Origin of the sequence: Actinomadura miaoliensis, from assembly GCF_039536785.1 — a bacterium.
GTDB lineage: Bacteria > Actinomycetota > Actinomycetes > Streptosporangiales > Streptosporangiaceae > Spirillospora > Spirillospora miaoliensis.
In genome coordinates this window covers 255,467-311,126 of record NZ_BAAAZG010000006.1, presented here as the reverse complement: position 1 = coordinate 311,126, position 55,660 = coordinate 255,467, and the positions used below count along the sequence as shown (strand labels likewise).

Here is a 55,660-nt window from a genome sequence, read left to right as displayed (position 1 = left end):
CTCCATGGCCTCGAAGTCCAGCTCCAGGTCGCCGACGACGGGGTGGTGCAGCCTCTTGCTTCCGGTGCGGTGGAAGCGGACGTTGTGCGTCGCCCAGCGCTGCCGGAACACCTCGCTGCGGGTGGACAGCTCGCCGATCAGCACCATGAGGGCCTTGTCGTGCGGGTTCCTGCCCGCCTCCAGGCGCAGGACGGCGGCGATGTCGTCGGCCGAGCGGTCCCAGTCGACGAAGAAGTCCCTGGACGCCGGGTCGAGGTAGACGAACCGCGCGCTGTTCGCCAGCCGCCGGGGGTCGGCGAACATGGGGGCGTACAGGGCGCGGGCCATCCGGTTCGCGGCCAGGAGATCGTAACGGCCGTTGCGCACCCAGGCGGGAGCGTCGGTGATCGCGTCGAGGATGCGCCGCATGGGGGGACGTACGCGCGGCGCGGCCGGACGCCGGCGGCGGGAGACGGGGCTCGCGTTCGCCTTGCGGGCGAGCGCGTACAGGTGGTCCCGCTCGGCCTCGTCGAGCTGGAGGGCGCGGGCGACGCCTTCGAGCACGCTGTCGGACACCCCGGTGAGGTTTCCGCGCTCCATGCGCACGTAATAGTCGACGCTTACTCCGGCGAGCATCGCGGTCTCCTCCCGGCGCAGCCCCTTGACGCGGCGGACGCCGCCATAGACGGCCAGGCCCGCCTGCTCCGGGGTGATGCGCGCCCGGCGGGAGCTGAGGAACTCGCGGATCTCGGCTCGGACATCCATACCGACCACGTTATGCGCGGCGATCGTGACCTGGGAGGTACTGCCGTTCCCCCCGAACGACGGGGACACCGTCAACGAGCACCAGGAGCGTCACCAGACGAGCGACTTCCCGGTACGACGCCGACGGCACGATCGGCGACGGCGCGGTGGGCCTGCCCCCTGGCCGCGGGTGCGACACTTCCGCGCACGTCCCCCGATGAGAGGAACAACGGTGGGCACGTGGGGCACGGGGCCGTTCGACAGCGACTACGCGGCCGACTTCGTGGATCGGCTGGACGCCGCCGACGCCGATGCCCGGCTGGAGCTGGTGAGCAGCACGCTCCACGGCATGGCGCAGGCCACAGGGCCCATCCACGACGGTGCCGAGGGGGTCGCGGCAGCGGCCGTGGTCGCCGGACGATGTCCCGGCGGCGAGCGATACGCCGCTATGGAGGGCTTCCCGACGCGGCCGCTGCCGAAGATCCCCGCCACGCTGCGCGAGGTGGCGGCCGCGGCTTTGGAGCGTGCGCTCGCTCCCGAGTCCGCGATGAGCTTCGGGTGGGTCACCCCTGAGGACGCCGCCGCGTGGCAGGCGGAGGTCGAGCGGATCCGCGCCGTCCTGCTTCCGGCGGAGGGCGACGCCGGACACGGCTAGGACGCATGGCCGTCAGGGAGCCGCCCGTGTCTTCTCTGACCGGGTCGGGCGGGAGGCGGCCGTCCGACGTCGCGGTGGCGACCACCAGGACGGGGCCGCGGGCGGTGAGGTGGGTGGGTGGTGTCAGGCTTGCGTCCGGCCGGGGGTCTCGGCGCGTTGTTTGATCTCGGCCAGGGTGGCGGTGATGCTCTCCTTGAGCTGGCGCATCCGGACGAGGACGATCTGCTGTTCCTGCTCGGGCATCCGGTCGATCAGCACGGACAGGTTGGAGCGGGCGGGGCCCAACTGCATCCACTGGCTCAACCGCGTACCGCCGTCCTGCGGCCGGAGGGTGAACCGCCAGGTCGCGACCGGATGCTCCGGGTTCTCCACCGCCCAGGCGAACACCCGAGGCGGCTCGAACTCCACGATGTGCGAGGTGGTCTCCCATTCGCCGACGGCCTCGTGCCTGTTGCGGCCGACGAAGCGGGCGCCGAGGGCGGGGCCCGAGGCGTCGTCCAGCCAGCGCACCGACTGCAGTTCGGTGCTCATGCTCGGCATCAGCTCGACGTCCGACACGAAGGTCCAGACCCGCTCGGGCGGGGCGTCGACCCATGTGTCCCCCTCGACGGTCGGTCTGTCCGCGTACCGCGCCCCGGTCCACTCCACCGTCGCTCACTCTCCTCCACATGGCCCGTGGCGGCGAGAGTCGCGTAGATAGAGCGACATGTCAAGAATGTCCGAAGGGCCGCCGCGAACGCCGCGGACGTCGGGGCGCGCGAGGAGTCCGGACGGTCGGCGGTGTCCCGAACCGAGGTTCGGTTGCACGTCGCCGGGTGGCCGGGCTGAGCGTCCGGCCGATACTTGCCCGCGGGCATGCCCCGCGCCCCCGCTGTACGCCCAGGTGACGCTGCCCGGCTGCGGCCACAGGACGCAGCAGGGAAGCCCCGCCGAAGTCAACACCGCGCTGCTCGACTTCCTCGCCCAACCCCCCGCGCGGAGGTCACGCAGGCCCGGAAGCGGGGCGTAGCAGGGCCTCCTGGGCGACGGAGGCGACGACCGTGCCGTCGACGGTCCGTATCGAGCCCTGGGCAGGCCTCGGCTGCCGACGTGGGCGACGGGGCGCATCGAGTACAGGAGCCACTGGTCGACGCGTGGCGGGCGGTGGAACCAGATCGAGTGGTCGAGGCTGACCCGCAGGCCGTGGCGCGTCTCCGGGCCGGGGGCGCGGGCCGCGCGTACGACGGCGATGTCCGACAGGTAGGCGAGCAGGCACGCGTGCGACGCGGTGTCCGGGCCGACCGGCATGGTCACCCGCATCCAGAAGGGATGCGACACCGGGAACGCGCCGGGGCGCGACGGAATGACCGGGCGGATGTCGACCGGCTGGTCGTCGCCGAACAGCAGGGGCAACCGCACCGGGCGCAGGTCGTGCGGGGGCGGCACGGACGGCGGGGCGGGCGCCTGCCAGTCCTCGCCGGGTTCGGGGTCCTGGAAGGAGGTGATCATTTCGAAGATCGGCTTGCCTTCCTGGCGGGCGGTCACGCTCCGGGTGGAGAACGCGCGTCCGTCCCGTGTCCTGGTCACCTCGAACCGCACGGGGTCCGCCGGGAGGCCGGGCCGGATGAAGTAGGCGTGCAGGGAGTGCACGGGTCTGGGGCCGTCGATGGTGAGGCCCGCCGCGCGGAGGGCCTGCGCCACGACCTGGCCGCCGAAGAGCCGCCCTCGCCCGGGGCCCCGCGGGGCGGCGACGAACAGGTCGCCGTCCAGTCGTTCCAGGTGGAGGGGGTTCCACAGCGGTGACGCGTCGCTCACGGGCACCTCTCATCCGGGCGGTGGCGCCGCCGGGGACGGCGCCGACCAGTCGAGTGTCGCCGATCTCCACCCGGGCGGCCATCGTGCCCCCTACGCCCCGGGGCGTAGGGGGCGGTGGGAGAAGCGGATCGTGCCGTCGTCGACGTGCTCGGTCTTCACCGCGCTCCGCCGGTGGCGGTGGCCGTGGTGGACGGCACCGTCCGGGGCCCGCGCCGGCGTACGACCGCCTGGCCGCCCTTGGCCGGGGCGTTGGCGATTCCCCGCGAGTGCCGTCGCTCGTCCGGGGCGACCGTCGGTATCAGGGTGAAGTCGCGCAGCATGGTGCGCAGGACGACGTTCATCTCCATGGTCGCGAACGCCGCGCCGATGCAGCGCCGCCTGCCGCCGCCGAACGGGATCCACTCGTACAGGTCCGGCCGGGCGTCCAGGAAGCGGGACGGGTCGAAGGCGCGGGCGTCGGGGAACAGCGACTCGTCCTCGTGGATCAGGGAGATGCCGACCAGCACCGTGTAGCCCTTCGGCAGCGTCCATCGTCCGAGCCGGAAGCCGTCGGCCAGCACCTTGCGTCCCACGACGTCGATGACGGGACGGGTGCGCTGCACCTCGGTGATCGTCGCCTCGCGCAACGCGCCGCCGCCCGCGTCCACCTCCGCGACGAGGTCGCGCAGCACCTCGGGGTGGCGGCGGAGCCGTTCGACCGCCCAGGCGAGGGTCGTCGCGGTCGTCTCGTGCCCGGCGGTGAGCAGGGTGAGCAGCTGGTCGGCGATCTGGCCGCGGCTCATCGGCGAGCCGTCGTCGTAGCGGCTGCGCAGCAGCAGCGCCAGGACGTCGTCGCGTCCGTCGAGGTCCTCCCCCGCCGCCTTGTCGATCAGCCGGTCGACGATCGCGTCGTACCGGCGGCGGGCGATCAGGAACCGGCCCCACGGGCTCCACCGCCCGAGGTCGGTCCGCGGGACCGGCAGCACGGCCAGCCGGGAGCCGTAGGCGACCCACGGCGGCAGCAGCGCGCGCAGTTCGGCCAGCTCGGCGCCGTCGGCGCCGAACACCGCGCGCAGGATGGCGTTCAGCGTGATCCGCATCATCGACGGCAGCGTGGCGAACGGCCGGGCCTGCGGCCAGGACGCCAGCTCGCGCACCGTCTCCTCTTCGATGATCTTCTCGTAGGCCGCGAGCCGGCGGCCGTGGAAGGGCGGGACGAGCAGCTTGCGCTGCCGGTGGTGCTCCTCCCCCGTCAGGGCGAACAGCGAGCCGGGGCCGAGCACCCGGCCGAGATTGGGCTCCAGGTTCTCGACGAGGTCGGGACCGGCCGTGAACAGCTGCTTGATCTCGGCGGCGTCGCTGATGACCATGGCCCGGCCGAAGATGGGCACGTTGACGGTGAAGGCGTCCCCGTAGCGGGCGTGCAGCCTGCGCATCGCCCGCGCCCGGCTGGTCAGCGCGAACGCGCCCTGCAGGAAGCGGGGGGTCGGAGGGCCCGGGGGAAGCGTCACGGTCGTCATGGAGGAGCACCCCTCTCGGCGTGGTACGTGACCGTACCAGGCACGGTACGCCGACGTACCATCTCCTTCAAGGCGAGCCGCGACGGGAGGTATAGCGTGACGACTGTGCGGTCCCTGCATGATCGAGAGGCGGTGCCGGCCGCCGCCGACGACACCGGCGGGTTCCGGCAGCGGCTGCTCGACGGGCTCGCCGCGTCCATCGCGGAGAAGGGCTACCGCGGCACCACGGTCGCCGACATCGTGCGCCGGGCGCGCACCTCGCGGCGCACCTTCTACGAGCACTTCGCGAGCAAGGAGGAGTGCTTCATCGTGCTCCTCACCGCCGCCAACGCCGAGATGATCCGCCGCGTCTCCGCCGCCGTCGACCAGACCGCCCCCTGGACGACCCAGGTCCGGCAGGCGATCGAGGCCTGGATCGCCTGCGTCGAGTCGGAACCGGCGATCATGCTGAGCTGGATCCGGGACGTGCCGTCCCTCGGCGACGCGGCGCGCCGCCTGCAACGCGAGGTGATGGAGGCGTTCGTCTCGGTGATCCAGACGTTCTGCGACACCGAGGAGTGGCGCGCCGCGGGCGTCGGCCCGGTGTCGCGGCAGGTCGTCATCATGCTGCTCGGCGGCCTGCGCGAGCTGACCGCGACCACCGTCGAGGACGGCGGCCGCGTCGGCGACTTCACCGAGGTCGCGGTCCAGTCCTCGATCGCCCTGCTCGGGCCGCGCGCCGAGGCGTGACCCGCGGCGGCGGCCCGCCCGAGGCGCGAGGAACGCGCGCGAGGCCCGCCCGAATATCCCGGTGAACCCGACCTGGTTTTTTGACACCCAGTGCCATTAGAGTGTTGATCATCATCGGTCCGACGTTCCAGGGGAGTCTTCTGTCCCCCACGGACGTCCGCCCTGGATCGCCGGTCCGGACAGCTCCGGCCAACGTGGAGGCATCCATGGGACGTTTGACGGGCAAGGTCGCTTTCATCACCGGCGCCGCACGGGGCCAGGGCCGCGCGGAGGCCGTCCGGCTCGCCGCCGAGGGCGCGGACATCATCGCGATCGACCTCCTCGAGACCCCCAGCCCGCACGTCTCGTACGCCCCGGCGACGCAGGCCGACCTGGACGAGACCGTCAAGCTCGTGCGGGAGCAGGGGCGGCGGATCGTGGCCCGCAAGGCGGACGTGCGCAGGCTGGACGAACTGCAGGCGGCGGTCTCCGAGGGCGTCGCCCGGCTCGGCCGGCTCGACATCGTGGTGGCCAACGCCGGCATCGTGAACTACGGCCGCACCTGGGAGCTGACCGAAGAGCAGTGGGACGACGTCGTCGACATCAACCTCACGGGGGTGTGGAAGACGGTCAAGGCCACGGTGCCGACGCTCATCGAACAGGGCCAGGGCGGCTCGATCATCATCACCAGCTCGGTGGCCGGCCTGAAGGGGCTGCCGTTCCTCGCCCACTACGCCAGCTCCAAGCACGGCGTCGTCGGCCTGGCCAAGGTCCTCGCCAACGAGCTGGGCGAGCACGACATCAGGGTCAACACGATCCACCCGCACGGCGTGCGGACCGGCATGAACGACGGGTCCATGCAGGGGCTCCTGGACGCGTCCCCCAACCTCGGCCCCATCTACATGTCGACGCTGCCCTACGAGGCGGTCGAACCGGAGGACATCGCCAACATGGTCGCCTTCCTGGCCTCCGACGAGGGCAAGTACATCACCGGCAGCCAGTTGCGCGTCGACCTGGGCGCCATCAACCGGTAGGCCCGCCCCGCCCGGCGGCGGCGCCGGGCAGGACGCCCCTACGAGAGGTGGTCGATGACCGCCGCGGTGACCTCGGCGGTCTTGGCGCCGCCGCCCAGGTCGGGGGTGAGGACGCCCGCCGCGGTGGTGGCCTCGATCGCCCTGTTGAGCCGGGCCGCCTCGTCCGGGAGGCCCAGGTGGTCGAGCATGAGGGCGGCGCTGCCGATGGCCCCGATGGGGTTGGCCACGCCCTGACCGGCGATGTCGGGGGCGGATCCGTGCACCGGCTCGAACATGCTGGGGAAGCGGCGCTCGGGGTTGAGGTTGGCGCTGGTGGCGAGGCCGAGGCTGCCGGCCATGGCGCTGCCCAGGTCGGACAGGATGTCGGCGTGCAGGTTGGACGCCACGACCACCGACAGGTCCTCGGGGCGCAGGACGAACTTGGCGGACATCGCGTCGACCAGCACGCTCTCGGTCTCGACGTCCGGGTAGTCGGCCGCGACCCGGGCGAACACCTCGTCCCACAGCACCATCCCGTACTGCTGGGCGTTGCTCTTGGTGACGCTGGAGACCTTGCGGCGGGCGCGGGTGCGGGCGAGGTCGAAGGCGAACCGGATGATGCGCTCGCACCCGGCCTCGGTGAACAACGCCGACTGGACCGCCACCTCGCTGCCCGGGCCGCGGGCGGACAGGTTCCGGCCACCGAGGCCGGAGTACTCGCCCTCGCTGTTCTCGCGGACGACCACCCAGTCGAGTTCGGTGTGGTCGGCCTTGCGCAGCGGGCTGACCACGCCGGGGAGGAAGTGCACCGGACGCACGTTGGCCCACTGGTCGAAGCCCTGGCAGATTTTCAGCCGCAGGCCCCACAGGCTGATGTGGTCGGGCACGCTCGGCCAGCCGACGGCGCCGAAGTAGATCGCGTCGAAGCCCTTGAGGGTCTCCAGGCCGTCCTCGTCCATCATCCGGCCGGTGCGTGCGTAGTGGTCGCATCCCCAGGGGAACTCGGTCCACTCGAAGGCGAACGCGCCGTGCGAGGCGGCGGCGAGCGCGTCCAGGACGGCGCGGCCCGCGGCGACGACCTCGGCGCCCACACCGTCGGCGGGGATGGCGGCGATCCGGAACGTGTGCTGGGACGTCACTGGCACTCCTCGAAGGGGGATCGTCGGGCTCGCGCCGACGCGGAAAGGACGCGTCGAGTGAAACGCGGCGCGGCCGTACCCGTCCAAGACCGGCTGCCGATGCAGCCGATAGGCGCTGCCTATGTCTCAACCTCGGGCAATAGGCCGGCGTCCGGCGGCGTGTACGCGCGGGCGGTGCCGAGGAACGCCGCAGCCGCCGGGCTCAGCGGCGCGGAGCGGCTGAGCAGGGAGATCCGCAGGAACGCCGGCGGGTCCAGCGTGGCCACGCGCGCTCCGGCGCTGCGCGCGAGCGGTGCCCAGGCGGCGGGCAGCACCGCCAGGCCCACCTCGCGCAGCACCAGCGGCAGGATCGAGGTGCGGTGGGCGACCTCGGCGACGATGTGCAGGTCGGTGCCGGAGGCCATGATCTCGTCGACGATCTGACGCATGCGGCTGCCGCGCGGCGACACGATCATCCGCGCGCCCGCCAGCGCCGTCCGCGGCACGGGATCACCGGCGGGGAAGGGCCCGCCGGCCGCGCCCACCAGGATGAACGCCTGGTCCCCGAGCGGCAGCACGTCCAGCCCGGGCGGCGGCGTCCACTCGGCCGACCCGACGAGCCCGAGCTCGCAGGAGCCGTCGCGCACCTTCTGCGCGACCTCGTCGGGGGTGAAGGCGGCCTCGGCGCTCAGGGTGATGCCCGGATGGCGTTCGCTGAACGCGCGGGTCAGCGCGCCCAGCGGCTCGATGCCGGGCGACGGCATGGTCACCAGCTCGACCCGGCCCCGCCGCAGCCCCTTCATCGACTCCATCGCGGCGCGGGCGGTGCTGAGGTCCCGCATCACCTGGCGGGCGTGGCCGGCCAGCTCGCGCCCGGCGTCGCTGACCACGACCCCGCGGCCGGTCCGGTGGAACAGCAGGACGCCGAGCTCGCGCTCCAGCTGCGCGATGGCCTGCGACAGCGAGGGCTGCGCGATCAGCAGGTGCTCGGCGGCGCGGCCGAACCCGCCGTGGTCGACGATGGCCAGGAAGTATTCGAGCTGTCGGGCGTCCATCGTGCCTCCTCGGAGCGGAGCGACTCATAGGCGGAACCTATAGGGGGCGTAGGAAGCCGGTCTTTGACGAATGGCTGTGACAGCGGTCACCGTGGGCGCACCGTCCACCCCCCTGCTCGGACCGAACGGTATTCGTCCCGGTCGCCACCCCCCTCCAGGAGGTCTGATGAGCCAGCCCGAGAACGCCGCCCACGTGCCGCGCCGCACGTCCGGGCCCTGGTACCGGCAGCTGTACGTGCACGTCCTGATCGCGATCGTCATCGGCATCGTGCTCGGCTGGCGGTGGCCGGACCTCGGCCAGGCCATGGAGCCGATCGGGACGACCTTCATCACCGCGATGAAGATGCTCATCGGCCCCATCGTCTTCCTGACGATCATCGGTGGCATCGGCGGCGTGGCGGACCTGAAGAAGGTCGGCGTGACCGGGCTCAAGGCGCTCGGCTACTTCCAGGTGGGCACCATCATCGCCCTGCTCACCGGGCTCGTGGCGATCAACGTCTTCCGGCTCGGGGAGGGCGTGCACGCCGACCCCGCGAAGATCACCACCACCGAGACGGCTCAGCAGTACATCAGGACGGGCGAGTCCCAGCACTGGTGGGAGTTCCTCACCGGCCTCGTTCCCGACAGCTTCTTCGGCGCGTTCGTCGAGGGCGACATCCTCCAGGTCATCTTCCTCGCCGTGCTGTTCGGCATCGCCCTGAAGTCCGTCGGCCCGGTGGGCGAGCCCATCATCGACGGGGTCAGGCGGCTGACCGAGGTCGTGTTCAAGGTCCTGGGCCTGGTCATGAAGGCCGCCCCGCTGGGCGCCTTCGGCGCCATGGCCTACGCCATCGGCAAGTTCGGCCTGTCCACCCTCACCAGCCTCGGCTCACTGATCGCGCTGTTCTACGCGACCTCGATCCTGTTCGTCGTCGTCGTGCTGGGCGGCGTGCTCGCGGCGTACGTCCGGCTGAACATCTTCCAGCTCTTCCGCTACCTCAAGGAGGAGTTCTTCCTCATCCTGGGCACCTCCACCGCCGAGCCCGCCCTGCCCGGCCTCATGCGCAAGCTGACGTTCATGGGCGCCGACCGCACGACCGTGGGCCTGGTGGTGCCGACCGGCTACAGCTTCAACCTCGACGGCGCCGCCATCTACCTGTCCCTGGCCACCCTGTACATCGCCCAGGCCACCGACACGCCCCTGACCGTCGGCCAGCAGCTCGGGCTGCTCGCGGTGATGCTGCTGACCTCCAAGGGGGCGGCCGGCGTCGCGGGCGGCGGGTTCATCGCCCTCACCGCGACCCTCTCCACCGTCGGCACCGTCCCGGCCGCCGGGATCATGCTCATCTTCGGCATCGACAAGTTCATGTCCGAGTGCCGCGCCCTGGTCAACTTCTACGGCAACGCGGTCGCCACCCTCTTCGTCGCCAAGTGGAGCAACGCCCTGGACCTGGACCGCGCCCGGAAGGTCCTCTCCGGACAGCTCACCCCGGCCGCGGAACCCGAGAGCCCGGAAGAGGTCCCCGCCGGCACGCCCGACCCCGTACGGCACGCCGAGATGGAGAAGGTGGACGGCCTCAAATAATCATCCGCTCGATTATTTTGCCCGGGCGACGTTTCCGTGGCTGCCGCACCGGAAATTCATCAGGAGATGAATAACGTGGGCGGCCGCCCACGGGAAGGGAGTGGCGGGATGCGCAGGCAGACGGCGGCGCTGGGCAGCGCCGTGTTCCTGGTCGTCGCGCCGGGCACGGTGGCGGGCCTGGTGCCATGGCTGCTGACCAGGTGGGACAGCGGCGATCCGGCAGGACACTGGGTGTGGGCGCGCGGGGTGGGCGGGGTGCTGATCGCCGCGGGCACCCTCGCCTTGCTGGACGCCTTCACCCGCTTCGCCCGGGAGGGCCGCGGTACGCCCATACCGGCGGCGCCGCCCGAGGACCTCGTGGTGACCGGGCTCTACAGGTACGTCCGGAACCCCATGTACGTGGCGATCCTGGCCATCATCCTGGGGCAGTCCCTGCTCCTGTGGCGGCCCGTGCTGCTCGCCTACGCCGTACTGGTCTGGGCCGTGCCCGCGGCGTTCGTTCGCTGGTACGAAGAACCGAGTCTGGCCCGCCGGTTCGGTGCTCAGTACGACGCCTACAAGCGCGCCGTCCCGGCGTGGTGGCCGCGGCTGCGTCCCTGGCGGCCGACGCACGGAACCGGCAGGTGAGATCCTCGCGGTAAGGCCGGGGACGCGTTCGGCGCCCCGGCCTTACCGGGCCGTCGGCCTGGTCAGTGCGGGTCGGTGCGGCCGAAGACGGCGCGGACGAACAGTTCGGTGTGCCGGGCGGCGCGTTCCCTGGCCGTCGCGCGCTGCTCGGGCGTGGCGTCGGCGTGCAGCCACAGGACCCGGGCCTGCCCGACCGGGGCGAGCAGCGCGTACGCCAGGTCGAACGGGGCGCCGAGGTCGGCGGAGACGGCCCCGGCGCGGATCCACCGGGTGAAGAAGGCGGCCACCCGCTCCATCGCGTCGTCGAGGTTCGCGGCCATCGCCGGATCGTGCACCAGCCCGTCGCGGACCATCAGGCTGGTCAGCAGGCGGCCGTCAGGGGTGTCCCACCTGTCCACGACCCGCCGGACCAGTTCGCGGACGAACCCGGGCGGGTCGCGGTCGGCCAGCGCGGGGTCGATGTCGGCCAGCACGCCGGCCACCCCCTGCGGCCCCAGCCGGCCGAGGGCGGCCTCGAAGATGGCCTGCTTGCTGGGGAAGTGCGCGTAGAGCACGCTCTCGCTCAGCCCCACCTCGCGGGCGATCGCCCGGATCGAGGTGCCCGCGAACCCCTTCTGCGCGAACAGCCGCAGCGCCGCCTCCACCAGCGCCGCCTTGGTGTCCCCGGCCTCGGACTTGGGGGGACGTCCCGGCCCGCGGCGGGCCGGTCCGCTCATCGTCGCCACAGTTCCGTAACCTCCCCCCGTATCCAAGCACGCGCCCGGCGCCGGCCGTGCGGTGACGGGCCCGGCGGCCGCGGCCAGTGACGCGACGCCGGGCGGCCGTCCCTCCAGGCAGCGTCAGTGGCTCAACGCCGGGGACGCCGCCGCGCCCAAACCTCGCCGCCGTGCGGCCGGGACCGCGAGGAGCACGATGCCCAGCAGCCCCCACACCGCCAGCACCAGGTACGGACCGCCGACCGCGTTGCCGTCGAAGTAGACGGTGTTGCGGGTGATGTCGATGCCCGCCGCGGCCGGGAGCAACTGCCCGATCGCCCCGTACCACTCGGGGACGAAGTGCGGGCCGATCGGCCCGCCGCCGGCCGGGACCCCGATCGGCACGAACAGCAGTGCCGTCAGCGCCGCTCCGGGCGGGCCGATCAGGCGCAGCGCGCCCGCCGTGACACTGCTGATCACGAACGCCAGCACCGCGCCGATCCCCCACAGCTCCCAGGGCGCGCCGGTGAGCGAGCCGGTCAGCCCGGCCGCCACCCAGGCGTTGGCGCCGCCCAGCACCACGGCCCCGGCGGTGACCGCCGCCAGCCGCGGCCACGCGGGCAGCCAGGGCGCGGCCACCGCCAGCAGGATCGCCAGCGCGATGGCGGGGATGGTGAGCGTGATGACGAAGAACATCGAGGAGATGCCGTTGCCGTCGTCACGCGGCAGCGGCCGCAGGTCCTCCACCGTGAGCCGCCGCCCGCCCGCCTGGCTGACGGCCTGGAAGCCCTGGGTGAGGATGGAGCTGGACATCCGCCCGGACGCGGACGCGATGAGCAGCCTGTTGCCGCCGGGCCCGGGGACGAACACCGCGTCCACCTCGCGCTCCAGCAGCGCCTGCCGCGCCGCCCCCTCGTCGCGGTAGGTCTTCGGCTCGAACGCGCCCTCCGTGCGCTGCCGCATCGCCTTCGCGACCGCGGCGGCGTCGCCCTGAACGACGACCGCGACCGGCACGTCGCGCGGTTCCGGACGGTGCAGCGCGCCCAGGAACGACCAGGCGAACAACATCCCGATCAGCGTCGTCACCACGATGACGGCGATCGGCCTCCTCCGGTCGTGCGCCCCGTGCGATCCCCCGGCGCCACCTCCTGTCTCCGCTCTCGTCCCGGTTCCCGTGTCCCGCTCTGCCATGACGTCCTCCACGCCTGTGTGGTCCGAGGCTCATAAAATAATCAGTCGCTCGATTATTTTCTAGCCCCAGTCCCCGAAGTCGCGTGAGCAGGGGAAACGTCTTGACGGCTCTGCTATTCACTCGGTGTATACCTCGGGTGTATAGTCGCGGGCATGTCGACACCGCAGATCCTGCTGGCGCTGCTCGCCGAGCGACCCAAGCACGGATACGAACTCAAGCGGGAACACGACGAGCGACTGCCGGGAGCCAAGCCACTGCCGTACGGCCAGGTCTATTCGACGCTGCAGCGGCTGGAACGGGACGGGTTCGTGGCCGTCGCCGAGGTCGTCCAGGAGGGCGGGCCCGAGCGCACGGTCTACGAGCTGACGGCGAAGGGCACCGAGCGGATGCGGGCCTGGCTCGCCGAGACCGAACCGCCCCTCCCCTACGTCGGCGGCGCCCTGTTCAGCCGGGTCGTCATGGCACTGGTGGCGGGCGGCGACGCGCGCGCCGGGCTGGACCGGCAGCGCGCCGCCCACCTGGAGCGGATGCGCGAGCTGACCCGCGCCAAGACGGCCCCCGGCGCGTCCGCCGCCGAGGTGCTCGCCGCCGACTACGCCCTGCTGCACCTGGACGCCGACCTGCGGTGGATGGAACTGGCCGTGCACCGCCTGGCCGACCTGACCAAGGAGATCAGCCGATGAGTCCGCTTCTGCACGCCCGCGACGTCACCAAGACGTTCGGCCGCACCCAGGCGCTGCGCGGCGCGTCCCTGACGATCGAGGCCGGGGAGGTCGTGGCGATCTCCGGTCCGAGCGGCTCGGGCAAGAGCACCCTGCTGCACTGCCTGGCCGGAATCGTCACCCCCGACGAGGGCGAGATCCACTACGGCGAGACCCGCCTGGACGAGCTGGACGAGGACGCCCGCACCCGCCTGCGGCGCGAGGCGTTCGGCATCGTGTTCCAGTTCGGCGGGCTGGTGCCGGAGCTGACCGCCGAGGAGAACGTGGCGGTGTCGCTGATGTTCGGCGGGGCCGGCCGCGCGGAGGCGTCCGAGACCGCGCGGGAATGGCTGGACCGCGTCGGCGTGGGCGACTGCGCGTCGCTGCGGCCCGGTGAGCTGTCGGGCGGCCAGGCGCAGCGGGTCGCCCTGGCCCGGGCGCTGGCCACCGAGCCCACGGTCGTCTTCGCCGACGAGCCCACCGGCGCGCTCGACAGCGTCGCGGGCGAGGAGGTGCTCGGCCTGCTGCTCGGGGTGGCCCGCGAGCGCGGCGCCACCGTCGTCCTGGTCACCCACGACAACCGGATCGCCGCGTTCGCCGACCGCGAGGTCGTGGTGCGCGACGGCGTGGTGACCGAGGTCCCGGCGGTGACCCGATGACCCGGGGCGAAAGGCGCATGCTGCTCGACGTCACCGCGATGCTGGCGCGCGGCACCTCCCGCGCCGAACGGCGGCGGCGCCGGCTGCTGACCTGCTGCGCCGCCCTGGCCACGTTCTTCCTGCTCGGCGCGGTGAACCTGCTGCTGATCCGGGGCACCACCTACACCGCGTGGGCGGGGCTGGTCAGCGAGGCGGGGCTGCGGCCGGGCACCGCGCTGGCGCTGGCGCTGCTCGTCGTCCCGGTGCTGGCGCTGCTGCACCAGAGCGGACGGGTCGCCCAGGCCACCCAGGAGCGGCGGCTGGCGGCGCTGCGGCTGGCCGGCGCCACACCGAGGGACGTCAGGCGGCTGGCGGCGGTCGAGGCGGCCCGCATCGGCACGGCGGGGGCGGTCATCGGGGGCATCGCCTACGTGTGCGCGCAGCGGGCGGCGATGGCCGCCCTGGGGGTGCGCGACACGGGGCGGTACGCGATCGCGCCCTGGGTGGTTCCGCTCGTTCTCGTCCTGGTGGTGGCGGCCGCGGCTGCCGTCAGCCTGCTGGTGTCCCGCCACGTCGTCACCTCGCCGCTGCGCGTCGCCCGGCGCGGCGCCCGTCCCCATCCGGCCCGCGCCACGATGATCCCGCTGCCCATCGGCATGCTGCTCATGGTCGTGGGCGCGCTCACCAATTCGATCGACAAGGTCGGGACGCCGCTGTTCGTCCTCGGCGCCGTCGCCACCCTCCTCGGCGTCGTGGTGGGCGCCAGCCGTCTGGTCCTGGAGGGAGCCCGCCTGGCCGGGCGCCGGGCCCGGCGCCCGGAGACGCTCCTGGCGGCGCGCGCCCTGGAGGCCGACCCCCGCGCCGCGGGCCGCACCATGGCGGTCGTCGGCCTGGTGGTCGTCTTCGGCACGGGCGCCGGCGCCATCGAGTGGGACGTGATCTACAACGCCTCCTCGACGGGCGAGCCGATCGAGCGGTTCTGGCTGGTCAGCTTTGGACTGACCTATCTGGCGCTGCTGTTCGCCCTGCTCGTGGCGGTCACCGCGCTGGTGGTCCACCGGGCCGAATCGCTGCTGGAGAGCGGTCGCTCCATGGCGGCGCTGGCCGCGGTCGGGGCGCCGGTGGCGTCCCTGCGGCGGGCGGCCGTGCGCCAGACGCTCATCGCCGCGAGTCCGGTGTGCGCGGCCGCGGCCCTGGCCACGCTCGTCGGCATGACGCCGACCATCTCGGCAACGAGCCTGCCGATGATCGCCTGGACGGTCGGCCGGGCCCTGCTCATGGTCGTGCTCGCCGTGGCGGCCGCCGCCGCCGTCACCGCCGCGTCCGGTCGTCTCCTCTCCCGCGCCGCCGCCCCGGAGCGTCTCCGCACCGAGTAGGCCCTCGCCCGGACGCGTGCGGCGTCGGGGGCATCCGACCAGGCAGCCCGTGAAGCCGGCGGCCCGGCACCTGCCGCCGCCGGCTCCACGGGCTGCCTTGTGCCGTGCGGGCCTGATTCACGTGCGGGCCCGGTTCACAGGTGTTCGACCACGCTCCGGCACCGCCACAGCCGACTGACAAGAGCCTCGAGAAACGTTGTCGGCGGCTGCGAAGTCAATGTCGCGGAAGTGACTCAGACTCATCGGCACCGCACCGAGCCGGCCGCCCAGGAACGCGCATGCCGACCGTTTTGACGGACGGTCGTTCACGGCCCTTTCCCAGCGGCGTACGGCCTGGAGAAAGGTGGCCAATGAGGAAATCGCTGAGAGCGATCGCAGTGATCGCGGCGCTTGTCACGGGAGCCATGTACGCACCCGCCGCACAGTCGGCGGTGAGCAGCGCGGCGAATCCGTACCAGCGCGGCCCCGCGCCGACCGAGGCGAGCCTGAAGGCCGAACGCGGCCCCTTCCAGGTCGCCCAGAAGAAGGTGTCGGCGTTCAGCCATCCGGGCATCCGCGAAGGCACGATCTACTATCCCACCGACACCGCCCAGGGGCCCTTCGGCGGAATCGCCGTCATTCCCGGATTCGTCTCTCCGGAGCTGACCGTCAGCTGGTACGGGCCGCGGCTGGCGTCGGAGGGCTTCGTCGTCATGACCCTGGAGACGACCACCGGGCTGGACCTGCCCGAGGCGCGCGCGGCGCAACTGCTGGCCGCGCTGGACTATCTGAAGAAGGACACCACGGTCAAGGACCGTCTCGACCCGTCAAGGCTCGCCGTCATGGGCTGGTCGATGGGCGGCGGCGGCACCCTGCGCGCGGCCCGGCAGATGCCCGCCCTCAAGGCCGCCGTCCCGCTGGCGCCCTGGGACGTGGGCGTGGACTTCGGCGACATCAGCGTCCCGACGTTCCTCATCGGAGCCGACAACGACTTCATCGCCGGCACCGGCGCGCACGCCGAGCCGTTCTACGAGTCGATCAGAAACGCCGAGAAGGCCTATCTGGAACTGGAGAACTGCGGGCACTTCTGCTTCACCGTCGAGAACGAGACCATCGCCGAATACACGATCGCCTGGATGAAGCGGTGGGTCGACAACGACACCCGCTACAACGAGATCCTGTGCCCGGGCCCGCCCGGAAACAGCTCGGCCGTCCAGGAATACAGGTCCACCTGCCCGTTCTGACGGGCCGCCGCGCACGTGCCGGGCGGATCGCTTGACAAGCGATCCGCCCGGCGTCGTGTCTTCTCTAGGTCACCGGGTGCCGAGCAGGACGGACTGCGGCACCGGCGTGGCCACCGGCGGCAGCTGCTTGGCGGCGCCGCCGGCCTTGACCTGCGCGGCCATGGCGGAGGCGTCCGCCGCGCCCCGGTCCTTGCGGGCCGTGGCGGGGTCGGCCGCGAACGGCTGGATGTCGCCGACGCAGACCGTGCCCTTGGCGGGAAGCGTGCCGTGGACGAGGTAGCGGTCGACGGCGTTCGTCACGCAGGCCGAGGTGCCGTAGGCCGTGTGCCCCCAGCTGTCGCTGGACAGCAGGCGGCTGCCCGGCAGCAGCTTGTTGGAGGAGACGGACTCGATGTAGTTGGTCGCCGGGTCGTAGTAGTTGCCGACGAACAGGACGGGTGCGCTGGTGCGGCGGTTGAACGGGCCGGTGTAGGCGTCCTCGTCACGGACCGTCCACGTCCTGCCGGCGCACTGGGCGCTGCTCCAGCCCCACGCGCGGCCGAAGTAGGGCGCGCGCTTGTCGGACTTGGCGGTCAGCGCGGGCCAGCTCCCGGCGTCCTTGGGGTGGCGTCCGTCGGTGCAGGTGACACCGCTGAACGCCTCCAGGCTGTTGTCGTAGGGGAAGTCCTGGACGGAGACCCTGCCGGCGGCGTTCTTCTCGCGCTCGACCTGGGCGCGGCGCGCCGCGATGCGGTCGGCCAGGGCCTTCTTCGCGGCCTTGGCCCGCGCCGTGCCCGTGCCGGACGAGGTGGCCGCCCACAGTTCGGTGAGCGAGGAGTCGATGCCCTGGTATCCCTGCGGGTCGTACAGCATGCCGAGCATGCCGCCGACGAGGTCGGCATAGGTGACGGTGTAGCCGTCGAGGTCGGCGGGCTTGGCCTTCAGCCGCTTGGCCAGCGTGTCGAAGTTCTTGACCGGGTCGCCGTACTGGGCGAACTCGCATTTGGTCGCGCCGGCCTTGCCGCAGCGGGCCAGGATCTCCCGCAGCGCCTTGTACGCGCCGTCGGCCGAACGCAGCCGGTCGTCGAGGATCTGCCCGGCGGTCTTCGACGTGCCGACCCAGGAGATCGGGTTGATGACGCCGTCCGCCACCACGGCCCGCGTCCGGTCGGGGAACATGTTGGCGTAGTACTGGCCGAGCGCCGTGCCGTAGCTGAAGCCCAGGTAGGTCAGCTTCTTGTCGCCCACCGCGCGGCGCAGCACGTCCATGTCCCGGGCGGCCTCCGCGGTGGACATCGCGCCCGCCAGCGACTTGCCGGTGGTGGAGCAGCCCTTGCCGACCGCCTTCGCCGACGCGACGAACGCCCGCTCCTCCTTGCCGCCCATGGGGAACGCGACGTTCAGCCCGGCGAACGCCTTGGTCTGGTCCTTGACGTTCCGGAAGCACTTGACGTTGTCGCTGAAGCCGATGCCGCGCGGGTCGAAGCCCACGATGTCGAAGCGGTCCAGCACGTCGTCACCGAGGAACTGTGCCGCCTGGAACGCCATCGCGGTGCCCTGCCCGCCCGGACCGCCCGGGTTGACGAACAGGCTGCCCATCCGCTTCTTGGGGTTGCGGGCCTTGACCCGCAGCACCGCGATCTCGGTGGTGGCGCCCTTGGGCTTGTCGTAGTCCAGCGGCAGACGGAGCGTCGCGCACTCGGCGATGTCGAAGCACTTGTACCAGCCGAGCTTGGGGGTCGGCACGCTGTCGACGCGCTTCTTCTCGATGCCGCTCGTCGTGTCCCCGGCCGGGGCGAGCCGGCCGTCCGGTGCGGCGAGGGCGACCGCGGGCACGGCCGGTACGAGCACGGCGCCCGCCGTCACGACCGTGAGGATCCTGGGTCTCAAACGCATGCAGGTCCTTCCTGTGGGGGGTTGTGGCCCCTTCCGGACGCCACGCGGACGCCGGAAGAGCCGTTCGCCGCCTCCCCCGGGCACCCGGAAGCACCTGTGCGTCACGCCGCGCGTGCGGCGCTGTGTTGTGTTCCGCCCCGGGGGGTGGGCGCGCTCGCGGCCCGGTCGCCGCGTGGTCCGGCGACGGCGACCCGGCTTGAGCATTTTGGCCCGTTGAGTGTGTCATTTCGGGGCTAATCCAGTGATCCACCAATTGGGCTGTTATGCGACTGTGAAAGATCAGCCCGAGGGATGATGACTCGCACCCCGCGTCCCTCGCCGCCGGGAGGGGAAGCCGCTCACCGCGCCCCCGCCGCCGCCCGTCCCGCCCGACGGCCTCCACGGCCGTCATCACCCCCGCGCAGGCCCCCGCGTCCGCCGCGCCCGCACCGCTCTGAGAAGGGTTTGCGCAGCTCATCCGGGAAATGAAGGGCTAGCGGCGGGCGATCTCGGCTGGCTTTGGGGGGCGCAGCATCATGCCTGTCCGCTGTCCCTTCACGCCGATGCTCGCGACCGCCGTCGACGACTTCCCCGCCACCGGACGTGAACTGTTCTACGAACCGAAGTTCGACGGCTTCCGGGTGATCGTCTGCGTGCACGAGGACGGCGGCGTGCACCTGTACTCCCGCAACCGGACCCGGTTGACCGCCGCGTTCCCCGAGACCGCCGCGGCGATCCGGCAGTACGTCCCGCCCGGCACCGTCCTGGACGGGGAACTCGTCCACTGGAACGCGACCACCGGGCAACTGGACTTCACCGCCCTGCAGCGCCGCCTGCGCGCCGGCACCCGCCGGGCCGCCGACCTCGCCCGCCGCGAACCGGTCACCCTGGTGGCCTTCGACTGCCTGCACGCCCCCGGGCACGGGGGCCTGCGGAACCGGCCGCTGCGCGAACGCAGGCGGGCACTGGAGGACCTGCTGCGGGACGTCCCGCCGGACGGGCTGGTGCTGCTGTGTCCGCAGGTCAACGATCGCGGCCGGGCACGACTATGGCTGGAGCTGCTGCCCGCCCAGCGCATCGAAGGGCTGGTCGTCAAGCCCGCCGACGGCGTCTACCGGCCGGGGGTGCGCGGCTGGTACAAGCTCAAGCACCGCGACGTCACGACCGCCATCTGCGGCGGCTACGTCGGTCCCCCGGAACGGCCGCAGAGCTTGATCATCGGCCGTCATCCCTCGACGGGTGGCCGCCTGCGCGTCGTGGGCCACACCACCGCCCCGCCCCCCGACCTGCGCGCCGAGCTGGACGCCGAACTCGCCCGCCGCACGCCCGCCGCCGAAGACCATCCCTGGCCCGCCGAACTGCCCGCGAGCTGGTTCGGCGGCCTGCCCGCCGCCAGGCCGCCGACCCCCTACACCCGCGTCACTCCCACCCTGGTCGTGGAGGTCGCCGTCGACATCGCCACCAGCCACGGCCGCTGGCGCCACCTGGCCCGCCTGCAGGACGTCCGCGGCGACCTGCGCCCCACAGACGTGCCCAAGGATCTCGACCTGGAATGACACCCGACGTCCGACGCCGGGCGACCGCGGCGGGAACCGCCGCAAGGCCGATGTACGAGGTTTCCCGGATACCTGTTCAGCAGCGACGATTACAGAATGTCATCATCAGATCACAGGGGAAGGGGAAGATCGGCCATGGAGGCGATCACACCGTCAGGGGCCTTTCTCCACAGGGTGACGGCGAGTCACGTCGCGCTCGGCGTGCTGGCCGCGGTGGGCTTCTTCGCGCCCGGTCCGGCGCTGGCCGCCGATGACCGGCCGTGCGCGCCCCCGGTACCGCACCCCGAGTACGAGAAGGTGCAGTACTGCCCGCTGAGCCGCGGCAACGTCCCCGTCTACGCCAACCACGACCAGGGGTCGGGGATCATCGGCCATCTCCGCAAGGGAGGCAGCGCCAACTGGTTCTTCGGCTACCAGTGCCGGGGCGGGACCATCCGTCTGGGCAACCTGGCGAACGACTGGTGGGCCGCCACGAAGGCCGACAACGGCAGGCTCGGCTGGGTGCCGGAGATCTACTTCGCGGGCGGCGACGACTTCGAGCCGGACGCCGGGCTGAGGCAGAGCTGCGGCTGAGGCCCCGGCGACCGGACAACCACCTTCACGGAGGAAATGTTGAAGGCATCGAGAACGATCCTCATGGGAATCGCGTCACTGGTCGCCGGACTGCTGTCTCCGGTCCCCGCGGCACAGGCCGCCGACGGCCGTGGCGGTGACTTCACCGCTCACGGCGTCAAGATCCGCGCGGTTCCCCGGCTCAACGGCCACGTCCGCGGGCACGGCAACCCCGGCGACGGCTTCACCTGGAACAGCGGCCAGAGCTTCGCCGACCCGGTGACCTGCCCGAACGGCGAGGTCAAGGACCACTGGACCTACGTGATCAACAACAGGACCAAGGTGGAGGGCTACGTCTCCGACTGCTTCATCAGGGAGGACTAGCACCCACCCGCAAAGGCGGTCACCCCGGACCGACCCGCAGCTCCGGGCCCCTGCGGACCGCCGCCCGCACGCACCGCGCGCCGCGCTCGCGGTGCGTGCTCTTGTTCTGGCGGCGCACGTGAACACGCGGCCTCCGTGCGCCGCCCCCCACCGGCCCCGCAGAGGGTTCTAGGTGGCGAGGCATTCGATCCAGTAGCGGCCGGTGGCGTCGCGGTGAGCTCCGTGGATGTCGGTGGACAGGAAGGGGAAGGCGCGGTCGAGGTCCTCCAGCGCGCGCAGGTAGGTCATCAGCGGTCCGTCGTCGGGGCCGGTGGACTCGCCGGGCATCAGCATCGGGATGCCCGGCGGGGTGACGACGACGGTCGCGGCGCAGGTCCGGCCCGCCAGGTCGCTCAGCGGAACCCGCTCGGTCTTCGAACGGATAGGGCCTGATAGCAGTCGGCCGGGGTCCGGACGGGTTCGGGCAGGTCGGTGAAGACCTGGTCGAGCAGGACGTCGAGCCTGGAATCGCGGAGCCTGCCGTGCACCTGTGCGCACAGCTCCCGCAGCGTCACCCCCGAAGGGCCGAACCCGGGCAGGACCTCCGCCAGCGGCAGGTCGCCGTCGTAGGCGTTCTTGAAGTCGATCAGCGCGTCGATCAGGGTGCCCCACTTGCCCTTGGTGATGCCGAGGGAGAACAGGACCAGCAGGGTGTGGTCGCCGGTCTTCTCCACCACGATGCCGCGCCGCTCCAGGTAGGCGGCCACGATCCGGGCGGGTATCCCCCATTCCGTGGTGCCGCCGGTCGCGTCGGCACCGGGACAGGTGATCGTCACCTTGATCGGATCGAGCATGCAGTGGCCGTCGTCCAGGCCGTCGAACCCGTGCCAGGCGGCGCCGGGCCGCAGGGTCCAGCAGCGGGGCTCGGTGGACAGCAGCTCGACATCGGCGTCCTCGAACGCAACGGTGTCACCGGTACGCGGGTCGGTCACCTCGGGGGGCTGCCAGACGCCGAAGAACCACTCCGGGCGGGTGCCGTCGGCACGGATACGGCCGGCCAGCCGCACCATCGTCTGCCGGAACCGGACCGCCTCGATGATCGCCTCCCCGGTCAGGAACGCCCCGGACGGCCCGTCCATCATCGCCGCCGCCACGTCCAGCGAGGCGATCATCGGGTACAGCGGCGAGGTGCTGGCGTGCATCAGGTACGTCTCGTTGAACCGGTCGTAGTCCACCGGCGCCCGCGGCGACGGGCGCACGTGCAGCATCGACGACTGCGACAGCGCCGCCAGCAGCTTGTGCGTGGACTGCGTGGCGAACACGGTCGGGCGCGCCGGGCCGGGCAGGGACCCTTCGTCGACGGACATGCCGTACCGGCGTTCGTACAGCGGGTTGAACCGGGCGTAGGCGAACCACGCCTCGTCGAAGTGCACCCGCGGAGCCGACGCGCCCAGCAGTTCGGCGACCCGGACCGCGTCGTAGCACAGGCCGTCGTAGGTCGAGTTGGTGATCACCGCGTAGGAGGGGCCGGGTTCGGCCGCGCCGGCGGCGAACCGATGGCCCGCGAGCCGGTCGCGTATCGCTGGCGCCGACAGCGCCCCGGCCGGGATCGGGCCGGCCAGGCCCAGCCCGTTGCGCTCGGGCACCAGGTAGACCGGCCGGGCACCGCTGATCGCGAGGGCGTGCTGGACGGACTTGTGGCAGTTGCGGTCGACCAGCGCCAGCTCGTCGCGGGCGATCGCGTGGTGGCCGACGATGCGGTTGGCGGTCGAATTGCCGTTGACCACGAAGAACGTCCGGTCGGCACCGAAGATGCGGGCGGCGTTGCGTTCGGCGTCGCCGATCGGGCCGGTGTGGTCCAGGGGCGACCCCAGCTCGGGGACCGAGATGGACAGGTCGGTGCGCAGCAGCCGTTCGCCGTAGTAGTCGAAGAACGCCCGCCCGACCGGCGACTTCAGGAACGCCACGCCACCGGCGTGAGCGGGGGTGTGCCAGGAGTAGCGGTGCCGGTCGTCCAGGCGCCGCAGCGCCTCGAAGAACGGCGGGAGTATCCGCTCGGCGTACTCCTCGGCCGCGTGCGCGATCCGTCCGGCGATGAAGTCGGGGGTGTCCTCCAGCAGGAGGACATAGCCCTGGATCACCTCGTACACCCACAGGGGGACGTCGCGCGGCTCCTGCTCGGCGGTCAGCAGGAACACCGGCAGGCGCCGGAACCGCCCGATCACCGCCTGCATGACGTCCTCGGCGCCGGGAGCGCCCCAGTCCGCCAGCACCGCCGTCAGCATCGCCTCCGAGCGGATCACCGCGAGCGCGTCCGCGCCGCGATGCGTCCAGCGGACCCGCAGTCCGTGCCCGTCCATGGCGGTGCGCAGGCGCCGCAGCTGTTCGGCGACCACCGAGTCGGCGTCGGGCCGCTCGCCGGCGGCGACCAGGACCATTCGTTCCACGGCAGAACCTCCACGTCACCGGGCACCACCCCGGCAATCACCCAAAGCATCCGACTCAATGCGAACCGCAACAGTAGCGGCGATTGACACACACAGTGCCGCCATAGTCGCCAACAGTGACCATCGTGGCAGTATCCGCTGCACACAGAGGTAAGACCGGCATGGCGACCACGCCCGCCGTGGTCTCCCACGGAGCGAGCTGCTCGCGAAACTTGATCACTAATTGGTGATCGGAAGTAATGTCTGACCGCATGGAAACGAACCGACACGTGATCGTCGCCGGAGGCTGGATGGCGATCACATTCCTGTTCGTCACGACCCTCATGACCTGGCCTTCCGCACCAGCCGACGAGCCCCCCTTCACCGCGTCGAGTGCGGCGTGGGCCTTGGTGACCCTGGCCGTCGTGGCCACGGTCGCGACGCTCGCGGTCGTGGCGGCCAGGGACGCCGCCGGAGGGCGCGGCGGCCTCGCCGTGGGCGGCCTGGCGCTGGCCTTGGTCGCGTGGCTTTTCGGCGGCCTGGTCGATCTTTTCCTCTACGAATTTCTCGTGCCGTACAACTTCATTTCCGACGTCGCGGGCGAGGTGTGCGGCGGCTCAGGCGGCGCGGGCACATTCGAATGCGTCAACCGGCCGGGCTCGGCCCTTGAGACACTGGGCGTCGTGTCCGCCGTATCGGCGACTCCCGTGGCGGCGTTCCTGCTGTGGTTCGGCAGGCGCTCGCCCCTGTGCGCACACCTCACGCCGGTCATCATCTTCGGCGCCTATCTGCTGGCCCTGCGCCTCTGGCAACCCCACGAGGGCTTGGGCGTCCCCGTCCGCCCCACCTTCCCTTGACCGGCGACCGGCCCACCTGTTGCTCTTCCGCGCCGGCCGGGCGTGCTGTTGAGAGCCGCACCCGAGGTCGTTATCGGTCGGTGGTTTTGGGCGGGGGGCTGGGCGTGGGGCGCTGGAAGAGGGCGAAGAGCCACAGCAGGGACGGGACGAGCAGGACCATCCCCGCGATGACCGTGCCCAGGGTGGCGTGGAGGACGGCGGGGTGGGCGGCGGCCTCGGGCACCGTCACGTTCGGCGGGAGCATCACCGGATACTGCGCGACGGCCCAGCCCCACAGGACCGCCGCGACGGCCAGCGCGGCGGTGATCCTGGCCAGGGCGTATCTGCGGAAGGCGAGCGTGACCATGGAGGCGAGCCCGGCGACGCCCGAGACGACGACGAGGGGCAGGGCGCGGCCGGTCAGCCCGGCGTACAGCGACGGCGCGTCCGCGCGCACGACGAAGATGCCCAGGATCGCGATGACGCCGGTGATCACGGCGGTGAGGAGGCCGCGCAGGCGGAACACGTCGGCCAGCTTCGGGTCGCCGCCGCGGCGCGCGTCGCCGGTGAGGTAGACGGCCGCCAGGTATGCGGTGGTGCCGACCGCCAGCGCGCCGGCCATCAGCGAGGTGGCGTTCCACCAGCTCGTCACGATGTCGCCGGCGGCGAGCCCGTAGGGGACGCGTCCGGACGCGACGCCGCCCGCGATGGTGCCGAGGAAGAACGGGGTCAGCACCGACGACAGCGCGAACGCGCCGCCGAACAGCCGCAGCTGCCACAGTTCGGTGCTGGCCTTGCGGAAGGCGAACGCGGCCCCGCGCGCGATGATCCCGATCGCCACGAGGGTCAGCGGAATGTAGAGGGTGGAGGCCACCGAGGCGAAGATTCCGGGGAAGCAGGTCCAGAACATCACGAGGACGAAGATCAGCCAGACGTGGTTGGCCTCCCAGACGGGGCCGATGGAGTGCTCGATCAGCTTGCGCTGGGCGTAGCCGCGCCGGGCGCCGCCGGCCAGCGCGTCCCAGAACCCGCCGCCGAAGTCGGCCCCGCCGAACAGCGCGTACAGGGTGAGGCCCGCCCACGCGAGGATCAGCAGCCACTGCGCGGCGGTCACGGCGCGTACTCCTCCGCCCAGCCCTCCTGGGGCGCGGTGACGCGCCGGCTGCGCAGCCGGTTGAGGACGTAGACGGTGGTCACGGTGAGCACGACGTACACGGCGAGCACCACGATCAGCCCCACCCACAGGCCGGGCGCCGGGTTGACCGCGTCCGCGGTGCGCTGGTGCTGCCAGACGACCCAGGGCTGGCGGCCGACCTCGGTGGTGATCCAGCCGGTTTCGAGCGCGAGCACCGCGGCCGGGCCGGACAGCACGGTCAGCCACAGGAACCAGCGGGTGCGGGGCAGGTCGCGGCGGCGCCACCACACGATCGCCAGCCAGATGCCGAGCAGCAGCAGGGCGAACCCGATCGCCACCATCAGCTGGAAGCTCAGGTGCACCGGGTTGACCGGCGGACGGTCGGCGACCGGCACCTTGTCCAGGCCCTGGACGACCGTGGAAGGCCGGTAGCCGACCAGGATCGACAGCGCGTTCGGGATGCGGATGGCGTACCGCATCTCCCCGTCCAGGTAGAGGCCGCCCACGGACAGGGGGACGTGAGAGCCGGTCTCGTTGAGCCCTTCGATGGCGGCGAGCTTGGGGGGCTGGCGGTCGGCGAGGAACCGGGCCAGGACGTCCCCGACGAAGATCTGGAACGGCGTGACGACCGCCGCCACCGTGAACGGCAGCAGGAGCCCGATGCGGTGGTAGCGGTCGCGGCGGCCGCGCAGCATCCCCGCGGCGTACACGGCGGCGATGCCGAAGCCGGTGACCATGAACGCGGCCAGGATCATGTGGATGGTCTGCCAGGGGGTGGCCGGGTTGAACATCGCCGCCCAGGGGCGCACGCCGGTGACCCTGCCGTTGTCCAGGTCGAACCCGCGCGGCTGGTTCATCCAGGCGTTGGCGCTCACGACGAAGAACGCCGACGCGACCCCGGCCACGCACACCGGCAGCCCGGTCAGCAGGTGCAGGCGGGGCGGCAGCCGGTCCCAGGCGTACAGGTAGATGCCCAGGAAGATGGCCTCGATGAAGAAGGCGAACCCTTCGAGCGCGAACGGGAGCCCGAGCACCTGCCCGTAGGTCGCCATCAAGCCGGGCCACAGCAGGCCCATCTCGAACGACAGGATCGTCCCCGACACCGCGCCCACGGCGAACAGCACGCCCATCGCCTTGGCCCAGCGGTGCGCGATCCGCTCGTACGCCTTGTCGCCGGTCCGGATGCCGCGCCACTGCGCGAAGACCGTCAGCGCCGGCATGCCCACGCCGAAGCAGGCGAGGATGATGTGCCAGCCGAGGGATATCCCCATCTGCGTACGTGCCGCCATCAGATCGGCCGGCGTCGCGGCGCCGGCCGCCAGCACTCCCATGCGATCCTCCCCCGGCGGAACCGCTCCGATTCGTGCCCCTCTTTCATCACCGGAAGCGGCGGGTTCACTCGCCCGAGTTCGCTCCGGCGTCCGGCCGCCGCACCCGGCGTGGCCTGGGGTTTCCTGGTCGGGCGGCCCGGCGGGCGGCGCGGGTGCGGCCGTGTGCGCGGCCCCTGAGGGGGTAGGTGACCCGACCGGCGGGCCGCCGCCGGACGGAGGGTGCGCAGATGGCCAGGCAGAGCGTCGCACAGCAGTTCGTCGACATCCTCGTGCAGGCCGGGGTGAAGCGGCTGTACGGCGTGGTCGGGGACAGTCTCAATCCCGTCACCGACGCCGTGCGCCGCAACGGCGCCATCGAGTGGGTACAGGTGCGGCACGAGGAGGTCGCGGCGTTCGCGGCGGGCGCCGAGGCGCAGCTCACCGGGCGGCTGGCGGCGTGCGCGGGCAGCTGCGGTCCGGGCCACCTGCATCTGATCAACGGGTTGTTCGACGCGCATCGCAGCATGGCGCCGGTGCTGGCGCTGGCCGCGCACATCCCCAGCGCCGAGATCGGCACCGCCTACTTCCAGGAGACCCACCCGGACCGGCTGTTCGCCGAGTGCAGCCACTACTCGGAGCTGATCTCCGATCCGGCGCAGATGCCGCGGATCCTGCAGACCGCCGTCCAGCACGCGGTGGGCCTGTCCGGCGTGGCCGTGGTGAGCATGTCGGGCGACACCGCCGGACGGGACGCGCCGCCGCAGGCGGGCGAGTCGGCGCTGGTCGTGCGGCGTCCGGCGGTGCGGCCCGCCGACGCCGAGATCGACGCGCTGGTCCGGTTGGTGGACGAGGCGGAGGCGGTCACGCTGTTCTGCGGCAGCGGGACCGCCGGCGCCCACGACGAGGTGATGGCGTTCGCCGACCGCGTCAAGGCGCCGGTGGGGCACGCGCTGCGCGGCAAGGAGTGGATCCAGTACGACAACCCGTTCGACGTCGGCATGTCCGGGCTGCTGGGCTACGGCGCCGCCTACGACGCGATGCACCAGGCCGACCTGCTCATCCTGCTGGGGACCGACTTCCCCTACACCGCGTTCCTGCCGGACGACGTGCGCATCGTCCAGGTCGACATCCGGCCCGAGCACCTGGGTCGCCGCTGCACGCTGGACCTGGCGGTCTGGGGCGACGTCCGGGAGACCCTGCGGGCGCTGATCCCGCGGGTGCGGGAGAAGACCGACCGCCGGTTCCTCGACCGGATGCTCGGCAGGCACGCCGAGGCGCTGGAGGGCGCGGTCGCGGCGTACACACGCGACGTGGAACGGCACCGGCCGATCCATCCCGAGTACGTCGCGGCGGTCCTGGACGAGGAGGCCGCCGACGACGCGATCTTCACCGTGGACACCGGGATGTGCAACGTCTGGGCGGCGCGTTACCTGTCGCCGAACGGGCGGCGCCGGGTGATCGGGTCGTTCAACCACGGGTCGATGGCCAACGCGATGCCGCAGGCGATCGGCGCGCAGCTGACCCACCGGGACCGGCAGGTGATCTCGCTGTCCGGCGACGGCGGGTTCTCCATGCTGATGGGCGACTTCCTGACGCTGACGCAGTACGACCTGCCGGTGAAGGTGGTGCTGTTCGACAACTCCTCGCTCGGCATGGTGGACCTGGAGATGATGGTCGCGGGCTTCCCGCCGCACGGCACGACCTATCCCCCCACCGACTACGCGGCGATCGCCCGCGCGGCCGGGGCCCACGGCGTGCGCGTCGAGGACCCCAAGGACGTGCGCGACGCCCTCCGCGAGACGCTGGACCACGACGGCCCGGCGCTGGTCGACCTGGTCACCGATCCCAACGCGCTGTCGCTGCCGCCCCGCATCACCGGGCGGCAGCTGGCGGGCTTCGCCACGACCACCAGCAAGCTCGTCCTCACCGGCGGCGTCGGCCGCATGATCCAGCTCGCCCGTTCGAACCTGCGCAACATCCCCCGCCCGTGACCGGGTGGAGGGCACCGGAAGTGCCCCTCCCCGGTCACGGGGTCAGGAGGGCAGGGGGAAGCTGACGGGGCTGCGGTGGCCGGCCCTGCCGACGGCGCGCACGCCGAAGAACACGTTGTCCTTGGACAGGTCGACGCGCACCTCGGTGACGTCGCCGACCGGGATGACGTGGGTCCAGTCGGGGCTGGTGGTCTCGCGCCAGACGATCTCGTATCCGGCCAGGTCGGGTTCGGTGCCGCGGGTCCAGACCAGGTCGGTGTCGTTGGTGAGCCGGTCGGTGCGGATCCTGGCGTTCTTCGGCGTGCCGGGCGCCTGGGCCAGCGACCAGAGGGCGGCGGCGTTGACCCGGGCGACACGGGCGATGTACGGGAAGTCGCAGAACTCGGGCAGGTCGCCGTACTGCCTGCCGTCCTCGACGCGCACGTCCTGGTGCTGGTGGTCGAAGTTCTCGTGGGGCTCGGTGAAGCGGGCGGCGGGATAGCCCTGTTCGAGGAAGGGGATGTGGTCGCCGCCGCGCAGGTAGCGGTCGCGGCGGTAGATGACCCGGACGTTCATGCCGGTGGCGTCGTTCTCGGCGACGCTGGTCACGAAACGGGCGAGCTGGCGGGAGGGCGAGTCGTTCTCGCCGCCGACCGAGCGGCGGATGTTCGCCTCGGCGGGCGTCTCCGCGGTGGGCACCCCCTCGGCGAACAGCCGGACGGTGCGCGGGTCGCGGGTGCCGTCGTCGGCGGTGCTGCTGCCGACGATGTCGTTGGTGAACATGGCCTGCACGTCCGTCCCGGCGGCCTTGTACCGCGTGGCCATGTGGCGCGCGCCGTACAGCCCCTGCTCCTCCCCCGCGACGGCGGCGAAGACGATCGTGGCCCTGGGACGGCGGGTGGCCATGACACGGGCGAGTTCCATGACGACGGCCACGCCGGAGGCGTCGTCGTCGGCGCCGGGCGCGTCGGCGGTGGCGTTCATGACGTCGCTGACACGGGAGTCGTAGTGCCCGGACACCACGTACACGCGGTCCGGGGAGGTGCTGCCGCGCAGGGTGGCGACGACGTTGGTGATGCGGGTGGCGACGGGGATCCGGCTGGCCGGTTCCTGCACGTAGGACTGCAGCTCGACGGTCATCCGGCCGCCGGACGCCGCGGCGTGCTTTTTCATCTCGGCGAAGATCCAGTCCCGGGCGGCGCCGATGCCGCGTGCGGGGTCGTCCTGGGACGAGAGCGTGTGCCGGGTGCCGAACCCGACGAGCCTGCGCACCGTCGCCTCGATGCGGCGGTGGTCGATCTCGCGCAGCAGGGCGCGCAGCTCGGCGTCGGGGTGCTGGGCGGTGACGGGCCTGCCGGGGCCGTTCGGGCGTCCGGAGTCCGCCTCGGCGGGACGGCCGTCGAGGGTGACTCCCGCGGTGGCCGCGGCGGCCGCCGCGGAGACGGACAGGAAGACGCGGCGGCTGGGCGTGCCGGCGGCTGGGGGCGTGGTGTCGTAGGTCACAATTCTGGATCTACGTCATGGCGGGGGCGCCTGTCCACAGTGGAAACCGCCGCCCTTCAGACGCTTCCTCAGTGATTTCTCGCCATGTCTGCTCCCCGTGTGATTCCTGTGATCGGAGTGGTCGGCGGCTCCGGCGCGGCGACGAAAGATCGTTTTTCGGATTTTACCTTTGGCGGTTTGCGAGCTCTTTGCCTCATCTCCTATGGTCCGTGGTACTCCGCCGTCCGGCTCACCGCGACGGGAACCGTCCGGCGGAACGCCTAATCCCATGGCGCTGGACGTCTGGGAACCGGGGACCCATCAGTTCTTCGGGGTGAATCCGCGGCGCAGTCGCGGTAGGGCCGCTCCTTGGTCCGAACCCGTCAGCTAACCCGGTCGGCAGTCAAGGAGAGGAGAGGACATGAAGGAGCCCCCGCGGCTCGGCAGGCCCGCCACCCCCGTCCGACGGCGCAGCCACCTCATGAAGACGCGAACGCCCTGATAGACGGGGCGGTTCCGCCCTAGCTCGCACGCCCGCGCGTTCTCCTCGTCCGCGCTGCGCGCCCGCGCCCCTCGCGGCGGCGTCTCCGCCGCCGGCACCGGGTCACCGACACTTCCTCGCCATTGGCGGTCAGAGCCGTTTTCTGCGCGGCTCGACGTTCCCGGCGCAGCCTCATCTCCTTTTCCCGCTCGTTCCTCGCCGCCTGCTCTTTTTCCGCTGCCCGCATTCCGTCAGACCAGTTCCCTGGAAGGAAAACTCCCCCATGAATCCGAACGGCAAGCACCGTCGCACCGACCCCTGGCCCGCCGAGATGCCGCGTCGCTCGGTGCTGCTGGGGGGTGGAGTCCTGCTGGGGAGCGCGGCCCTCGGCGTCGCCGCGGCGCTGGGCCCGTCGGCCGAACACGAGGTGGCGAACGCGGCGAACACCACCGACGACACCGAGCGGACGCAGGCCGCCCGGGACGGCGAGTCCCGGCCGTCCCGAAGATCGCGTAGGTCGGGTGGCGGCGCCCCGCTGATCCACTCGACCGACGACTGGGGAGCGCGCACGCCCTACCGGCGGGCGACCGTGCTGTCCCGCGCGCCCGAGTACATCGTGGTGCACCACACGTTCACCCCCAACGTCACCGACTACTCGCTGCGGCAGGGCTACCGGATCGCGCGTTCGATCCAGGGCGCGCACATGGGACAGGGATGGGGTGACACCGGCCAGCACTTCACCATCAGCCGGGGCGGTCACATCATGGAGGGCCGCAAGGGCAGTCTTGCCGCCGCCCGCAGGGGCCGGATGGTGATCGGCACGCACGTCGCCGGAGCCAACGGCTACACCGTCGGCATCGAATGCGAGGGCACCTACAACTCGGTCATGCCGCCCCGCCGCCTGCTGGACTCGCTCACCGAGCTGCTCGCCTGGCTGTGCGGCCAGTACGACCTCGACCCGAAGAAGGCGATCGTCCCGCACATGAAGTTCAACGACACCGACTGCTGCGGTTACGAGTTCGCCCCGACGCTGCCGCGCCTGCGCAAGGACGTCGCCGCGGCCCTCCGATCCGCCTGAGACCGGCCGGTTGCTCCCAGCCGGCGTGCTGGGCCCCGGGCCGAGGTCGGTGCGACGGGGGCGGCGCCGGAGGGGTCGCCATCTCGCGACTGGAGCGGTGTCGGGGGGAACCCGTGCGTTCACGGGATGAGGGCGCTGATCGTCGCGGCCACCTCGGCGGGGGCGAACTGGTGAAGGCCGTGGCCGACACCGCTGACGGTGGTGACGGCGGGGTGTCGTGCGGCCGACCGGACCAGTGCCTCGTCCTCGGCGCTTGACAGCGACATGACGGCAGGGTCGGCCCGCAGCAGCAGCACCGGCCCCGGCACTCCGGCGATCCACTCGCCCGCGTGGCCGAGGTGTCCGTACACCTGCTGGGACTCGGTGAGCAGCGCCTCGATGAACGCCGGGTCGTGCCGGTGCAGGGCGGCGGCCTGGCCGACCAGGTAGGGATGGGCGGCGCCGAGGACCTCGGCGCGCGTGCGGCCGCCGCCGGCGTCCTCGGCGCCGAGCAGCCGCACCAGTTCCTCCTCCGGACGGCCGCACCACCCCTGCCAGCGCCGCAGGGTGCCGGACATGCGGTCGAGCAGCCGGTACATCCGGGCGGGCGCCAGCGGCGCGTCCCCGATGACCAGCCCGGCGAACGCGTCCGGGCGCACGCCCGCCGCCGCGAGCGCGGCCTGCCCGCCGTAGGAGTGGCCGTACCACCACGCCGGACGGTCCAGGTGCCCGGCCGCCCATTCGGCGAGCGCCGCGCCGACGCCGCGCAGGTCGTAGCGTCCGGGCGTCCACGGCGACGCCCCGTGACCGGGCAGGTCGACGGCCCACCACCGGACGCGGCCGGGCAGCGCGTCCAGGAAGTCCTTCCCCATCCGCCACGACGCCGACCCGCCGTGGACGAACACCAGCGGCGTGTCGCCGCGACCGCCGGACTGCGCCTCGATCATGCGTGCCTCCTCCTTCGCTCGGCGCCGCCGACACTGACACAAAGCGAAGTTGGGTGCAAGTTTGCACCGGAGTCCGTCGCTGCTACGCTCGCGGGGTGGACGACGGGACCGTCGGGCTGCGCGAGCGCAAGAAGCGGCGCACCCGCAAGAAGATCGCCGACACCGCCATCGGGCTGTTCCTGGCGCACGGCTACGAGCCGGTGTCGCTGGCGCAGATCGCCGAGGTGGCGGAGGTCTCGCGGCGTGCGCTGTTCGCGTACTTCCCCAGCAAGGAGGACCTGGTCCTGGAGCGCGTCGCCGACCACGAGAGCGAGCACGCCCAGGTCGTCCGCGGGCGCCCGCCCGAGGTGCCTCCGCTGGCCGCGCTGCGCGACCACTTCCTCGACGGGCTCGACCGCAGGGACCCGGTGACCGGGCTGTGCGACCGTCCCGAGACGCTCGCCCTCTACCGGATGATCCGCGACACGCCCGCGCTGGCGACCGGGCTGCTGCGGTATCACGCGCGCAGCGAGGCGGCGCTCGCCGAGGCCCTGGCGGAGGCTGCCGGTGCGGCGGCCGGTGACGGGCCGGACGGCGCGTTCACCGCGCGGCTGGCGGCGTCGCAGATCACCGCCGTCCAGCGCGTCCTGGCGAACGACAACAACGCCCACCTGGTGGCCGGGACGTCGGCCGACGAGCGGCACCCCGCCGCCGTCGCCGCCGCCCGGCACGCCTTCACCCTGCTCCGCGACGGACTCGGCGGCGTCTTCGGGTGACCGAGCCGAAAGCGCCCGGCTCGACGGGGGACGAGCCGGGCGCTTTCTCCTGCGTTCTCCGCGCGTCTACTCCGCGCGTCTACTCCGCGCGTCTTCTCTGCGCGTCCTCTCCGCGCGTCCTCTCCGGGCGCCGGTGGTCAGCAGTTGGGTATCACGGTGCCGTTGTTGTCCCTGGCCTCGTCATTGCCCCACCGCTTCAGGTAATAGGCGGAAACGTAGGCGCCCCGGCCGTTCTTTCCGGCGTAGACCTCGTCGAGGTCGGTCTTCAGCCACCAGTGGTTGTACTGGTCGCCGACACGGACCTCGGCGCCCCAGACCTTGCAGTACACGTAGTTGGTGCCCGCGTACAGCAGGCCCTGCGGGTCGTTCATGAAGGCGTCCCGGTAGCCGGTCGCGTTGGCGAACGTGTCGACCCAGTACTTGCCGCCTCCGCCGCAGCCGTTGTCACTGGTCAGGTACTTCTGGTTGTACGAGCCCGGGTAGGGCGCCAGCGACACGCCGTTGATGCTGATGACCTGGCCCGCCCCGTTGTAGAGCTGCTCGTAGTGGATGTGCGCGCCGCTGCTGTTGCCGGTCGAGCCGGTGGTGCCGATCGACTGGCCCTGCGAGACGTAGGTTCCGTTGGCCACCCCGTAGGAGGCGAGATGGAAGTAATACGTCTTCCAGCCGCCGCCGTGGTCGATGACGACGTAATTCCCCGCGCCATTGGCCTGGTAGTAGTTGTAGGCGGTGCCCGCGGCCGAGGCCAGCACCGGCGTGCCCGCCGTGGTGCCGCCGGAGCGGACGAAGTCGAGGGCCTGCCGGACCTCCGCCGAATGGTGGCTGTAGGTCCAGGTCTGCCCGCAGGGGAACGGGGCCTTGAAGTTGGGCGCCGCGAGCGCCGGCTGTGCCGGCTGGGCGACGACGAATCCGGCCAGCAGTGTCAGCCCGGCGACGAGCGCACGGATCCGGCGCATCGAGCCTCCTTCCTGTCGTCCCGGCGGTCGCGCACGGACCGGTTTCTCCGCAGGCTCGGGCACCGGTCAGTGGGAATGACTCGGCCGAACAGGAATCGCCGTTCCCGCGTGACGCGACGTTTTCTCATTGCACCAGAACGGTGCCGGGCAATGCTCGCCAACAAACCCGTGAACACCCGTGCATGATCTGCCGTTGCCGCCCGCCGGCCGGCACACGGATGTGTTCACGCAGCACTCCGGCATGTCCTTTTGATGATCATCCGGGTATCCGGGGACGACAGTTGGCCGCACACTTCGCGCGACGGCCCGCGAGACCGCGCAGCATTTCGCGGAGCACGGTCATCGCGGGCCGGATATGGCCTTCCCCCCCCGGCGCGCACCGATCAGCCCGAATTCCGGTCCGACGGCCGGACGGGCGCGGCCCGGAGGCCGGGTTCAGGAGGCGAATTCGCAGGAGTCGGCGGTCCAGCCGGGGACGCGGTCGCTGAGGGTGAGGCCGAGGCCGGGGCGGTCCGGCACGATCATGCGGCCGTCACGGATCTCCAGCCGTTCGTTGAACAGCGGTTCCAGCCATTCGAAGTGCTCGACCCACGGCTCCTGCGGGTAGGCGGCGGCCAGGTGCAGGTGGATCTCCATCGCGAAGTGCGGGGCGAGCTGCAGACGGTGGTGGTCGGCCAGCGCGGCCAGGCGCAGGAACGGGGTGATGCCGCCGATGCGGGGCGCGTCGGGCTGGATGATGTCGGCGGCGCCGGCGCGGATCAGCTCGGCGTGCTCGGCGACGCTGGTGAGCATCTCGCCGGTGGCGATCGGGGTGTCCAGGGACGCGGCGAGCGCGGCGTGACCGGCGTGGTCGTAGGCGTCCAGCGGCTCCTCGATCCAGGTCAGCGCGTACTCCTCCAGGGCCCGGCCGAGGCGCTGCGCGGTGGGCCGGTCCCACTGCTGGTTGGCGTCCACCATGAGCGGGACGTCCTCGCCGAGCTTGTCGCGGACGGCCTTCACCCGGGCCAGGTCCACCCGGGCGTCGGGATGACCGAACTTGATCTTGATGCCGCCGATGCCGCGTCCGACCGCGGCGGTCGCGTTGGCGAGGACCTCGTCCAGCGAGGCGTGCAGGAACCCGCCGGAGGTGTTGTAGCAGCGCACCGAGTCGCGGTAGGCGCCCAGCAGCTTGGCCAGCGGCAGCCCGGCGCGCCTGGCCTTCAGGTCCCACAGCGCGATGTCCAGGGCGGCGATCGCCTGGGTGGACAGTCCGCTGCGCCCGACCGACGCGCCGGCCCAGACCAGCTTCTCCCACAGCCGGGCGATGTCGCTGGGGTCCTCGCCGAGCAGCTCGGCGGCGATCTCCCTGGCGTGCGCGTACTGGCCGCGGCCACCGGCCCGCTTGGAGTAGCCGAAGCCGAGCCCGTGCAGCCCGTCCGCGGTGTCGATCTCGGCGAACAGCAGGGCCACCTCCGTCATCGGCTTCTGCCGTCCGGTCAGCACCTTGGCGTCGCTGATCGGGGTGTCCAGCGGCAGCAGGACCGAGGACAGGCGGACCCGGACGATGCGGTCGGTCGTCGTCATCGCAGCTCCTTGTCGGGGTGGTCGACACCGGGGGTCTAGTGCACGGCCGTCAGCCACAGGTGCGCGGCCAGGCCGAGGCCGGCGAGGGCGATCGCGACGCGCAGCGGCCGCTCCGGCAGCCGCCGGACGAGCGCGGGACCGGTCCAGCTGCCGGCCAGCGCGCCGCAGGCGAGCACGGCGGCGGCGGTCCAGTCGACCGGGGCCCAGAAGGCGTAGCCGATCGCCGCGACGAGGTTGGCGCCGCCGGTGGCGAGGTTCTTCACCGCGTTGGTCACCGCGAGCGGCTCGGTCGCCGACACCGACAGCACGGCCAGCATCAGCACGCCCGCCGCGGCACCGAAGTACCCGGCGTACAGGCCGATCAGCACGACGGCCACCGTCAGCGGCGCGCCGCGCGGGGCGGTGCCGGCGGCCATGGCGCGCCGGTCGGCGAGTGCGCGCAGCCGGTCGCGGGCCAGCAGCAGCACCGAGCCGAGGGCGATCAGCCAGGGCACGACGAGTTCGAAGACGCCGTCCGGCGTGCTCAGCAGCAGCGCGGCGCCGAGGGTTCCGCCCACGGCGGCGAGCGCGACCAGTCTGACGGTGCGGCGCCGCTGACCGCGCAGTTCGGCGCGCGACCCGGCGGCGGCGCCGACCGTGGTGGAGAACAGCGCCACGGTGTTGGTGACGTTGGCCGCCACCGGCGGCAGCCCGACGGCGAGCAGCGCGGGGTAGCTGAACAGCGACGCCAGGCCCGCGACCGACCCGGCCAGGCCGGACGCGACGCCGGCGAGCAGCAGCAACGCCGTGGCGCCGGCCCCCACCGCCTCCGTCCCCGCCTCAGATGCCGGCGGCCAGGTCGGCGGCGGACGGGTCGACCGGGGCCATCCGCTCGATGGCCAGCCGGGTGCGCTCCATCGCGGCCAGGATCTCCCGCCTGCGGTCCTCGTCGAGCCCGGCGATCGGCACCGAGCAGCTGATCGCGTCGGTGGCCGGGCTGGTGTAGCGCAGCGCGAGGCCGAAGCAGGTGATCCCGGCGTAGTTCTCCTCGTTGTCGACCGCGTGCCCGCGCCGCCGGGTCAGTTCCAGGTCGCGCAGCAGCGCGTCGTGGTCGGTCAGCGTGTGGGGGGTGAGCGGGGTGAGCTCGCGGGGGACGTGCGGGTCCACCCCGGCGCCGGGGGCGGTGGCGTCGAGACGTTCGGCCAGCAGGGCCTTGCCCATCGCGGTGCTGTAGGCGGGCAGGCGGCGGCCGACCCGGCTGAACGGGCGGATGTAGCGGTGCGACTCCCTGGTCGCCAGGTAGACGATGTCGGTGCGGTCGAGACGGCCGAAGTGGATCGTCTCGTCCAGCTCGGCGCTCAGGTCGGTGATGTGCGGCTGGACGATCCGCAGGTAGGGGTCGGTGTCCAGGTAGGTGGTGCCGGCCAGCAGCGCGCGGATGCCGATGCTGTAGAGCGTCCCGGACGGGTCGCTGCGCACCCAGCCGTGCTCGACCAGCGTGCGGATCAGCGCGTACACGCTGCTGCGCGGCGCGCCGAGCGCCTCGCTCAGCTCGCGCAGGCGGGCCGGGCGGTTCTGCCGCGACGCCAGCAGCTCCAGCAGCTCGACGGTGCGCGCCGCGGACTTCACGCCCCGCACGCCGCCGGTCTGCGCCGCCTTGGCGGTCGCGCCGTCGGCCGCGTCGCCGCTTCCGCCGGAGAAGGCCGGTCCGTCGGAGGAGGGTCGGCTCATCACACCCCGTTCACGTCCGCTGGCGGAAAGATCCGATTGATCATTGACAACATACCAGAAGGGGAGCCAAAGTGTTCGCCACGCGTTCGTTCGTCTACATATGGAGACGGCTTGACTGAAACGTATATGGACGAGGCGCAGCGGACGGAACGGGTCGCCACGGTCGTGGAGCGGCTGCGCCGCGGCATGGACACGGCGGTCCTGTCGTTTCCGCTCACCGCGTTCGACGCCGACGGCCGGCTCGCCCCGGACGCCTACCGCGCCTACGTGCGCGGCCAGGTGGCGGCGCGTCCCGGCGCGCTGTTCCCCTGCTGCGGCACCGGCGAGTTCTTCTCCCTGTCCGAGCCGGAGTACGAGACGTGCGTCGCGATCGCCGTCGAGGAGGCGGACGGCGCGCTGCCGGTGGTGGCGGGCGCCGGGTACGGCTGGGCGCAGGCCGCCCGCTTCGCCGCCCACGCCGAACGCGCCGGCGCCGACGCCCTGCTGCTGATGCCGCCGTACCTCACCGAGGCGCCGCAGCACGGGATCGTCGAGCACGTCCGGCGCGTCGCCGCGAGCACCGACCTGCCGATCATCGTGTACCAGCGCGCGCAGGTGCGGATCGCGGCGTCCAGCGTCCCGGACCTGGCCGCGATCCCGAACGTGATCGGCCTCAAGGACGGCCACTGCGACCTGGACCGGCTGCAGCGGGTACGGCTCGTCGCGCCGCCGGAATGGCTGTTCTTCAACGGCGCCGCCACCGCCGAGATGCAGGCGCGGGCGTACCGCGCGATCGGCGTACCGGCCTACTCCTCGGCCGTCCACGCCTTCGCCCCCGAGATCTCGCAGACGTTCTTCGCCGCGCTGCGCGCCGACGACCGGGCGCGGGTGGACGAGCTGCTGCGGGAGTTCTACCTGCCGTTCGTCGAGCTGCGCGACCGGGGCACCGGGTACGCCGTCTCCCTGGTCAAGGCCGCGGCCCGGCTGCGCGGCATCGACGTCGGGCCGGTGCGGGCGCCGCTCGCCGACCCCGAACCGGCGCACCTGGAGGCGCTGGACGCGCTGCTGGACAGGGGCCTGGACCTCGTGGGCGCCACCCGCTGAGCCGCTCCCTTCCCACCCCCGCCGAGGAACCCGCGAAGGAGACCGCGATGTCCCGCCCGGTGCCGAAGATCGTCAGGGCGACGGTCACCCCGATCCTGATCTCCGATCCGCCCCTGCTGAACGTGCTCGGCGTGCACCAGCCGTACACCCCGCGGTGCGTCGTCGAGCTGGAGACCGACACCGGTGTCACCGGTGTCGGCGAGACCTACGGTGACACCGGCTATCTCGCCGCGGCCCGCTCCCTGGCCGCCGCCGTGACCGGTCGGCCGCTCACCGCCCTCAACGGCCTGCTCGACCTGGCCTACGAGGCGGCCGGGCTGACCGGCGACACCCCCGAGACGGGCGCGGAGTTCGACCCCGCCGGGCTGCGCGGCCGCCGCACCAACGAGAAGCTGATGCGCAGCGTCGTGTCGGCATTCGAGGTGGCGAGCCTGGACGCGCTCGGCAAGACCGTCGACCTGCCGGTGCACGCCCTGCTCGGCGGCAAGGTCCGCGACCGCGTCGACTACAGCGGCTACCTGTTCTACCGCTGGGCCGAGCACCCGGCGGCGGACGCCCCGGCCGCCGGCCTTCCGCACGACGACTGGGGCGCCGCCCTCGACCCGGACGGCATCGTCCGACAGGCGCGGCGCTTCGCCGACCGGTACGGGTTCCGCTCGTTCAAGCTCAAGGGCGGCGTGTTCGAGCCCGCCCAGGAGATCGAGGCGATCAGGGCGCTGGCCAAGGCGTTCCCCGGGCACCCGCTGCGCCTGGACCCCAACGGCGGCTGGTCGGTCGACACCAGTGTGCGCGTCGCCGAGGAACTGGGCGACCTGCTGGAGTACATGGAGGACCCCACCACCGGCGTCGACGGCATGGCCGCCGTCCACGCCCGCACCGGGGCGCTGATGGCGACGAACATGTGCGTCACCACGTTCGGCGAGATTCGCGAGGCGTTCGCCAGGAACGCCGTCCAGGTGGTGCTGTCCGACCACCACTACTGGGGCGGCCTGCACGCCACCCGCGAGCTGGCGGCCGTGTGCCGGGTCCACGACGTCGCCCTGTCCATGCACTCCAACACCCATCTCGGCATCAGCCTGGCCGCGATGACGCACGTCGCCGCCGTGGTGCCGAACCTCACCTACGCCTGCGACAGCCACCGCCCCTGGCAGACCGAGGACGTGATCACCGAGCCGCACGTCTTCACCGGCGGCGCGCTGACCGTCCCCGACACCCCCGGCCTCGGCGTCGAGCTGGACCGCGACGCGCTGGCCGCGCTGCACGAGCGCTGGCTGCGGCTGCCGGAGTTCCGCGACCGCGACGACGTGGCCGCGATGCGCCGGGCCGACCCCTCGTGGTCCCAGCCACCCCTGCCCCGCTGGTGAACCAGGAATCGGAGATGAACATGTCGACGAGGAGACCACGCGGCCGCGTCGCGACCGCCCCGACCGCCCTCCCCCGCCGCCGCTTCCTCGCCGCCGGGGCCGCGCTGGCCCTGGCCGTGACCGCGCTGCCCGCCTGCTCGGTGGAGGGCGGCGGATCGTCCGGCGGCGACGGCGGGGACTACCCCAGCCGCGCGGTGGAGTTCACCGTGCCGACCGAGCCCGGCGGCAGCACCGACACGATCACGCGGGCGCTGGCCAAGAGCATCGAGAAGCCGCTCGGCGCGCAGGCCGTCGTGGTCAACAAGCCGGGCGCCAACGGCAAGATCGCCGGCAAGGACGTCTTCTCCGGCAAGCCCGACGGCTACCGGGTCGCGGTGATGCCGCAGTCGCTGTTCGCGATCGGCCCGCTGATGGTCAAGGACCCCGACGCGGTGAAGCTGGAGGACATGACCTTCGTCAAGGGCCTGACCGTCGAGGACTTCGTCCTGGTCGTGCCCAAGGACTCCAAGGCCAGGACCCTCAAGGACCTGGTGGAGTCGGGCGACGTCCGCTACGGCACCACGGGCGCCGGAACGGGCAGCCAGCTCGCGCAGGCCCTGCTGTTCGGCCTCGCCAAGGTGCGCGCCACCGCGGTGCCGTTCGACGGCGGCGCCCCGCTGGCGTCCGCGCTGCTGGGACGCAAGGTGGACGCCGGAGCGCTGCACCCCGCCGACGCCGTCAAGCACATCGAGGCGGGCAACCTGCGGCCGCTGGCGGTGTTCGGGAGCCGGCGCTCGCAGGCGCTGCCGGACGTGCCCACCGCCACCGAGTCCGGTTACAAGATCGTCGTCGACCAGCGCCGGTTCGTCGCCGCCCCCGCCGGGCTGCCCGCCGCCGTGCGCGACAAGCTGGCCGAGGCGATCGACAGGGCCGTGGCCTCCCCCGAGTACGGCCAGGTCCTGCAGCGCAACCACATCGGCCGCTGGGACGCGGGCGGCGACGAGGTCGGCAGGCAGCTCACCAAGAGCCGCGACGACTTCGCCGCGATGACCAAGACCCTCGGCATCGACCTCACGGGCCAGAGATGAGCACGCACGGCCGGCCGCCCGCCGGAGGCCCGGCCACCGCCCCGTCCTCGCCGAGCGCGCCGGACACGGCACCGGACGGGGACGGGGCGGCGCCGGTGAGCGCGTCGTACGCGCGGCGGCAGAACATCGTCGCGGCACTGGTGCCGCTGGTGTTCGGGCTGGTCATGGCGGTGCTGTCCTGGCGGCTCGGGGTCGGCGACCTGGCCGACCCCGGCCCCGGGCTCTGGCCGCTGATCGTCAGCGTGGCCCTGGTGGTGCTCGCCGCGGCGCTGGTCCTGCGGTCGCGGCCGACCGGCGCGGAGGAGCGGTTCACCGGCGACGCGGTGCTGGTCGCCGCCGGCGCGGCCTCGCTCGCCGGCTACGCGCTGCTGTTCGAACGGGTCGGCTTCGAGATCCCCACCGTCGCGCTGCTGGTGCTGTGGCTGCGCGTGCTCGGACGCGAGTCGTGGCGGATCACCGTCGCCGTCTCGCTCGCCACCACCGCGGCCGCCTACCTGCTGTTCATCACGGCGCTCGGGGTGTCGCTGCCCCACCTGGTGCACATGTAGAGGACGCCCACCATGGACTACTTCTCCCCCGTGCTCGACGGCTTCGGGGTCGTCTTCCAGCCCGCGAACCTGCTCTACTGCCTGCTGGGCGTCACCCTCGGCATGGTCATCGGCGTGCTGCCCGGCCTGGGCCCGGCCGCCACGATCGCCGTGCTGCTGCCCGTCACCTACGGCATCGAGCCCACCGCGGCGATCATCATGCTGGCCGGGATCTTCTACGGCGCGCAGTACGGCGGGACGATCACCTCGGTGCTGCTGCGGCTGCCCGGCGAGGCGTCCAGCGTGGTCACCGCGATCGACGGCCACGAGATGGCCCGGCGCGGCCGCGCCGGGGCGGCGCTGGGCATCTCGGCGATCGGGTCCTTCGTCGGCGGGACGATCGCGATCGTCGCGCTGACCCTCGTCACGCCGCTGGTGGCCCGGTTCGCGGTGGACTTCGGCCCGGCCGAGTACACCATGCTGGCGCTGCTCGGCATCCTCATGGTGACCACCCTGGGCAGCGGGTCCGTGCCACGCAGCCTGCTGATGGCCGCGCTGGGCCTGCTGCTGGCGACCGTCGGCCAGGACCCGCTGGTCGGCACCGCCCGCCTGACGTTCGGCAGCGACGGGCTGCTCGACGGCATCGACTTCGTGATCGTCGCCATGGGCCTGTTCGGGGTCGGCGAGCTGCTCTACAACCTGGAGTCGCTGCGCCGTCCGGGTCCCCCCGCCGCGAAGGTCGGATCGGTGTACCCGTCGCGCGCGGACCTGCGCGCGTCCCGGGGCGCCATCTCGCGCGGCTCGGTCATCGGGTTCGTCCTGGGCATCCTGCCCGGCGGCGGGGCGACGATGTCGTCGATGGCGGCGTACGCGGTGGAGAAGAAGGCCGCCCGGCGTCCCGAGGAGTTCGGCAAGGGCGCCATCCAGGGCGTCGCCGGGCCGGAGACCGCCAACAACGCCGCCGCCACGTCCTCGTTCATCCCGCTGCTGTCGCTGGGCATCCCGGCGAACGCCACGATGGCCGTCATGTTCGGCGCGCTCATGCTGCAGGGCATCACGCCGGGGCCGCTGCTGGTGGACGAACGGCCCGACCTGGTGTGGGGCGTCGTCAACTCCATGTACGTCGGCAACCTGCTGCTGCTGGCGATGAGCCTGCCGCTCATCGGGATCTTCGTGCGGATCCTGCGGGTACGGGCGGCGATCCTGGCCCCGGTGACGGTCCTGATCACGATGCTGGGCGTCTACACCGTCCGCAACAACGTGTTCGACATGTTCCTGGTGACGGGCCTCGGCGTGCTGGGCTACCTGATGAAGAAGGTCGGCTTCGAACCCGGCCCGCTGGTGCTGGCGTTCGTGCTCGGCGGCATCCTGGAACCGGCCTTCCGCCGCGCGCTGCGCACCTTCGAGGGCGACCTCACCGGCTTCCTCACCGAACCCATCGCCGCCACCCTGCTCGGCGCGATCGTCGTCCTCATCCTGGCCCCACCGACCCTCCGCACCCTGACCCGCCGCCGCAAACCCGCCCCAGCCCCCAAAAACCCGGCCCTCACCTGACCACCCGTGAGCCCCCGGCACCCTGCCCCCCGCGGCCGGACGTGTTCAACGAGATTCTCGACGACTTCCTGCGCACCCTGTGACCACGAGCCGGCGGGCCGATGAGTCCCGGCCGTGCGGGGAGTCTGCCTTCACATGACAGTGCTGATGGAAGGTGTCGTCGCGCTCGTCACGCCGGAGGGGACCGCAAGGGTGGTCGCGGACGACCATCCCGACGGGATCTGCCTCGACGCCGAGGGCGCCGTCTGGTACGCCGACGTGGGCAACCGCCACTGCGTGCGGATGCGGGAGGGCGGCGAGGTGCTCGGGACGGTCGAGCTGGATCGCGGTGCGTTCGCCTGCGCGCTCAGCCGTGGCGGCGACCCGCGGCTGTACGTCGTCGGCCAGCGGTTCGGTGAGGGCGAGGCCGCGGGACCGACGGGGCAGGTCGTCGCGTTCCCGGCCCCCGTCCCCGGCGCCGGCAGGCCGTAAGCCGTACCGGTTTCTGACATCCTTTGCCGTATGTCCCTGTCGCATCTGCCCGACTCGGCGCATCCGCGGGTGGCCGTCGACCCGGCCGTCCCCGCCGAGGACCGGCGGGCGCTGCGCGAGAACCAGGACCTGCTGACACCGGCCACGAGCCCCATGCCCGGCCGGTTGCACGTGCTGACCGGCGGTCCCGTCGTCCGTCTCGTCCGCAGGCTCCACGGCCGCTACATCGTGGCGGCCGACCTCGATCCGGACGCGAAGATCCTGCTGTGCAGGGCGCAGGAGGCGATCGACACGGTGCTGGAGTCCGAGGTGAACAAGGCCGGGCTGCTCGACGGCATGGACAACGCACTCACCCTTCCCGCCGAGGAGTGGGAGATCGCCCAGACGCTCATGACCCACTCCCGGATGCGGGAGGAACAGCGGCGGCTCCGCGCGTCCGGTCTGACACCGCTGGAGAAGTCCCGGTTCGCCCCGCAGCGCGACGCCCTGCGCCGTTCCGTGGCGGCGGTGACCGAGCGGATCGAGGCCCTGGAGGAGTACGCCGCGCGTACGGCGGCGGCCGACGCCGTCTACCGGAGGCAGCGGCGCCGGACGCTGCCGCCGCCCGACAACAGCGCGGAGATCCTCGAACTGGAACGGCGCAACGAGGCCTACGAGGAACTCCACGCCCGCACCGTCGCGCACGAGCTGGCGGCCGAACGGATCGAGGAGCTGGCCGAGGACGCCTCGGAGATCGAGTCCGCCCTGCGCCAGGCCACCGACGCGGCCCGGCGCGTCGGTGACACGTCCACGTCCTGACCGTCCACCGTGGGCGCCTCCGGGCCCGGCCGGTGCCGCGGTGTTCCTCGCCGTCAGGCCGGCGGCCAGTTGCGGAGCACGCTGTCGAGGGCGTCCAGGATCCTGGACCAGGAGGCCTCCACGTCCCGTGCGTGGTGCCGGAACCCGCCCGCGGTCTCCAGGCTGACATAGCCGTGGAACATGCCGCCCAGCATCCGTACCGCGTCGGTCTGGTCGGGCTCTGACAGCCCGTAGCCGCGCAGGATCGCCCGCGTCATCTGCGCGTGCCGTCCCGCCGCGCTCCTGGCCGCGGTCTCGGGGTCCAGCTTCATCTGCGCCGCGGCGTACCTGCCCGGATGCCGTTTGGCGTAGTCGCGGTACGCGCCGGCGAAGGCCACCAGCGCGTCCTTGCCCGCACGTCCCGCCAGCGCGGCGGCGACCAGGTCGGCGAGCTCGGCCAACGCCAGCAGCGCCACCTGTGTCCGCAGGTCGTGGGCGTTCTTGATGTGCGAGTAGAGGCTGGCCTCCTTGACGCCGAACCGGCGCGCCAGCGCCGCGACGGTCACGTTCTCGAAGCCGACCTCGTCGGCCAGGTCCGCCCCCGCGCGAGCCAGGCGCTCCACGGTCACCCCGGCACGTGCCATAGGCCCCATCCCGCCTTCCTATGGAATTAAATCGTTTGCCTAAGTCTATTAGGCAAACTAGCCTCGCCGCCCATGGAACCACTCACCGAACACGACATCCGCACGTCGTTCGTCAACTGCTCCAAGGGGGAGGCCAAGCGCCTGGGCCTGCCCAAGGACTTCGCCGACCTGCCCTGGGACGACCTTGACTTCCTGGGGTGGCGAGATCCGGGCGCACCCGAACGCGCCTACCTGGTCGCCCCGCGGAACGGCCGCCTCCTGGGGATCTCCCTGCGCGTAACCTCCAGCTCGTCGCGCGGCTTCACCTCGCGCAGCATGTGCTCGGTGTGCCTGACCACGCGTACCGCCGGCGGGGTGGCGCTGATGACGGCGCGCCGCACCGGCGACGCCGGCCGCCAGGGCAACTCGGTCGGGCAGTACCTGTGCGGCGATCTCGACTGCTCGCTCTACGTCCGCGGCAAGAAGGAGTCCGTCGCGCGCGGGGGGCTCAGCGAGTCGCTCACCCTGGACGAGAAGTTGGCACGCGTCCAGGCCAACCTGGACGCGTTCATCGAGAAGGTGGTCCGGTGATCACTCGCAGCGGTCTTTCGCCGGGTGCTCATGGCGCGGCCTGGACGAAGGTCCTGTAGTTGGGCCGGGCCGGGTGCGCGAGGGCCAGCGGTCCGGCGGCCATCGCGCGGACGAGCGTCTCGGTGACCCGGGTGACGAACCGGCGCCCCTCCTCGGTGATCCCGTGTCCGCAGGCGGGGCCGCGCATGGCGCAGACCCAGCGCATCGTGCCGGTGGCGAACACGCCCGCGCCTCTTCCGGCGGTGTAGTACGAGGCGTGCGCGACGGCCGGACGATCGCCGCAGGTGATCCGGGAATGCGCGACGATCTCCAACGTGGCCGGTGTGGGCCCGTCGCGGTTCACCGCGTCCGCCTCCGGGCCGATGACGCCGGGGAAGCGCGTGCCCGCGCGGACGCCGGTGCCGCGGAACAGCCAGAAGTCGGGGCGGTGCACGGTGAAGGGCCCCTCGGCCGGGAAGCAGACGTACTGGATGCCGATGATGTCGCTTTCCGGGCGCGGCATCGGCGGCAGCCGCCAGTCCTGGGTTGACTCGGCCGGGTCGGTGCGCGACACCGGATCGGCCGCGGCGTCCTTGTAGCAGACCACCAGGCGGTCGGCGCCCAGCCGCGTCGGGGCGAACCGGATGTGCCGGTTGACGGCGTTGGCGCCGAGGAAGGCGATGTTGACGCCCCGGTCGCGGGCCTGCGTGGCGTGGCGACGCATGGCGGACGACCAGTACTCGTCGTGCCCGAGGGTGAGCAGGCCGCGCGCCCCGTCCAGCAGGCGGGGGTCGGCGTGCAGGTCGTTGTCGGTCGCGTACGCCAGGGGCACGCCCAGCTTCTCGGCCAGGGCGATGGCGGGCTGTTCGTAGGCCATGAACTTGCCCGCGCCGTTGCCGTCGTAGGGCCGGTCGAAGCTGACGGCGGTGGCCCGGTCGGCCATCCCGCCGGACGGCCCCTTGTAGAGATCGTGGCCGCCCCACATGTTGTAGGCCTGCCAGGTCGTGGTCGCGTTCAGCACGACGACGCGTCCCCGGGCGGCGGGCGACCGGACGGTCACCGGCACGTACCGTTGCGCGCCCGAGACGGCCGTCAGCCTGATCAGGTAGCTGCCCTCGGGCCATCCGGCGGTGGAGACGGTCAGCGACGGCCGCCACGGCGCCGTCACCGTCCGCGTGGTCGCGTCGACCTGGGCGGGCGCCTGCCGCACGCCCGGGTTGCGACCGGACCGCCACACCCTGCGCGCCTGCGCACCGCCGTACCAGCCCATGCGGAACGCCTCGGCGGTGAAGCCGGGCGTGGTGGTGGAGACGAACAGCCGGAAGGACTCGCCCGGCAGCACGCTCACGTGGTCGGCGTAGCCCTCGATCTCGTGCTCGGCCCCCTTGCGCCGCACCCGCCAGTCCGCCGTTCCCGTCCTGCCGTTCTCGGCGTCCGCGCTCGTCCCGAGCGCTCCCCGGGGGTCGGCTCGTTCGCCGGACGGCGTGCACGCCCCGGTCACCACCACGATCAGCGGAACAAGCGCCGCCGCGACCGGCCGCCGAATGCCCCCCGCCACGACACCCCCACGACAGTTCGCCCTTTTCGCCCTTATCGCGCCAATCCCCTCATCGCCGGGCTAGAAGCCAAAGCACCGGCCAAACCTGATCAAACCGCCCGTCTCATCGGAGAAAGCGCCGGAGCCGAGAGCAAAGCCGCTTGGCGCGGTGTCCGCTCGGGGGCGGATCATGGGGCGGGATGGATGAGCGAGCGGTTGAGGGTCTGTACGCGGCCTTCGAGGACGTGCCACGGCCGAGGGTCGTGGCGGGGTGTCCGTGTTGCGTCGAGCCGGACGAGGACAGGGCGCTGCTCGCACGGCCGTTGCGGGAGCTCGGCGTCGACGATCTGGGCAGGTACGCCGCCAAGGCGATGACCACCTGGGGGACGGACGAGGATTTCCGCTACTTCGCGCCCCGACTGCTCGAACTGGCCGCCGACGACGCCTTCGGCTGGCCCAGCGTGGAGATCGTCTTCGGCAAGCTCGGCATGGTCCCGTGGGGGCAGTGGCCGCAGCGTGAGGCCCTCGAACGTTTCCTGGCCGCGTTCTGGTCGCGGACGTTGACGCGCCACCCGGCCCATCCGGACGCCGGTACGGCGTTGTGCGCGCTGTCCCTGGCCGTCTGCGACGTCACCCCCTACCTGGACGAGTGGGAGCGGCTCGACACCGGCGCGGCCATCCGGCATCTGCGCGACTTCGCCACCGAGGGACTGATCCGGCGGCGCGGCAAGTGGGTGCGGTTGCGCAACGCGCACTGGGACACCGGCGGCCGGCCGCATCGCCAGGCCATCGCGTGGTTCACCGAAGGCCCGGCACTGCGCGCCGTGCACGCGGCCTTCGAGCGGACCGACGACGAGCCGACGCTCGAACTGCTCCTGGAGATCGAGCAGTCGCTGTCGACGCCGGGCGGCTGAACGACTCGGGCCGCGGTGGACCAGGGGCCCGCCCGCGGAGCGCGGACGGGCCCCGATCGCGAACGGCACGGCGTCCGGTGCCACCACGGCCGCGCCCCGCGAACGTCAGCGGTCGATGTTGGCCATGTACGTCTCGTCCGCCTGCGCTCCCGCGACGGCGCCGCGAGGCACGAGGATCTCCAGACGCTCGAACACCGCGTCGGGCAGGTCCAGATCGGCGGCGGCCGCGTTGGCCCGCACGTTGGCGACGCGGCGCGTGCCCGGGATCGGGAAGGCGCCCCGGCGCAGCAGCCAGGCCAGCGCGAGCTGGGCGGACGTGACGCCGTACTGGTCGGCCAGGGTCGCGACCGCGTCGGCGAGGGACACGTTGCGGCCGAGGTTGCCGCCCTGGAAACGCGGATTGCCGCGCCGCCAGTCGGCGCCGCCGAAGTCGGCGGCCGAGCGGACCGCGCCGCCGATCAGCCCGCGCCCCAGCGGGCTGTAGGCGACGAAGCCGACGCCCAGTTCGGCGCAGGCCGCCAGGATCTCGTCCTCCGGGTCCCGGCTGAACAGCGAGTACTCGGTCTGCACGGCGGTGATCGGGTGCACCGCGTGCGCACGGCGCAGCGTGCGCGCCGACACCTCCGACAGGCCGATGTGCCCGATCTTCCCGGCCGCGACCTGCTCGGCCAGCGCGCCCACGGTGTCCTCGATCGGCGTCGTGGGGTCCAGCCGGTGCAGGTAGTACAGGTCGACGTGGTCGGTGCCGAGCCGGGTCAGGCTGGCCTCCAGGGCCGTGCGGACGTGGCCGGGACGGCCCAGGCCGCGCACCAGGACGCCCCGCTCGTCCTGGTTCCCGCCGAACTTGGTGGCGAGCACGATCTCGTCACGGCGGCCGGCGAGCACCCGTCCGATGAGGCGCTCGCTGTGCCCGTCGCCGTAGATGTCGGCGGTGTCGATGAACGTGACGCCCGCGTCCACGGCGGCGGCCAGCGTCGCGGCGGCCTGGTCCTCGGTCACGTCCGCGTAGATGCCCGGGGCCAGCGTCATGGCCCCGAAGCCGATGACCGACACCTTCGGGCCTCGTTCTCCCAGGGTGCGATAGCGCACGCCGGATTCACCTCTCTCTGCGTCGTCCGGTGTCTCCAGCCTCGCCGCCGGGCGTCCGGCCAGCCAGTGTCCACCGGAGACCAGTACCGGCAGGACTAGCCTGGACGGCATGCCGACGCGTGAGATGGCCGAGTTCCTGCGCTCGCGGCGTGACCGGATCCGCCCGGAGACCGTGGGCCTGCCCGCCGGCGGCCGCAGGAGGGCGCCCGGACTGCGCCGCGCCGAGGTCGCCCAGCTGGCGGGCATCAGCCCGGACTACTACATGCGCCTGGAGCAGGGCCGGTCGGTGCGTCCCTCGCCGTCGGTGCTGGACGCGCTGGCGCGGGCGCTGCTGCTGAATCCCGACGAACGCGACCACCTCTACCGGCTGGCGAGGTCCGAGCCCGCCCCGCTGCGCCGGCACGAGGACGAACGGGTCGACCCGGGCGTCCTGCGGCTGCTGGAGCGGCTCGACCGCGTCCCGGCGTACGTGCTCAACGGCCGTCTCGACGTGCTGGCCTGGAACGCCATGTCCGCCGCGCTGGTCACCGACTTCGCCGCGATGCCCCGGCGCAACCTGATCTGGTTCGCGTTCTGCGACCCGCGGGCACGCTCGTTCTACGTCGAGTGGGAGCTGATGGCACGGCACGGCATCGCCCAGTTGCGCGCCGCGACGGGCCTGGACCCCGGCAACGCCGCCACCCGCGCCCTCGTCGAGGAGCTGACCGAGCGCAGCCCGGAGTTCCGCCGCTGGTGGGACCGGCAGGACGTGAAGGGACCGAGCATCGGACGCAAGGAGTTCCAGCATCCGCAGCTCGGACGGCTGTCCCTGGACTACGTCGGCATGCTGCTGCCGGGCACCGTCGACCAGCAACTCGTCACCTACACCGCCGCGGCGGGCAGTCCGTCCGAGGCCGCGCTGGACGAGCTGGCCGAGCGGGTCGCGATGCGCTGAGGCCCGTCAGCCGGCGACCTTGACGTCGGTGTGCTCGGCGGGCCAGCCCGCCACGGGCAGCACCCAGCGGTCGGCGTGCACCAGACGGGCGGGCAGGCCGACCGCGGTCAGCCAGCGGGCGGCGTCCACGCCGCGGGCGAGCGCCGCGGCCGCGGCGGCGTTCGCGTCCACGCAGGTGGCGGCGGCGACCGACACGGTGCGCCACGGGCGGCGCCGCGCGGGCCCGCCGATGTGCGCGACGGTGACGCCGTTCGGCAGGGTCCGGGTGGGCGTCGCCGGCGGACCGCAGGTCGACAGCCCGCCGCCGACGACGGTGACGTCCTGCCCCGGCGACGCGGCGCCCGGCCGGTCGGGCACCCGAACCTGCCAGCCGCCGTCCGGGGCGGGCCCCGCCATGGCGATGTCGTCCCCGAGGGCGACCAGCACTCCCGCGCCGGTCGCGGCGGCGGCCCGGGCGGCGCGGTCGGCGGCGAACGCCCTGGCGACCCTGTCCAGGTCCAGCGTGACGCCGCCGGGCATCCGGACCGTGTGAGCCTGCCGGTCGACGCGGATGGCACGCCAGCCGCCCGTGCGGGTCGGGTCCACCAGGCCGCCGGTCAGCTCGGCCACGCGCCGCGCCGCCAGCAGGATCTCCAGGAACAGCGAGGTGACGTGCACCGTCCTGCCGCGCGCGTCGTTCACCCTGGCCAGCTCGGAGCCGGGCCGGTGGGGGCCGCACGCGGCGTCGACCGCGTCCAGCACCCGCAGCGCCGCCTCCCGCGCGGGCACCAGCAGGCTCGGCTCGCCGACGACCAACGTGACCGATCCGTCCCCGTCACTCCATTTCCGCGGCATAACGCCCCCTTTTTGTCGTCCCCCGGTCGCCATCCTCATACAGGATCGCCACCGGTCATGAAAGGGCGCTTAATGCCGGCCTCAGCCGACCTGAGAAAACCGACCGCGACATCTCCCCCGCCGAAACGGCGGCAACACGCAACCCGGCCGCCACCTGCGATCTTCATCTGGCGGACACCCGGCGCACGCACCTGACCGCCGCCATCACGACCGAGCTAACCGGACCGATCGCCGCGCCCGCCCTTCAAGCGGGCGGCGGGGTGCTCGCACGTCGGCCAGGTTCTCGACGCGGCGCCACGATGAGCGGCCGGGTCACGGCGGACCCGCCGTCTTCCCTGACCATCGCTCAGGCATTGACACGGCCCGCCGCGCCGGGTTTCACTTCTCGAGCAATCCATGTGCATGATAGCTATGGTTATCAGGAGTGCTCAGATGATCAAGCGGAGAAGGCGGCGCGCGTCCGTACCGGCGATGGCGGCGGCGGTGGCCGTGGCGGTCGGCGGGCTCCAGCCGGCGGTCCACCTGGTCAGCCCGCTGGTGCGGGCCCCATCGGCGGGCGGGCCGGATTGCCGTGCGGAACGCTTCAAGCCACTGCGACTGCCCGGCGCGCGGATCACCGGTGTGCGCACCGCGCTCACCCGCGGGGGGCAGGCCCAGATCACCCCGCCGTCCGGGACGTCCGTGCCCGGCCGCGTGTTCTGCGAGGTCGAGATCGCGCTGACCCACGGCCGTGAGGGGACGCGGGGCCTGCCGGCCGACGACGTGCACGTCTGGGTCTGGCTGCCGAAGGACTGGAACGGCCGGCTCCAGGCCGTCGGCGGCGGCGGCACGAAGGCGACCTACGGCGCGCCGTCGATGGTCGCCGCGCTCCAGGCCGGCTACGCGGTCACCGCCAGCGACGCGGGCCTGTCCGTGCAGAACCCGCGGTCCGACATCTTCCTGACCGACGGCGAGTTCAACTGGCAGTTGTTCGAGAACTGGTCCTACCGCAGCGTGCACGAGAACGCCGTCCTCGCGAAGGACGTCGTGCGGCGGCACTACGGGAAGCCGGCCCGGTTCTCGTATTGGAACGGCTGCTCGAACGGGGGCCGCCAGGGGGTTGAGATGACCCAGCGGTTCCCCGACGACTTCGACGGGGTGCTGGCTGCGGCGCCGGCCATCTACGGGGCCGAACGGCTCAACATGACGATGTCCTGGCCGGGGTTCCTGCAGAACGACGCGTTCGGCGGCTTCATCCCGACATGCAAGATGGAGGCCATGTCCAAGGCCGTCGTCCGGGCGTGCGACGGTGCGGACGGAGTGGTCGACGGGCTCGTCGGCAATCCGGCGGCCTGCGACTACCGCAGGACGCTGGCCGGGCAGGTCGGCCGGTCGTTGCCCTGCGGCAAGATCACCGCACGTGAGGCCGAGGTGGCGACCAGGATCTTCCAGGGTCCGCGGACCGCGGCCGGACGGTTCATGTGGTACGGCTACACGCCGGGCACCGACCTGACCGGTGCGACCTTCGGCGCCTACGACGGCTGGCCGATCCGCAACTTCCTCAAGCACGACCCGGCCTACGACTGGCGGACGTCGAGCACCGACGAACTGATCAACGTCTTCGGCCCCATGTTCCGGAGCCGGCTGGACATCCTGTCCGGCTCGGATCCGGTACTGCTGCCGTTCGCGAACCGGGGCGGCAAGCTGCTGATGTGGCACGGGCTCGCCGACGGGGCGTTCCCCGCCGACCAGTCCGTGCACTACTACAAGGAGGTCGAACAGGTCTCCGGCGAGCGGACGGCCGACTTCTTCCGGCTGTTCCTGGCGCCGGGTGTCGACCACTGCGGCGGAGGCACCGGCCCCGTGCCCACGGACCCGTTCGGTGCCCTGGTCGCGTGGGTCGAGCGCGGCATCGCGCCGCAGACGCTGCCGGCCGCGCGCACCGACAGCGCCGGTGCGGTGGTCCGCGAGCGGGCACTGTGCCCGTACCCGCAGGTGCAGGTCTACCAGGGCGGCGATCCGGACCGTCCGCAGAGCTTCCGCTGCGGCGACTCATTCCCCAAAGCCCCAGGCCAAGGCACGTGACCGGCAGCATGGCCTGCACGGCTGCCATGCGGCCGACCACCGCCGTGACCGCCAAGGAACCCGCGCCGCGTGAGCCGCAACCCGCACCGGCGATCGCGAGCACGAACGCACGTCGCCTCTCGCGCTCTCCGCGGCTTTGCCCATCCTCATCAGCAGCACTTACCACGGGCAAAAAGCCGACGAAGAAGCATACGCGCGGACAACCGGCGGCGCCATGCACGGCGCCGCCGGCGCCTCGGTCGACCGGAATTCGCACTGGGTGACGACATTCACGCTGACACACTTATCTAGCCGAAACGACGAATCAGTCCCTCTGCACGGCAACATGCCTTTCGATGCTGATTCACGGCACGCCATGCCGGAGGGCATTACGGCGCATCCGGCCTAGCAGCGCCCCCGATGCGGACGCCACGAAGCCGAAAGCCAACGTAACGCGCAAGATCGACAAGACTCGGCTCTGATAGGCGCGGATGGCCGACGCACCTATCGCGACCTGCGTCTCCGTTCCTGATCACCGGTTCGGTTCATGCACGCTGCCCGACAAGATCATCGCCGACAGCGTGCTTGGAGACATCCCGTGGCGCCTGCGGGTCCGCTTCCTGAGCGCGACCGCGTCCCGCCTCCAAAACGGGACGTGGGTGGGGGCGGTCAGTGTAGGAGGGTGCCCAGGCGGGTGGCGGTGTCGGCTACCAGGCGGCCCACGGCGTCCTCGTCGGGGGCCTCGAACAGGGACAGGCCGATGCTGGTCTGCGGGTTGGCGCCGGGGACGACGGCGGAGATCCCGATGATGGACGCGGCGATCTCGCCGTAGGAGACGGCGAAGCCGCGGCGGCGGGCCAGGGCGACCTCCTCGCGTTCGCCGGGGACGGGCGGGCGCGCGGCGAGGATCGCCAGCCCGGCCGAGCCGCGGTCGATCGGGTCGACCTGGCCGGGACGGAACGCGACGTGCATCCGGGCACGGCGCGGTTCCACGATCATCAGCATCCGCACCCGGTCGTCGCTCTCCCGCACGACCAGGTGGGCGGTCGCGCCGGTGGCGTCGGTCAACTCCTCCAGCACGGGCCGGGCGAGGGTGCGCAGGTCCTGCTCGACCGGCTCGGCCAGGCGGACCAGGCCGGCGCCGAGCGAGATGCGCTTGAACCGGTCGCGGCGGCACAGGTGGTGGGCCTCCAGGGTCCGGACGAGCCGGTGCGCCACGGTGCGGTGGACGCCGACGGCCTCGGCGATCTCGGTGAGGGTCAGCCCGCGGGGATGGTCGGCGAGCAGTTCCAGGATCTGCAGCCCGTTGTGCAGCGTCTTGGACATCCCGGAATCGACCGCTGACATGGCACTCCTCTTGACGGCTGTGAAGGGGGTCACTTACCGTGTCCGCACATCGCACAACGCGTGCGATAATCGCACACATTACCGGACGGGGCGCCGCGACACCAGGGGCGGCCGGGAGGGTCAGGGTATGTCGCCGGATGACATCGCCACCGACACGCTGCTGGGCATCCAGCGGCTGTACGGGGCGCAGAGCCATCTGATCGACGAGGGCAGGGCGGCGGAGTGGGCGGCGACGTTCACCGCCGACGGCGAGTTCCGCTCGCCGTCCTATCCGGAGCCGGCGGCCGGCGCGCGGGAGCTGACGGCCTTCGCCGAACGCTTCCACGCCTCCGCCCGCGCCGCGGGACTGGTGACCCGCCATGTCCTCACGAACCTGTGGGTCGAGTCGGCCGACGACCACCGCGCCAGGGTCCGCGCCTACCTGCAGATCGTCAGCACCCCGGCGGGCGGCCCGTCCCGGCTGGAGCGGATGACCGTCGTCACCGACGACCTGGTGCGTGCCGGCGGCCGCTGGCTGGTCCGGCGCCGTACCGTCCACCGCGACGACGCCCCACCCGACGACGCGGGCGACGCACCGCGCGGCGGTCCCGGCCGGCGACAGCACGACGAGCACGAGGAGAACGCATGACCGAGCCGGTAGGCCGGGTCCAGACCGCCCCGATGACCGCGCGGTACCCCGAGTTCCCGGGCAAGGTGGCCGTGATCACCGGCGCCGCCCGCGGGATGGGGGCGCGGTTCGCCGCCGGGCTCGCGGCGCGCGGGGTGCACGTCGTCGGCGCCGACATCGACGAGGCGGCGATGGCGGCGACCGCCGAGCTGATCGGCAAGGAGATCGCCGGGGAGCCGGAGCCCGGCCGGGTCGTCGCCGCGCGGATCGACGTGACCAGGCCCGAGGACCACGAGACCGTGGCCCGGCTGGCCGTGGAACGTTTCGGCCGCCTGGACTTCTGGGTCAACAACGCGGGCGTCTTCCCGTACGCGGTGGCCGAGGAGATCCCGTCCGAGCAGATCGGCGCGACGCTGTCGGTCAACGTCGAGGGCGTCCTGTACGGCGCGCAGGCCGCGGCGCGGCACATGTCCCCCGGCGGCGCGATCGTCAACATGTCGTCGGTGTCGGCGGTGCGGGTGCGGCGGGGCCGCGCCGCGTACTGCGCGTCCAAGGCGGCGGTGGCGCACCTGACCGAGTCCCTGGCCGTGGAGTTCGGCGACAAGGGCATCCGTGTCAACGCGATCGCGCCGGGCTACATCGACACCGACATGACCCGCTGGGTGAAGGAGGACCCGGCCGCGCTGCGGCACGCGCTGGACTCGGTCCCGCTGCACCGGCTGGGCTCCCCCGAGGAGGTCGTCGGGCCGCTGCTGTTCCTGCTGTCCGACAGCGCCCGCTACGTG

At 72.3% G+C, this 55,660-nt stretch carries 53 protein-coding genes and 1 riboswitch (2 of these 54 cut by a window edge); of the genes, 29 read left to right on the top strand and 24 right to left on the bottom strand.

All coding sequences use genetic code 11. From position 1 onward, the window contains the following. Positions 1-744, bottom strand: the 5' portion of a protein-coding gene (locus ABD811_RS08690; protein WP_344943525.1) for a helix-turn-helix transcriptional regulator. Its footprint begins 150 nt before the window's first position; only the first 744 of its 894 coding nucleotides appear in the window; its start codon is at positions 742-744; its stop codon lies off the left edge, out of view. A 211-nt stretch (positions 745-955) separates the two neighbouring features. Between ABD811_RS08690 and ABD811_RS08685 the strand changes: the two genes are divergently transcribed. Then, on the top strand, positions 956-1,378 hold the full coding sequence (locus tag ABD811_RS08685) for a DUF4259 domain-containing protein (protein ID WP_344943522.1): 423 nt from the start codon (positions 956-958) through the stop codon (positions 1,376-1,378). Between the two features lie 123 nt (positions 1,379-1,501). Here the strand turns inward: ABD811_RS08685 and ABD811_RS08680 are convergent, their stop codons facing one another. The 3 genes from ABD811_RS08680 to ABD811_RS08670 all read right to left on the bottom strand — a co-directional run bounded on the left by ABD811_RS08680 (position 1,502) and on the right by ABD811_RS08670 (position 4,671). Further along, positions 1,502-2,026 (bottom strand): SRPBCC family protein, encoded by a 525-nt coding sequence (locus ABD811_RS08680; RefSeq protein WP_344943520.1) that lies wholly within the window; start codon positions 2,024-2,026, stop codon positions 1,502-1,504. Positions 2,027-2,032: 6 nt separating this feature from the next. After that, positions 2,033-3,172, bottom strand: coding sequence for an acyl-CoA thioesterase (locus tag ABD811_RS43920; protein ID WP_425549378.1), 1,140 nt, complete (start codon positions 3,170-3,172; stop codon positions 2,033-2,035). 155 nt (positions 3,173-3,327) lie between these two features. After that, positions 3,328-4,671, bottom strand: coding sequence for a cytochrome P450 (locus ABD811_RS08670; RefSeq protein ID WP_344943517.1), 1,344 nt, complete (start codon positions 4,669-4,671; stop codon positions 3,328-3,330). A gap of 96 nt (positions 4,672-4,767) precedes the next feature. Between ABD811_RS08670 and ABD811_RS08665 the strand changes: the two genes are divergently transcribed. Together ABD811_RS08665 and ABD811_RS08660 are read left to right on the top strand one after the other, a co-directional pair. Further along, positions 4,768-5,400 (top strand): TetR/AcrR family transcriptional regulator, encoded by a 633-nt coding sequence (locus ABD811_RS08665; protein ID WP_344943514.1) that lies wholly within the window; start codon positions 4,768-4,770, stop codon positions 5,398-5,400. 206 nt (positions 5,401-5,606) lie between these two features. After that, the gene (locus tag ABD811_RS08660; protein ID WP_344943510.1) at positions 5,607-6,413 is read left to right on the top strand and encodes a mycofactocin-coupled SDR family oxidoreductase; all 807 of its coding nucleotides are present in this window, start codon (positions 5,607-5,609) and stop codon (positions 6,411-6,413) included. A 38-nt stretch (positions 6,414-6,451) separates the two neighbouring features. Here the strand turns inward: ABD811_RS08660 and ABD811_RS08655 are convergent, their stop codons facing one another. Beyond that, entirely contained in the window at positions 6,452-7,531 is a 1,080-nt protein-coding gene (locus tag ABD811_RS08655) for a tartrate dehydrogenase (RefSeq protein ID WP_344943507.1), read from the bottom strand. 119 nt (positions 7,532-7,650) lie between these two features. Beyond that, a complete protein-coding gene (locus ABD811_RS08650) occupies positions 7,651-8,565 on the bottom strand; it encodes a LysR family transcriptional regulator (RefSeq protein ID WP_344943504.1) in 915 nt (304 codons plus the stop codon). Between the two features lie 166 nt (positions 8,566-8,731). Between ABD811_RS08650 and dctA the strand changes: the two genes are divergently transcribed. Together dctA and ABD811_RS08640 are read left to right on the top strand one after the other, a co-directional pair. Next, positions 8,732-10,129 carry a C4-dicarboxylate transporter DctA gene (gene dctA / locus ABD811_RS08645; RefSeq protein WP_344943501.1) on the top strand — a complete coding sequence of 466 codons (1,398 nt, stop codon included), beginning with the start codon at positions 8,732-8,734 and terminating at the stop codon, positions 10,127-10,129. Positions 10,130-10,237: 108 nt separating this feature from the next. After that, positions 10,238-10,756 (top strand): methyltransferase family protein, encoded by a 519-nt coding sequence (locus ABD811_RS08640; protein ID WP_344943498.1) that lies wholly within the window; start codon positions 10,238-10,240, stop codon positions 10,754-10,756. A gap of 62 nt (positions 10,757-10,818) precedes the next feature. Here ABD811_RS08640 and ABD811_RS08635 read toward each other — a convergent pair whose 3' ends face one another. Together ABD811_RS08635 and ABD811_RS08630 are read right to left on the bottom strand one after the other, a co-directional pair. Further along, a complete protein-coding gene (locus ABD811_RS08635; protein WP_344943495.1) occupies positions 10,819-11,472 on the bottom strand; it encodes a TetR/AcrR family transcriptional regulator in 654 nt (217 codons plus the stop codon). 123 nt (positions 11,473-11,595) lie between these two features. Next, positions 11,596-12,642, bottom strand: a complete 1,047-nt coding sequence (locus ABD811_RS08630) for a YhgE/Pip domain-containing protein (RefSeq protein WP_344943492.1) — start codon at positions 12,640-12,642, stop codon at positions 11,596-11,598. Positions 12,643-12,795: 153 nt separating this feature from the next. On the opposite strand from ABD811_RS08630, the gene ABD811_RS08625 reads away from it, so the two are divergent. The 4 genes from ABD811_RS08625 (at position 12,796) to ABD811_RS08610 (ending at position 16,581) form a co-directional block, all read left to right on the top strand. After that, positions 12,796-13,326, top strand: a complete 531-nt coding sequence (locus ABD811_RS08625; RefSeq protein WP_344943490.1) for a PadR family transcriptional regulator — start codon at positions 12,796-12,798, stop codon at positions 13,324-13,326. Then, a complete protein-coding gene (locus ABD811_RS08620) occupies positions 13,323-14,003 on the top strand; it encodes an ABC transporter ATP-binding protein (protein WP_344943487.1) in 681 nt (226 codons plus the stop codon). Before ABD811_RS08625 ends, ABD811_RS08620 begins: the two co-directional genes overlap by 4 nt. Then, positions 14,000-15,358 carry an FtsX-like permease family protein gene (locus ABD811_RS08615; RefSeq protein ID WP_344943483.1) on the top strand — a complete coding sequence of 453 codons (1,359 nt, stop codon included), beginning with the start codon at positions 14,000-14,002 and terminating at the stop codon, positions 15,356-15,358. The genes ABD811_RS08620 and ABD811_RS08615 overlap by 4 nt, the downstream gene beginning before the upstream one ends. 350 nt (positions 15,359-15,708) lie before the next feature. After that, positions 15,709-16,581: a poly(ethylene terephthalate) hydrolase family protein gene (locus ABD811_RS08610; protein WP_344943480.1), complete on the top strand. Its 873-nt coding sequence runs from the start codon at positions 15,709-15,711 to the stop codon at positions 16,579-16,581. A gap of 69 nt (positions 16,582-16,650) precedes the next feature. On the opposite strand, the gene ABD811_RS08605 is transcribed toward ABD811_RS08610, so the two are convergent. Beyond that, entirely contained in the window at positions 16,651-18,456 is a 1,806-nt protein-coding gene (locus ABD811_RS08605) for an alpha/beta hydrolase (RefSeq protein WP_344943477.1), read from the bottom strand. Positions 18,457-18,998: 542 nt separating this feature from the next. On the opposite strand from ABD811_RS08605, the gene ABD811_RS08600 reads away from it, so the two are divergent. The 3 genes from ABD811_RS08600 to ABD811_RS08590 all read left to right on the top strand — a co-directional run bounded on the left by ABD811_RS08600 (position 18,999) and on the right by ABD811_RS08590 (position 20,927). Further along, positions 18,999-19,991: an ATP-dependent DNA ligase gene (locus tag ABD811_RS08600; RefSeq protein ID WP_344943473.1), complete on the top strand. Its 993-nt coding sequence runs from the start codon at positions 18,999-19,001 to the stop codon at positions 19,989-19,991. A 174-nt stretch (positions 19,992-20,165) separates the two neighbouring features. Continuing rightward, complete coding sequence (locus ABD811_RS08595; protein WP_344943470.1) at positions 20,166-20,564, top strand: hypothetical protein; 399 nt, start codon at positions 20,166-20,168, stop codon at positions 20,562-20,564. Positions 20,565-20,627: 63 nt separating this feature from the next. Further along, on the top strand, positions 20,628-20,927 hold the full coding sequence (locus ABD811_RS08590) for a hypothetical protein (protein WP_344943467.1): 300 nt from the start codon (positions 20,628-20,630) through the stop codon (positions 20,925-20,927). A 168-nt stretch (positions 20,928-21,095) separates the two neighbouring features. On the opposite strand, the gene ABD811_RS08585 is transcribed toward ABD811_RS08590, so the two are convergent. Both ABD811_RS08585 and ABD811_RS08580 read right to left on the bottom strand, forming a co-directional pair. Then, the gene (locus tag ABD811_RS08585; RefSeq protein ID WP_344943554.1) at positions 21,096-21,314 is read right to left on the bottom strand and encodes an Orn/Lys/Arg family decarboxylase; all 219 of its coding nucleotides are present in this window, start codon (positions 21,312-21,314) and stop codon (positions 21,096-21,098) included. 5 nt (positions 21,315-21,319) lie between these two features. Continuing rightward, positions 21,320-23,344: an Orn/Lys/Arg decarboxylase N-terminal domain-containing protein gene (locus ABD811_RS08580; protein ID WP_344943551.1), complete on the bottom strand. Its 2,025-nt coding sequence runs from the start codon at positions 23,342-23,344 to the stop codon at positions 21,320-21,322. 260 nt (positions 23,345-23,604) lie between these two features. Between ABD811_RS08580 and ABD811_RS08575 the strand changes: the two genes are divergently transcribed. Then, positions 23,605-24,189, top strand: a complete 585-nt coding sequence (locus ABD811_RS08575; protein WP_344943465.1) for a hypothetical protein — start codon at positions 23,605-23,607, stop codon at positions 24,187-24,189. A 70-nt stretch (positions 24,190-24,259) separates the two neighbouring features. Here the strand turns inward: ABD811_RS08575 and ABD811_RS08570 are convergent, their stop codons facing one another. Then, entirely contained in the window at positions 24,260-25,282 is a 1,023-nt protein-coding gene (locus ABD811_RS08570; protein ID WP_344943462.1) for a cytochrome d ubiquinol oxidase subunit II, read from the bottom strand. Then, the gene (locus ABD811_RS08565) at positions 25,279-26,634 is read right to left on the bottom strand and encodes a cytochrome ubiquinol oxidase subunit I (protein WP_344943459.1); all 1,356 of its coding nucleotides are present in this window, start codon (positions 26,632-26,634) and stop codon (positions 25,279-25,281) included. Before ABD811_RS08565 ends, ABD811_RS08570 begins: the two co-directional genes overlap by 4 nt. Positions 26,635-26,861: 227 nt before the next feature. Here ABD811_RS08565 and ABD811_RS08560 point away from each other — a divergent pair, with 227 nt between their 5' ends. Further along, positions 26,862-28,604 (top strand): pyruvate dehydrogenase, encoded by a 1,743-nt coding sequence (locus tag ABD811_RS08560; RefSeq protein ID WP_344943456.1) that lies wholly within the window; start codon positions 26,862-26,864, stop codon positions 28,602-28,604. A 42-nt stretch (positions 28,605-28,646) separates the two neighbouring features. On the opposite strand, the gene ABD811_RS08555 is transcribed toward ABD811_RS08560, so the two are convergent. Continuing rightward, on the bottom strand, positions 28,647-30,086 hold the full coding sequence (locus ABD811_RS08555; RefSeq protein WP_344943453.1) for a M20/M25/M40 family metallo-hydrolase: 1,440 nt from the start codon (positions 30,084-30,086) through the stop codon (positions 28,647-28,649). A 247-nt stretch (positions 30,087-30,333) separates the two neighbouring features. Further along, positions 30,334-30,483, top strand: a riboswitch (cyclic di-AMP (ydaO/yuaA leader). 346 nt (positions 30,484-30,829) lie between these two features. Between ABD811_RS08555 and ABD811_RS08550 the strand changes: the two genes are divergently transcribed. Beyond that, a complete protein-coding gene (locus ABD811_RS08550; RefSeq protein WP_344943451.1) occupies positions 30,830-31,624 on the top strand; it encodes a peptidoglycan recognition protein family protein in 795 nt (264 codons plus the stop codon). Between the two features lie 119 nt (positions 31,625-31,743). On the opposite strand, the gene ABD811_RS08545 is transcribed toward ABD811_RS08550, so the two are convergent. Further along, positions 31,744-32,550 carry an alpha/beta fold hydrolase gene (locus ABD811_RS08545; protein WP_344943448.1) on the bottom strand — a complete coding sequence of 269 codons (807 nt, stop codon included), beginning with the start codon at positions 32,548-32,550 and terminating at the stop codon, positions 31,744-31,746. 95 nt (positions 32,551-32,645) lie between these two features. Between ABD811_RS08545 and ABD811_RS08540 the strand changes: the two genes are divergently transcribed. Next, the gene (locus ABD811_RS08540; RefSeq protein WP_344943445.1) at positions 32,646-33,305 is read left to right on the top strand and encodes a TetR/AcrR family transcriptional regulator; all 660 of its coding nucleotides are present in this window, start codon (positions 32,646-32,648) and stop codon (positions 33,303-33,305) included. Positions 33,306-33,442: 137 nt separating this feature from the next. Here ABD811_RS08540 and ABD811_RS08535 read toward each other — a convergent pair whose 3' ends face one another. The 4 genes from ABD811_RS08535 to ABD811_RS08520 form a co-directional block, all read right to left on the bottom strand. After that, complete coding sequence (locus ABD811_RS08535; protein WP_344943442.1) at positions 33,443-34,261, bottom strand: M23 family metallopeptidase; 819 nt, start codon at positions 34,259-34,261, stop codon at positions 33,443-33,445. Between the two features lie 435 nt (positions 34,262-34,696). Next, positions 34,697-35,824 carry an L-talarate/galactarate dehydratase gene (locus ABD811_RS08530; protein WP_344943439.1) on the bottom strand — a complete coding sequence of 376 codons (1,128 nt, stop codon included), beginning with the start codon at positions 35,822-35,824 and terminating at the stop codon, positions 34,697-34,699. A gap of 35 nt (positions 35,825-35,859) precedes the next feature. Then, positions 35,860-36,627 carry a sulfite exporter TauE/SafE family protein gene (locus ABD811_RS08525; RefSeq protein ID WP_344943436.1) on the bottom strand — a complete coding sequence of 256 codons (768 nt, stop codon included), beginning with the start codon at positions 36,625-36,627 and terminating at the stop codon, positions 35,860-35,862. Between the two features lie 16 nt (positions 36,628-36,643). After that, positions 36,644-37,534 (bottom strand): IclR family transcriptional regulator, encoded by an 891-nt coding sequence (locus ABD811_RS08520; RefSeq protein ID WP_344943434.1) that lies wholly within the window; start codon positions 37,532-37,534, stop codon positions 36,644-36,646. A 111-nt stretch (positions 37,535-37,645) separates the two neighbouring features. Here ABD811_RS08520 and ABD811_RS08515 point away from each other — a divergent pair, with 111 nt between their 5' ends. The 7 genes from ABD811_RS08515 to ABD811_RS08485 all read left to right on the top strand — a co-directional run bounded on the left by ABD811_RS08515 (position 37,646) and on the right by ABD811_RS08485 (position 44,398). Continuing rightward, positions 37,646-38,617: a 5-dehydro-4-deoxyglucarate dehydratase gene (locus tag ABD811_RS08515; RefSeq protein ID WP_344943432.1), complete on the top strand. Its 972-nt coding sequence runs from the start codon at positions 37,646-37,648 to the stop codon at positions 38,615-38,617. A gap of 47 nt (positions 38,618-38,664) precedes the next feature. Next, entirely contained in the window at positions 38,665-39,981 is a 1,317-nt protein-coding gene (locus tag ABD811_RS08510) for an enolase C-terminal domain-like protein (RefSeq protein ID WP_344943429.1), read from the top strand. Between the two features lie 14 nt (positions 39,982-39,995). After that, the gene (locus ABD811_RS08505; RefSeq protein WP_344943427.1) at positions 39,996-41,048 is read left to right on the top strand and encodes a Bug family tripartite tricarboxylate transporter substrate binding protein; all 1,053 of its coding nucleotides are present in this window, start codon (positions 39,996-39,998) and stop codon (positions 41,046-41,048) included. Next, positions 41,045-41,596 (top strand): tripartite tricarboxylate transporter TctB family protein, encoded by a 552-nt coding sequence (locus ABD811_RS08500; protein WP_344943425.1) that lies wholly within the window; start codon positions 41,045-41,047, stop codon positions 41,594-41,596. The genes ABD811_RS08505 and ABD811_RS08500 overlap by 4 nt, the downstream gene beginning before the upstream one ends. 12 nt (positions 41,597-41,608) lie before the next feature. Beyond that, positions 41,609-43,129, top strand: a complete 1,521-nt coding sequence (locus tag ABD811_RS08495) for a tripartite tricarboxylate transporter permease (RefSeq protein ID WP_344943422.1) — start codon at positions 41,609-41,611, stop codon at positions 43,127-43,129. Positions 43,130-43,264: 135 nt separating this feature from the next. Then, complete coding sequence (locus ABD811_RS08490) at positions 43,265-43,600, top strand: SMP-30/gluconolactonase/LRE family protein (protein WP_344943419.1); 336 nt, start codon at positions 43,265-43,267, stop codon at positions 43,598-43,600. A 30-nt stretch (positions 43,601-43,630) separates the two neighbouring features. Then, positions 43,631-44,398 (top strand): hypothetical protein, encoded by a 768-nt coding sequence (locus ABD811_RS08485; protein ID WP_344943416.1) that lies wholly within the window; start codon positions 43,631-43,633, stop codon positions 44,396-44,398. Between the two features lie 53 nt (positions 44,399-44,451). Here ABD811_RS08485 and ABD811_RS08480 read toward each other — a convergent pair whose 3' ends face one another. Next, complete coding sequence (locus tag ABD811_RS08480; protein WP_344943413.1) at positions 44,452-45,021, bottom strand: TetR/AcrR family transcriptional regulator; 570 nt, start codon at positions 45,019-45,021, stop codon at positions 44,452-44,454. Between the two features lie 72 nt (positions 45,022-45,093). Here ABD811_RS08480 and ABD811_RS08475 point away from each other — a divergent pair, with 72 nt between their 5' ends. Then, entirely contained in the window at positions 45,094-45,591 is a 498-nt protein-coding gene (locus tag ABD811_RS08475; RefSeq protein WP_344943410.1) for an FBP domain-containing protein, read from the top strand. A 28-nt stretch (positions 45,592-45,619) separates the two neighbouring features. Here the strand turns inward: ABD811_RS08475 and ABD811_RS08470 are convergent, their stop codons facing one another. Further along, positions 45,620-47,128, bottom strand: coding sequence for a N,N-dimethylformamidase beta subunit family domain-containing protein (locus ABD811_RS08470; RefSeq protein WP_344943407.1), 1,509 nt, complete (start codon positions 47,126-47,128; stop codon positions 45,620-45,622). Positions 47,129-47,307: 179 nt separating this feature from the next. Here ABD811_RS08470 and ABD811_RS08465 point away from each other — a divergent pair, with 179 nt between their 5' ends. Beyond that, entirely contained in the window at positions 47,308-48,021 is a 714-nt protein-coding gene (locus ABD811_RS08465; RefSeq protein ID WP_344943404.1) for a hypothetical protein, read from the top strand. Positions 48,022-48,126: 105 nt separating this feature from the next. Here the strand turns inward: ABD811_RS08465 and ABD811_RS08460 are convergent, their stop codons facing one another. Next, positions 48,127-49,110, bottom strand: coding sequence for an aldo/keto reductase (locus ABD811_RS08460; protein WP_344943402.1), 984 nt, complete (start codon positions 49,108-49,110; stop codon positions 48,127-48,129). Positions 49,111-49,219: 109 nt separating this feature from the next. Between ABD811_RS08460 and ABD811_RS08455 the strand changes: the two genes are divergently transcribed. Then, a complete protein-coding gene (locus ABD811_RS08455) occupies positions 49,220-50,044 on the top strand; it encodes a helix-turn-helix transcriptional regulator (RefSeq protein ID WP_344943399.1) in 825 nt (274 codons plus the stop codon). 6 nt (positions 50,045-50,050) lie between these two features. Here the strand turns inward: ABD811_RS08455 and ABD811_RS08450 are convergent, their stop codons facing one another. Next, positions 50,051-50,878 carry an FAD:protein FMN transferase gene (locus ABD811_RS08450; RefSeq protein WP_344943396.1) on the bottom strand — a complete coding sequence of 276 codons (828 nt, stop codon included), beginning with the start codon at positions 50,876-50,878 and terminating at the stop codon, positions 50,051-50,053. A 432-nt stretch (positions 50,879-51,310) separates the two neighbouring features. Between ABD811_RS08450 and ABD811_RS08445 the strand changes: the two genes are divergently transcribed. After that, complete coding sequence (locus ABD811_RS08445; protein ID WP_344943393.1) at positions 51,311-52,942, top strand: tannase/feruloyl esterase family alpha/beta hydrolase; 1,632 nt, start codon at positions 51,311-51,313, stop codon at positions 52,940-52,942. Positions 52,943-53,590: 648 nt separating this feature from the next. Here the strand turns inward: ABD811_RS08445 and ABD811_RS08440 are convergent. After that, a complete protein-coding gene (locus ABD811_RS08440; protein WP_344943390.1) occupies positions 53,591-54,268 on the bottom strand; it encodes an IclR family transcriptional regulator in 678 nt (225 codons plus the stop codon). Positions 54,269-54,395: 127 nt separating this feature from the next. Here ABD811_RS08440 and ABD811_RS08435 point away from each other — a divergent pair, with 127 nt between their 5' ends. Then, entirely contained in the window at positions 54,396-54,896 is a 501-nt protein-coding gene (locus ABD811_RS08435; protein WP_344943387.1) for a nuclear transport factor 2 family protein, read from the top strand. After that, positions 54,893-55,660 carry the 5' portion of an SDR family NAD(P)-dependent oxidoreductase gene (locus ABD811_RS08430; RefSeq protein ID WP_344943384.1) on the top strand. The gene runs 45 nt beyond the window's last position, so only the first 768 of its 813 coding nucleotides appear in the window; the start codon lies at positions 54,893-54,895; its stop codon lies off the right edge, out of view. The genes ABD811_RS08435 and ABD811_RS08430 overlap by 4 nt, the downstream gene beginning before the upstream one ends.

Bases quoted from the DNA above. Each gene is read 5' to 3' on its own strand.
- ABD811_RS08670 (WP_344943517.1), bottom strand. From the start codon at position 4,671: ATGACGACCGTGACGCTTCCCCCGGGCCCTCCGACCCCCCGCTTCCTG.
- ABD811_RS08660 (WP_344943510.1), top strand. From the start codon at position 5,607: ATGGGACGTTTGACGGGCAAGGTCGCTTTCATCACCGGCGCCGCACGG.
- ABD811_RS08650 (WP_344943504.1), bottom strand. From the start codon at position 8,565: ATGGACGCCCGACAGCTCGAATACTTCCTGGCCATCGTCGACCACGGC.
- dctA (WP_344943501.1), top strand. From the start codon at position 8,732: ATGAGCCAGCCCGAGAACGCCGCCCACGTGCCGCGCCGCACGTCCGGG.
- ABD811_RS08640 (WP_344943498.1), top strand. From the start codon at position 10,238: ATGCGCAGGCAGACGGCGGCGCTGGGCAGCGCCGTGTTCCTGGTCGTC.
- ABD811_RS08635 (WP_344943495.1), bottom strand. From the start codon at position 11,472: ATGAGCGGACCGGCCCGCCGCGGGCCGGGACGTCCCCCCAAGTCCGAG.
- ABD811_RS08630 (WP_344943492.1), bottom strand. From the start codon at position 12,642: ATGGCAGAGCGGGACACGGGAACCGGGACGAGAGCGGAGACAGGAGGT.
- ABD811_RS08625 (WP_344943490.1), top strand. From the start codon at position 12,796: ATGTCGACACCGCAGATCCTGCTGGCGCTGCTCGCCGAGCGACCCAAG.
- ABD811_RS08620 (WP_344943487.1), top strand. From the start codon at position 13,323: ATGAGTCCGCTTCTGCACGCCCGCGACGTCACCAAGACGTTCGGCCGC.
- ABD811_RS08615 (WP_344943483.1), top strand. From the start codon at position 14,000: ATGACCCGGGGCGAAAGGCGCATGCTGCTCGACGTCACCGCGATGCTG.
- ABD811_RS08610 (WP_344943480.1), top strand. From the start codon at position 15,709: ATGAGGAAATCGCTGAGAGCGATCGCAGTGATCGCGGCGCTTGTCACG.
- ABD811_RS08605 (WP_344943477.1), bottom strand. From the start codon at position 18,456: ATGCGTTTGAGACCCAGGATCCTCACGGTCGTGACGGCGGGCGCCGTG.
- ABD811_RS08600 (WP_344943473.1), top strand. From the start codon at position 18,999: ATGCTCGCGACCGCCGTCGACGACTTCCCCGCCACCGGACGTGAACTG.
- ABD811_RS08590 (WP_344943467.1), top strand. From the start codon at position 20,628: ATGGGAATCGCGTCACTGGTCGCCGGACTGCTGTCTCCGGTCCCCGCG.
- ABD811_RS08580 (WP_344943551.1), bottom strand. From the start codon at position 23,344: ATGGTCCTGGTCGCCGCCGGCGAGCGGCCCGACGCCGACTCGGTGGTC.
- ABD811_RS08575 (WP_344943465.1), top strand. From the start codon at position 23,605: ATGGAAACGAACCGACACGTGATCGTCGCCGGAGGCTGGATGGCGATC.
- ABD811_RS08565 (WP_344943459.1), bottom strand. From the start codon at position 26,634: ATGGGAGTGCTGGCGGCCGGCGCCGCGACGCCGGCCGATCTGATGGCG.
- ABD811_RS08560 (WP_344943456.1), top strand. From the start codon at position 26,862: ATGGCCAGGCAGAGCGTCGCACAGCAGTTCGTCGACATCCTCGTGCAG.
- ABD811_RS08550 (WP_344943451.1), top strand. From the start codon at position 30,830: ATGAATCCGAACGGCAAGCACCGTCGCACCGACCCCTGGCCCGCCGAG.
- ABD811_RS08545 (WP_344943448.1), bottom strand. From the start codon at position 32,550: ATGATCGAGGCGCAGTCCGGCGGTCGCGGCGACACGCCGCTGGTGTTC.
- ABD811_RS08535 (WP_344943442.1), bottom strand. From the start codon at position 34,261: ATGCGCCGGATCCGTGCGCTCGTCGCCGGGCTGACACTGCTGGCCGGA.
- ABD811_RS08530 (WP_344943439.1), bottom strand. From the start codon at position 35,824: ATGACGACGACCGACCGCATCGTCCGGGTCCGCCTGTCCTCGGTCCTG.
- ABD811_RS08520 (WP_344943434.1), bottom strand. From the start codon at position 37,534: ATGAGCCGACCCTCCTCCGACGGACCGGCCTTCTCCGGCGGAAGCGGC.
- ABD811_RS08510 (WP_344943429.1), top strand. From the start codon at position 38,665: ATGTCCCGCCCGGTGCCGAAGATCGTCAGGGCGACGGTCACCCCGATC.
- ABD811_RS08505 (WP_344943427.1), top strand. From the start codon at position 39,996: ATGAACATGTCGACGAGGAGACCACGCGGCCGCGTCGCGACCGCCCCG.
- ABD811_RS08500 (WP_344943425.1), top strand. From the start codon at position 41,045: ATGAGCACGCACGGCCGGCCGCCCGCCGGAGGCCCGGCCACCGCCCCG.
- ABD811_RS08495 (WP_344943422.1), top strand. From the start codon at position 41,609: ATGGACTACTTCTCCCCCGTGCTCGACGGCTTCGGGGTCGTCTTCCAG.
- ABD811_RS08490 (WP_344943419.1), top strand. From the start codon at position 43,265: ATGACAGTGCTGATGGAAGGTGTCGTCGCGCTCGTCACGCCGGAGGGG.
- ABD811_RS08485 (WP_344943416.1), top strand. From the start codon at position 43,631: ATGTCCCTGTCGCATCTGCCCGACTCGGCGCATCCGCGGGTGGCCGTC.
- ABD811_RS08480 (WP_344943413.1), bottom strand. From the start codon at position 45,021: ATGGCACGTGCCGGGGTGACCGTGGAGCGCCTGGCTCGCGCGGGGGCG.
- ABD811_RS08475 (WP_344943410.1), top strand. From the start codon at position 45,094: ATGGAACCACTCACCGAACACGACATCCGCACGTCGTTCGTCAACTGC.
- ABD811_RS08465 (WP_344943404.1), top strand. From the start codon at position 47,308: ATGGATGAGCGAGCGGTTGAGGGTCTGTACGCGGCCTTCGAGGACGTG.
- ABD811_RS08455 (WP_344943399.1), top strand. From the start codon at position 49,220: ATGCCGACGCGTGAGATGGCCGAGTTCCTGCGCTCGCGGCGTGACCGG.
- ABD811_RS08450 (WP_344943396.1), bottom strand. From the start codon at position 50,878: ATGCCGCGGAAATGGAGTGACGGGGACGGATCGGTCACGTTGGTCGTC.
- ABD811_RS08445 (WP_344943393.1), top strand. From the start codon at position 51,311: ATGATCAAGCGGAGAAGGCGGCGCGCGTCCGTACCGGCGATGGCGGCG.
- ABD811_RS08440 (WP_344943390.1), bottom strand. From the start codon at position 54,268: ATGTCAGCGGTCGATTCCGGGATGTCCAAGACGCTGCACAACGGGCTG.
- ABD811_RS08435 (WP_344943387.1), top strand. From the start codon at position 54,396: ATGTCGCCGGATGACATCGCCACCGACACGCTGCTGGGCATCCAGCGG.